The sequence below is a fragment of the Neptunitalea chrysea genome (assembly GCF_027924145.1).
Taxonomy (GTDB): Bacteria; Bacteroidota; Bacteroidia; order Flavobacteriales; family Flavobacteriaceae; genus Neptunitalea; species Neptunitalea chrysea.
The window spans coordinates 1-51952 of the sequence record NZ_BRVP01000021.1 but is presented as its reverse complement, the minus strand read 5'-3'; the positions used below and the strand labels follow the sequence as shown (position 1 = coordinate 51952).

Genomic DNA, 51952 nt, shown 5'->3' with positions numbered 1-51952 from the left:
GTTAACATACCTTTTTAGACCTTCTTTTTCTTAAACTTGGTACTAATTTATATCTTCTAAACTTCCAATGAGGCCCCATCCGTTAGCTTTTTCAATAACAAAAACTTGCAGAAGGTTATTTCCTTTTTGTAATGAAAGTAGTAAAGTATTACTTTTTTTATTTAAATGTCCCATATATTGTACTCCTTTAACTTTGAAACTGTTATCTCCTATAAAAAGTTTTTTCCCGTTTAAAACTACAATACATCGGTCGCTATAGTCAAACATAAATCGCACCTCTTTTTTGCTATTACTATGAATAGTTTTGGTTGCAATGGTAAATTCTTCCGTATTATATTCAAAATTTCTGTTGCTTGTTTTCTTAATATATTTTGATATCGGCAGTAATCCATTTGGCTCTGTAGGTGCTGTTATCGTTTTTATATTATTCGGCGTTTTTGATATATACTCAGAAAGTGAATCTATTGAGGTACTTTTAGAAAGTTCCCATTCTGTAATAAGAGGTAAAGTATACACTTCAGAGGGCTCCTTTATTGCCGATAAATCATGCTTTAGCGGTTCCACTTTAAAATTTGAAAACCATCCTGGCTTTAATGCCCATAATCCTATTTTTCCGGTTGTGTTATCTGTTTTTAAAACAGGAATTTCAAGAGTTACCTCATTGTTAATTAATACCAAAGCTTTTTTAGCGTTAAAAGCAATAGTAAGTGTATTCCACTGGTTTGGTATAAATGTATAGAATGATTGTAATTGTGGATACAACTGCCAATTACTTTCGTTATTAAAAATAGGAGTGTATTGAATAGCATCGGCTTGAGATGATTTATGTTTGCGCAAGTAAACTTCCTCACTGTTATCTCCAGAATCATGAAAAATTAGTCCGGCAAAAGATCTATTGGAGTCGCAAAATATATCTACTGAAATTTCCCCCTGTTCTAACATAAAATTATTTAAAAATAAGGATCCGTTAAGTTGTAATGCTTCACGATCTTTAAATTTTGCAAAGTTAGCTTCGGTACTTGTTTTCGTGTTCCATTTTTCTTTATTAAAAGAAATTGTTGTTGACTGCGCCAATAATTGAGTTACACTACATGTAAAACAATACAATACTATAAAGCGTATTTTCATATGATTTATTTTTGGTCAAATGTAAACGAAAGTGTATTTCTAAGACCTATCAAAAATCGTCGTATTCCTATCAGTTTGATTGTTGCGATCTATAAAGAGATGGAGAGATGCCTTCTAATCTTTTAAAAAATCGAGTTAAATTATTAGGGTCGCTAAAATTTAGATCAAAGGCTATTTCTGCAACTGTTTTGTCACTAAACAAAAGTCTTGTTTTTATTTCCTGTAGTTTTCGTTGATTTAGAAGTTCAAGAGCAGAACGCCCTGTAATTTCTTTTATCTTTTTTTGAAATGAAGCAGGAGACAACCCTAAGATGGAAGCATAATCACTTACGTTTTTAGGGGTGTTAATGTGCTTTTCAATGTTTTTTTTATACTCAATTAATATCTCGTTCTTTTTAAAGTTTTCTTTTACATGGTAAGTTGTTTTAAAAATGCGGTTGAGTTTTATTAAAATAAAAAAGAGGAGTGACCTTATGACCTCAGTACTATCTGGTTTCGGGTTTTGTATTTCTAATTCCATTTCGGTAAGACAAACTTCTAACAAATTATACTCTTTTTGAGATAAGTTGATTGTAGGAGGGAGCATTAAATTGTAAAAGTAGAAGAGTCTATAGACAAACATTTTATCTTCAAAAAATTGCTCTAAAAATGCACTCTTAAATAGTAAATGAAAACCCTTTGCTGTATTGTTTTCAATAGGACATTTTTTTATTTGATTAGGTGAAGCAAATAATACAGTTCCGTTTTTTATAGGCACCGTAAAACCATTGGTATGAAAATTGACATTACCATTTTTAAATATCATTATTTCAAAAAAGTCGATGGTGTGTATATTAGGTTCAAAATCAAGATGCGGATTATTCTCAAAACGATGTAAATCCATATCTAGTTTAAAACCATATTTAGTGTCATTAAATAAAAAATGTCTCATAACAATTTATAAGAAACCATTAAATAGGTTAGTTTAGCCTGTTTTTTAAATGTAATTAAAATTGTCTTTAAAATAAAATACATGTTTAGAATAATCATAGCCGTATTTTTAGGGTTGGTAACAATTAAAAGTACTGCCCAATTAAGTGCTCTAGAAGATCAGTTTGTTTTTGTAAAAGGGAGTAATGATACCATTCCGGTATTTGGTGCTGGTTTATTTGAAGATGAAGGAGATTCTATTCCAGAATATTTGGTGAATGAATTAAAAGATTTTTATATCAGTAAAACATGTGTAACTGTTGGTGATTATAAGATGTTTTGTTCTAAAACAGAAAAAAGTATGCCCGAGCCTCCCAAATGGGGTTGGACTGATGATACAAAGCCAATGGTTAATATCAACTATAAGGATGCCTTAGATTATTGTACTTGGTTAAGTGATAGTTTACAAATTAAAGTACGATTACCACACCAAGAGGAATGGGTTTATGCTGCAAATAATGGAGGTTTTGTAGATCCGATAAATTTTGATTCAATACCAAATAATATAAAGAAGTTAGCCGTTTTTAAGAATAGTAGTGCTACCAATATACAGCTTTGTGTTACTTGTAAAGAGCCTAATAAAATTGGTATTTATAATATGCTTGGCAATGTATGGGAATGGGCTGATGGTTGGTTTTATAATACCGATGCTGAAGAGCCTGAAATAAATGAAGAATTGCATATGGTTGTTGGCGGAAGTTACCTTTCTCCTAAAAGGGACATGTATTTAAATAAGGCATTAATGATACCAGAAAGCACTCGAAAAAAGGATATAGGTTTTAGAGTTGCGATTAGTTTGGAAGATTATTTAAAGGCTAAACTTATTGTAAAGCTGAATAATTATTTGAATGATTTAGCTATTGATAAAAATGAGATGCAATTTACTTATAAGGGAATTCTATGTAGCGATACGCTTGTTTCCTGGGATGCTTTTATAAAGCTTTCAGTAGATTATGAATTGCGTAAAATTGTTATTGATTACAAAACGCCTAACGAAGAATTTAAAACAGCTGAGGTTTTATATCCCGAAAATAAGGAGAAAGAAATAGCTAAGTTTCATACATACTTTTTAGTGATTTCTGATTATTTTTTGCCCAAAGAATAAATAACTTAAAAGGTAATTCTATGGTTACCCAATAAACTATTTAGAAAGTTTTATTTTTGCCTATCAAAATTAAAAATAGAGTATGGCTTTAAAAGCTCCTTCCGCTAAAAGAATTCCTGAAATTCTTGAAATGCATAATGATAAAAGAGTTGATGATTATTTCTGGATGCGACTTTCAGATGAACAAAAAGCAGCAGAAAATCTAGATGAGCAAACGAAAGATGTTGTAGATTATCTAAATGCAGAAAACGATTATACAGATACTGTAATGGCTCATACGAAAGGCTTTCAAAAAAGTCTTTTTGAGGAAATGAAGGGTAGAATTAAAGAGCAAGACGAATCTGTACCTTATAAGTATAATGGTTATTGGTACATTACCAAATATGAAGAAGGAAAAGATTATCCTATATACACTAGAAAGAAGGAAGCTCTAGATGCACCTGAAGAATTGTTGTTTGATTGTAATGAAATGGCTAAAGGCCATAGTTATTTTAAACTTTCTGGTATTAATATTAGTCCAGATAATAAGTATGTAGCATATGGAGTAGATACGGTTAGTAGAAGAATTTATACCATTCGTATTAAGAATCTAGAAACAGGTGAGATTTTACCTTATGAAATTGTAAATACAACGGGAGGAAGTACATGGGCTAATGACAATAAAACATTGTTTTTTACCCGTAAAGATGATCAAACATTACGTTCAGATCGTATTTATAAATACGTATTAGGAGGAGATCCAACCTTAGCAGATTTAATTTATAAAGAAGAAGACGAAACCTTCTATACGTTTGTTTATAAATCAAAGTCAAGAAAGTACATTATAATAGGGTCTGCTAGTACATTAACTTCTGAATATCGCTTTTTAAATGCAGATACTCCAGAAGCAGAATTTCAAATTTTTCAACCACGAATAAGAGGAATAGAGTACAGTATAGCGCACTTCGAAGATTCGTTTTATGTGATTACCAATGCCGATGATGCTAGTAATTTTAAATTAATGAAAACACATGAAACAGCAACAACTAAAGAAAATTGGAAGACGGTGTTACCGCATAGAACGGAAACCTTATTAGAAGATATAGATATTTTTAAAAACTTTTTGGTTGTAAGTGAGCGAACTAATGGTCTTAATATGATATGGATAAAACGTTGGGATGGCACTGAAGATTATTATTTGCCATTTGATAACGAAACATATACTGCTTATACAACAACCAATGTTGAGTTTGATACTGAGATACTTCGTTTTGCATATAACGCTTTAAGTACTCCTAGTTCTCTTATTGATTTTAATATGGTAAGCAAGGAGAAAACTGTATTAAAGGAACAAGAAGTTTTAGGGGGAAAGTTTGATAAAAATAATTATGCATCTGAACGTCTTTGGGCACCCGCAGCAGATGGAGCTGAGGTACCAATGTCTATAGTTTACAGAAAAGATACAGAGATTAATGAAAATACGCCCTTGCTTTTATATGGTTATGGCTCGTATGGATCAACTATAGACCCTTATTTCTCAACGGTACGACTAAGTTTATTAGATAGAGGTTTTGTATATGTAATTGCACATATTAGAGGAGGAGAGTATCTTGGAAGACAATGGTATGAAAATGGTAAATTGTTAAAAAAGAAAAATACATTTACCGATTTTATTGATTGTGCCAAACATTTGATAAAAGTTAATTATACATCGGCTAACCATTTATATGCTATGGGAGGTTCTGCCGGAGGTTTGCTTATGGGAGCGGTTATAAATATGGCTCCAGAATTGTTTAAAGGGGTAATTGCGGCAGTACCGTTTGTAGATGTTGTATCTACTATGTTAGATGAAACCATACCTTTAACAACAGGAGAATTTGATGAATGGGGGAATCCAAAAGAAGAAGAATATTATACATATATTAAGAGTTATTCACCGTATGATAATGTAGAAGCTCAATCCTATCCAAATATGTTGGTAACAACTGGTTATCACGATTCTCAGGTGCAATATTGGGAACCTGCTAAATGGGTCGCCAAATTGCGTGAGCTAAAACAAGATACGCATTTATTACTCTTAAGAACTAATATGAAAACGGGACATGGTGGGGCATCCGGACGATTTGAGTCGTTAAAGGAAGTAGCTGAGGAATATGCTTTTTTATTAGATTTAGAAGGTATAGAACAATAATTAAAAAAAATAAGTTACATTTGTATGGTTTTGTGGTTTTAAAAGTAATAGAATAAAGAACCATTACCCTAACAATAACAATATGGAACATAAGATAGATGCTTATAACAACGTATTAGAGCTTGTAGGCAATACCCCCCTGATTAAATTGAATAAAATCACTTCAAATGTTCAAGGTAATTTTTACGCTAAAGTAGAGGCGTTTAATCCGGGGCACTCTTCTAAAGACAGAATTGCACTTCATATTATTGAGGATGCTGAAAGAAAAGGTATTCTTAAGCCTGGAGACACAATTATTGAGACTACCTCTGGTAATACAGGGTTTAGTATTGCAATGGTGAGTATGATTAAAGGTTATGACTGTATTCTTGCAGTAAGCTCAAAATCATCTCCTGATAAAATTGATATGTTGAGGGCTATGGGAGCAAAGGTATATGTATGCCCTGCTAACGTAAGTGCCGATGATCCAAGATCATATTATGAAGTTGCAAAAAGACTACATGAAGAGGTAAAAGGATCAATATATATTAATCAATATTTTAACGATCTTAATTTAGAGGCTCATTACCGTAGTACTGGTCCTGAAATTTGGGAACAAACAAAAGGACAAATCACTCACTTAATAGCTTGTAGTGGTACGGGAGGTACAATTTCAGGTACAGCTAAGTATTTAAAAGAACAAAACCCAAATGTTAAAATTATAGGGGTTGATGCTTACGGATCAGTTCTTAAAAAATACCACGAAACAAGAGAGTTTGATTCTAACGAAATATATCCTTACCGAATAGAAGGATTAGGTAAAAACTTAATTCCTACAGCAACCGATTTTGATGTAATTGATCACTTTGTGAAAGTTACAGATGAAGAAAGTGCACATACTGCTAGAGAAATCTCTAAAACGGAAGGATTATTTGTTGGGTATACTTCAGGTGCAGCAATGCAAGCTATAAAACAACTTTCTGAAGAAGGAGAATTTGATGAAAATAGTATAGTTATTGCAATTTTCCCAGACCACGGGTCAAGATATATGAGTAAAGTATACAGTGATAAGTGGATGAGTGATCAAGGTTTCTTCGATAGTAAAAATGTTGAGGAAGAGCAAAAAATAGAATACATAAAATAAGTATTTTTTTAATGAAATATAGTAAAGAAAGCAGCCTTTTAAGGGTTGCTTTCTTACTTTGTTAAAATACTTTCAACTTATTGATAATTAATAAATTTAGGTAGAAGTACATGAGGAAAGTTGCTAAATATCTGTTTTTTCTGCAGTATATGGGAACTTGAGCCTTGTAAAATGCGAAATAAATTATTATGAATGCTAACTAAAAATAATTACTTTTGCCTGATTTCAAATACAATTGCTTCATAAAATGGTAAAAGATTTATTCGAGAGAATACAGCAGAACAAAGGGCCTCTAGGTAAGTGGGCAAAGCATGCCGAAGGATACTATGTATTTCCAAAATTGGAAGGTGAGCTTAGTCCAAGAATGAAATTTAGAGGAAAAGATATTTTAAACTGGAGTATTAATGATTACTTAGGTTTGGCTAACCATCCTGAAGTTAGAAAGGTAGATGCAGAGGTAGCTCAAGAGTATGGAGCAGCATATCCTATGGGAGCTAGAATGATGAGTGGCCATACAACAATTCATGAGCAATTACAGAATGAACTTGCTGAGTTTGTTAAAAAAGAAGCTGCTTATGTACTTAATTTTGGATATCAGGGTATGGTGTCTATTATTGATGCTTTGGTAACTAAAAATGATGTAATTGTTTATGATGTAGATGCACACGCTTGTATTATCGATGGCGTACGTTTACACCATGGTAAGCGTTTTACGTATCAGCATAACGATATTGAAAGTTTAGAGAAAAACTTACAACGTGCTACTAGAATAGCAGATGAAACTAACGGAGGTATTTTAGTAATTACTGAAGGAGTTTTTGGAATGCGTGGTCAGCAGGGTAAGTTAAAAGAAATTATAGCTTTAAAAGAAAAGTATAATTTTAGAGTTCTAGTAGATGATGCGCACGGATTTGGTACATTAGGTGCTACTGGTGCAGGAGCAGGTGAAGAGCAAGGTTGTCAGGACGGTATCGATGTATATTTTTCTACCTTCGCAAAGTCTATGGCAAGTATAGGTGCTTTTGTAGCTGCAGATCAAGATACTATTGATTATCTTAAGTATAATCTTCGTTCTCAGATGTTCGCTAAGTCATTACCAATGATTTATACTAAAGGTGCTTTAAAGCGCCTTAATATGCTTAAAACAATGCCAGAGCTTAAAGAAAGGCTTTGGGAAAATGTAAATGGCTTACAAAACGGTTTAAAAGAACGTGGATTTAATATTGGTGATACTAATACATGTGTTACACCAGTGTACCTTGAAGGAAGTATTCCTGAAGCAATGGCTATGGTAAACGATCTACGTGAGAATTATGGTGTATTTTTATCTATTGTGGTATACCCGGTAATTCCTAAGGGAATTATTTTATTACGTATGATACCAACATCATCTCATAATGCTAGTGATATAGAAGAAACCTTAACAGCTTTTGAAGCAATTAGAGAAAAGCTTGTTAATGGTACTTATAAGCGTATTTCTGCTGCTGTTAGTCAGGCAATGGAAGGGTAGTTTATTAAGTAATAAATTATAATAGAAAAGGCTTTATCAAATTGATAAAGCCTTTTCTATTATAAGAATATGTTAAATAGTTTATATTTTAAAGATAACACCAAACGATATAAGTCTTTCAAAAAATATAAAGTGTTGAGATGCTTTATCAGAAGGGTCATTGGTTGTTCTGATATTAGGCATATTAATATAACCTTGTTTTAAAGAGCCTTTTACAAAGAAGTGCTTAAAGAGGGTTAGGTTTAAACCTATATCAGCAGATAGACCGTATCCTGAAACATGAAAATCATCATGACGTTCTTTGCCTAGTAAAGTAGCATTTGTTTTAGGGAACAAAATACCAGCACCAACACCTTCCGTTAGATTTATTTGGAAAACATCTGTATTAATAGTAGATGAAATAAGGTGTGTTAAATCATCAAATCTTGAAAAGCCAAGGTGTATGTAGTTTAATCCGTCAGTATGTTCAAACATTAAGAAATCTTCAGTCATAAAAACATCCTCACTTGCATATACTCCGTTGTATTGAGAACCTGGTTCTGAATCGGGTAAATTAATACCACCACTAACGGTTGCTTTTTGATATTGTGTCATCACATATTTCATGTGATCTACCTTAAATGCAATGTTGTAGTGATCAGAAATAAAATAACCTAATTCAAAATTAGTTTGTGGAATAGTCATTCTTGAAGGATTTATGTAATCTATACTCCATCCTCTTGGTTTATCATGAGCACTGGCATCATATACCGTAAAATCGTAACCGTTTCCTGTAAAGTGTATATCAGAATCGGTATAATTGGCAGTATTACCACCAAAAAGAACAAAGAACTTGCCTTTATTATGACTGGTGTATTTTTCTACTGTTTCCTCTTCCTGAGCAAAACTTGTTAAAACTGCCATGCTAAGACAGCATATAGCTAAAAGCTTTTTTTGCATTATTGGGGGTATTAATCTAAATTGTTAATTGTTTGTCTGATAGCTGTTAAGTTTGTTAAAACTTTTTCTAAGTAATCTAGGTGTAACATATTTGCTCCGTCACTTTTAGCATTTGCTGGATCAAAATGTGTTTCCATAAATAAACCATCTACACCAGTTGCAATACCTGCACGTGCAATAGTTTCAATCATATCAGGACGTCCTCCTGTTACTCCGCTTGTTTGGTTTGGTTGTTGTAAGCTATGCGTTACATCTAAAACAGTAGGAGCAAATTGTTTCATGGTAGGTATACCTCTAAAATCTACAATCATGTCTTGGTAGCCAAACATAGTTCCTCTATCAGTAATCATTACCTGTTGGTTCTTACAATCTAACACTTTAGTAACTGCGTGTTTCATGCTTTCAGGACTCATAAATTGTCCTTTCTTTAAGTTTACTACCTTACCCGTATTTGCAGCGGCAACTACCAAATCGGTTTGACGTACCAAGAATGCAGGTATTTGTAACACATCTACATAAGCTGCAGCCATCTCAGCATCGCTAATCTCATGTATATCTGTAACGGTAGGAACATTAAAAGTTTCAGAAACTTTTTTAAGTATTTTTAAGGCCTTTTCATCGCCAATGCCTGTGAAGGAATCAATGCGGCTACGGTTGGCCTTTTTAAAACTGCCTTTAAAAATGTAAGGAATACTTAACTTGTCTGTAATAGCAATCACTTTTTCGGCTATACGTAAAGCCATGTCTTCTCCTTCAATGGCGCAGGGACCGGCTAAAAGAAAGAAGTTGTTGCTTTCCAGATTCTTAAGTTTTGGAATTGCATTTAAATCCATAAAAAAATATCTTCTTAAAAAGTGATGCAAAGATACAATATTTCTATCTGTATTACCGCGCGAATGCTGCTAATTAGAATATGAAATACCATTTGGAAAGATATGGTTTTGTAATTATTTAATTATTAATTGGTTAAGTTTTTTAATTAATTTCATAAATGGTTGGGATAATGCTTTATAAGTTAAAAAAATAAAACTAAATTTGCGCCCTTAAATACATTACTTAATGACACCCATTAAAAATATTGCCATTATTGCACACGTTGACCACGGTAAAACCACATTGGTTGACAAGATTTTGCATCACTGTGAATTGTTTAGAGACAATCAGGAAACAGGAGAACTGATTCTTGATAACAATGATCTTGAGAGAGAACGTGGAATTACCATTCTTTCTAAAAACGTATCGGTTAATTATAAGGGAACAAAAATTAATATTATCGATACTCCTGGCCACGCCGATTTTGGAGGTGAGGTAGAACGTGTATTAAACATGGCAGACGGTGTGTTGTTATTGGTTGATGCATTTGAAGGGCCAATGCCACAAACTCGTTTTGTGTTGCAGAAAGCTATTGAAATGAAGTTGAAGCCTTGTGTTGTTGTGAACAAGGTAGATAAAGAAAATTGTACTCCCGACGAAGTACATGAAGCGGTTTTTGATTTAATGTTTGAATTAGGAGCTGAAGAGTGGCAGTTAGACTTTCCAACCGTTTATGGTTCTGCTAAAAACAACTGGATGTCTGATGACTGGCAAAATGAAACAACTAACATTGAACCATTGTTAGATATGGTAGTAGAACATATTCCTTCTCCAAAAGTAGAGGAAGGTGCTACTCAGATGTTAATTACATCATTAGATTATTCTTCATTTACAGGTCGTATTGCTATTGGTAGATTGCAAAGAGGTACATTACAATCTGGAATGAACATCTCCTTAGTAAAGAGAGATGGGGCTATAGCAAAATCAAGAATTAAAGAATTACATGTATTTGATGGTTTAGGCCGTATGAAGGTAGATGAAATTCAGGCAGGGGATATTTGTGCTATTGCTGGTTTAGATGGTTTCGAAATTGGTGATACTATAGCTGATTTTGAAAACCCAGAAGCACTACCTACCATTGCTATTGATGAACCAACTATGAGTATGTTGTTTACAATTAATGACTCTCCTTTCTTTGGTAAAGATGGTAAGTTTGTTACGTCTCGTCACATTAAAGACAGATTGGCTAAGGAGTTAGAAAAGAACTTGGCATTACGTGTAATGGAAACAGATAGCGCAGATAAATTTATGGTATTTGGTAGAGGTGTATTACACTTATCGGTACTTATAGAAACTATGCGTAGAGAAGGGTACGAGCTTCAAATTGGGCAGCCTCAAGTAATTATTAAAGAGGTTGATGGTGTGAAGTGTGAACCTGTAGAGGAATTAACTATTGACTTACCTGAAAATGTTTCTGGTAAAGCAGTAGAAATGGTTACAACTCGTAAAGGTGAAATGCTTAGTATGGAGCCTAAAGGTGAGCGTATGATTGTGAGATTTAATATTCCTTCTCGTGGAATTATTGGATTGCGTAACCAATTGCTTACTGCTACGGCTGGTGAGGCTATTATGAATCACCGTTTCTTAGAGTATCAACCGTATAAAGGTGAAATTCCAGGGAGAAATAACGGTTCTTTAATTTCTATGGAAAAAGGAACTGCAATTCCTTATTCATTAGATAAATTACAAGATAGAGGTAAGTTCTTCATTCATCCTGGTGAAGATATCTACACAGGTCAGGTAATTGGAGAAAATTCTCGTAGTGATGATATGGTTGTGAATGTTACGAAAACGAAAAAACTTTCGAACGTACGTTCTGCTGGTGCTGATGATAAGGTAAAATTAGCTCCACCAATTAAATTCTCTTTAGAGGAAGCTTTAGAATATATTCAGAAAGATGAATATGTAGAGGTAACTCCTAAAACAATGCGTTTACGTAAAATCTATTTAGATGAAAACGAGCGTAAGCGTATGGAAAAACAATTAGGATAATAAATATTCCAACGTATATTTTAAAAGGGCTTGTATATAAATACAAGCCCTTTTTAGTTGTGTTAAAATATCGTATATCCTAAAATTAAAGATGTTGTTTTATAGTCTGCCGTCCAATTGATATAATTAGATAATAGGTTCCTTGTAGTGTTTTGTCTTAATTGAATACTTAGTTTATCATGTCTATAGCCTATACCTATGCCAAAATTCTGATTGGTTTTTAGTTCATTATAGGCAGTTCTAGTAGACATATAGAAGTCGTTTTTTAGCATAAAGTCAAAAGGGTAATAACAAGCATCAATAAAAATAGAGTTGTTGTCATTTATGAAGAAGTAATGACGTAGTCCTATTGGTACTTCTATAGATGCGTAATCTAACGAATAATTAATATCATAATAGGTCGTTGTTTTAGTAGTTTCCTCCTTATAGCCTTGATAAGAAGGTTCTAAAAAGATAGCCCATTTATTGTTATTGAAAGGAAGTATGAACTCTAATTCTATACCACCTCTTAGAGTAGCTTTAGTGTCGAATGAGGCACTGTAATATGAATAATCTTTAGTTGATAGGGATGGCCCTGCAAAATTAGCACCCAGTTTAATTCTTGTATTAATTTGCCATTTATTAGATGTCTTTGTTGTTTTATTTTTTACTTTATCATCTTTAGATAGTCCACAATTATTATAAGTAGTATATACTTTTATTAAATCAGATTTATGGTACGATATGGTTTTTATATAATCTTTAGTTAAGTCAGGACATTTGAGTGTATTTATAATTTGTTGTTTAAAATATTCATTTTTAGAAGCTTTTAAAGTGGTTGTCATAAAATTTTTGAATACCAAGGCTATAGGAGCTTCCGACGAGTTGCTAAATTTGTAAAAGTATCTTGTTTTATCTGCTTGTTTGAATACATATAGATTGACTTTACCAGATAATAATTCTTTTAAAAAAACAGTTTCAGATTTAAATTCCGGATTTCTTTGTTTACTATATGAGGCAATAATGTCACTGGAGTGGTCAATGTTAACGGTTGCTTTTATATATTTAAATGTGTTTGCATCATCTGCAAATTCTTGAATAGCTTGTAGGTCTCCAGTTAGAGTTTCGGAGTTTTCAGAAAGTTTATATTTAAAGGTAGTAGGATTAAAATTCCAGTCGTTATTCTTAATTAGGCAATTAACTTTTTCGCCATTTGTTTTAATAATATAACCGTTCTTAAATTTAGTTTGTGCATTTATGGGTTGTATATATATAATATACAGCACTGTAAGCAGTAATATATTTCTCATAGTTGTTTGTTTATTTATTGTATATAAAGATAAATAAATAGTATAGAAACTACAAGGTAATAGTAGGCGTATTTTTATACTGTTATCACAAAGGATTAAACGGCAAACATTTGTAAAGTATTACATAATTATTTCTAATACCTTGTAGGTAAGCTCAGGAGATTTAAGAATGCTAATGTATTATTTACATTTAGGGCATACACCCGATAAGGTAAAATTTACTTCCGCTACTTTGTACCCTTTAGGAAGATTAAAGGAGGGTTCTACATTTTCTAAGCATGTTACATCACCACATTTTACACAATTGAAGTGGGCGTGATTGTGATGATGTTTATTCTGGGTAGAGCAGTTATGACAGCTGGCATATTTTAAGACGCCATTTACATTCGTAAATTTATGAATAATGCCTTCTTTTTCAAGACGTTCTAAAACTCTGTATACAGTAACTCTATTGCACAAACCGTCAAGTTGTGTCTCTACCTCTGATGGAGATAAGGCAACTTCTGAGGTAGTAATTAACTGCTCAATTTCTTGTTTAGCTACGGTGTTTCGCATTTTTTTAACATTTTTTTATAAACGCAACTATGTTGCATTAATAGATAAGCTTTACATTTGCAACAGTGTTGCAGTAAATATACAACATTTTAATGTGTAATTTGTAAATACAATACCTATATGCAAAACAAGAAGCTTCCGGTAACTGTTTTAAGTGGATTTTTAGGAGCAGGAAAAACAACTTTATTAAATCATATACTTCATAATAAACAAGGACTTAAAGTAGCTGTTATTGTAAATGATATGAGCGAAGTTAATATAGATTCTCAGTTGGTTGAAAATGAACACACACTTTCCCGAACAGAGGAGAAACTTGTAGAAATGAGTAATGGTTGCATCTGTTGTACACTAAGAGAAGATTTAATGGTGGAGGTAGAAAAGCTGGCAAAGCAAGATCGTTTTGATTATTTGCTTATTGAAGGTACTGGTATTGCTGAACCTATACCGGTGGCACAAACGTTTACTTTTGAAAGTGAGGATGGAACTATAGATTTGAGTAAGTTTAGTTATATAGATACCATGGTTACTGTGGTAGATGCTTTTAATTTCTTAAAAGACTTTTCGAGTCCTGATTATTTAACAACTCGTGATTTAACAGATATACCAGGAGATGGCAGAACTATTGTGAATCTATTGACAGATCAGGTTGAGTTTGCGAATGTAATAATATTAAATAAGGTAGATTTAGTTTCTGAAGAGCAACTAAAAGAGTTGTATGCTATTATTCAAAAATTAAACCCGGAGGCTATCATTGTTCCTGCTACAAATGGAAATGTACCTGTTAATAGTATTGTAAATACGGGCTTGTTCGATTATGAAAAAGCAGAAAGGTCTGCCGGGTGGATTAAAGAATTGGAAGAGGAACATATCCCTGAAACCGAGGAATATGGTATCGGATCATTTGTTTTTCTCAGTAGGCGACCCTTTCACCCTGAACGTTTTATGGATTTTATAAACCAGGAATTTCCTAGAAATATCATCAGGAGCAAAGGGTTGTTTTGGTTAGCTTCAAGGCCTGATCAAGCATTGGTTTGGAGTTCGGCTGGTGGTTCGTGTAAGGCAGATAGTGCCGGAGTATGGTGGGCTTCTATGCCATTTAGCAGAAGGATTAATTATGCGCCTTTTTTAGAAAATAAGGAGTTTATAGAAAAAAATTGGGACCCTGTCTTTGGAGACCGAAAGATCGAATTGGTTTTTATTGGTCAGTACCTTAATAAAGAAAAGATCATGAAAAAGCTTAAAGAATGCTTGATAACCGACTTAGAGGTGAAAATGTTTGAGAACGGAGGTCTTTTTGAGAATGATCAATGGCCTATAGCAACATATAATTAATAGGAATTCAAAATATAGTTCCCCACCATAATATGATAGAAACACAGAATCTTACATATCAGTACAGTAAGAATGATGAGCTATTAACATTTCCTGATATTACCCTAAAACATAAGGATGGTTTATTGATTCTAGGTAAATCAGGAATCGGGAAAACAACCCTGCTACATTTATTTGCAGGGTTGCTTACTCCCACTTCAGGGTCTATAAAAATAGACGAAATACAAATAGAAACACTTTCTTCCACAAAATTAGATGCCTTTAGAGGGAGTGCTATTGGATTGGTTTTTCAGAAGAATAGAGCTTTGCGGTCATTAACGGTGGTTGAAAATTTACAGGCGCGTTTATTTTTTAATCGTAAACCTGAAGATATGAAGGTTATTAATGATGTTTTGCTACAATTAGATTTAGATAATTGTAAGCATAAAAAGGTAAATGAATTAAGCGTGGGGCAATCGCAACGCCTAGGTATTGCTATGGCTATTGTACATAAACCTAAACTTATTCTGGCAGATGAACCTACTTCGAGTTTGGATGATGAAAATTGTAATAGAGTTATGAAGTTGTTATTAGATCAAGCTGCTATTACGCATGCAAATCTTATTGTAATTACGCACGACCATAGAGTAATGCCTTTATTTTCAAATGTATTGAAGTTATGATGAATGTTTGGAAAATTAGTGTAAAGAACACTTTAAGTAAACCACTTGATGTGCTTTTAACAGTACTTTTTTTAGGAGTAAGTATTGCATTGTTACTTGGAGTGGAAGAATTAAATGAGTCTTTTAAAAATAAATTTAATAACAATTTGGGTGGTGTTGATTTAGTTATCGGTGCCAAGGGAAGTTCGTTACAATTAGTAATGGCTTCCCTTTTACATTTAGATAGCCCAACAGGAAATATACCTTATGAGGAAGCTTTAAAAATTAGCCGTAATAAATTAGTTAAAAAGGCTATTCCTATATCTTATGGGGATAATTATTTAGGGTACCGTATTGTTGGGACTACCAATGATTTTCCTGAAATATATAATGCTACCATTGCTGAGGGTAGAGCCCCTGAGAAAGCTTTTGAGGTAGCAATAGGCGCTGTTTTGGCAGAAAAGGAACACCTGCATATAGGGGATACTTTTAAAAGTACCCATGGGTTAGTTTCAGATGGGCATGTGCATAATAAAGTAATGACTATAGTAGGAATTTACACAAAGACTAATCAGGTGTTAGATAAGTTACTGGTTACTCCTTTAGAAAGTGTTTGGCGTATGCATGAACATCATGATGAAGAACATCATGATGATGATAAACCAAAAGAAGTAACAGCGTTACTGGTAAAATTTAGAACGCCTATAGGGTTGCTTACTTTTCCAAGAAAGATTAATGAGTCTACAAACATGCAGGCGGCTTTACCAAAGTACGAAATGGAGAAGCTATTTAACTTTATTGGTGTAGGTGTTACCACGGTTAATTGGATAGCCTATTTAATACTTGGTTTATCTTGTCTTGGATTGGGTATTAACTTTTTAAAATTAGTGAAAGAGCGTGCTTATGACTTGGCTTTGTTACGTACCTATGGTGCCCGTATTTCTGAACTTATTAGAATTATTTTATACGAAGGACTTATTATTACGGGCGTAGCTATTATTATTGGGCTACTACTATCTCAGCTAATTGTATACTGTATACCCCATGTTCTGAACATTGAGGTGTTTCAGGATCTTACGTTGTTTATTCCATATATAAGTTTTGTTAAAGTAATAGGATTATTATTGGGTATTCTTGTGGTAACGGTATTTATAGCCATTATACCTATAACCAAAATGAAAATATCAAAAGTGTTAAATGATGAAGTATAAAATTTTTATAATTTGCTTGCTTTTGTTTACTGTAACTAGGTTACAAGCCCAGAAAATGATTACTTGGGATGACTTAGCAGAAGTAACCTTTTCTCAAAAATATTTTGAAGAATATGGGGATTATTTTTTAACACCCAATTTTAAAGAATCTGTAAAACTACTTGAAGGGAAAAGAGTAAGCCTTACAGGCTATTTCTTGAATATTAGTCCAGAGGAAAGTATTTATATATTATCTAAAACTCCAATGTCGGCCTGTTTCTTTTGTGGTGTAGGAGGTCCTGAAACAGCTGTAGAATTACAGTTTTTGGCAAAACCTTTTTTTAAAACGGACGAAATAGTTACGGTAACTGGTGTTTTAAAGTTGAATGCAAATGATGTAGAGCATTTTAATTACATACTTACTTCTTGTGTGGCAAGATTTGCAATCAAAAAAACAAAATAATGAATAGACGAAATTTCTTTAGGAATGCAACGCTCTCTACTGCAGGAGCCATGTTGTTAAATCCCATAGAGACGCTGGGGTTCAATTTTGAGGATAGAAAGTTAAACAGTAAGGCTGCTAAAAACATTATTATGTTGGTGAGTGATGGTATGAGTACCGGAACGTTGAATATGGCTGATATGTACTTAAGTCGTAAAACCGGTATAGGAAGTAATTGGTTGCAACTGTATAGAGATAATAAGGTTAGTAGGGCATTAATGGATATGGCGTCTGCTAGTTCTATTGTAACAGATTCTGCGGCAGCGAGTTCATCATGGGGTGGAGGTGTACGTATTCCTAACGGATCTATTAATGTAAGTACCAATGGAGAAGAACACATGCCTTTGTGGCAAAAGTTTATGGCGGCAGGTAAAAAAGCAGGATGCGTTACTACAGTACCTATTACGCATGCTACTCCGGCCGGATTTTGTGTGAATCAAAAATCAAGAAATGATCAGGAGCGTATTGCAGAAAAGTATGTAGACTTAAAACTTGATGTGCTTTTAGGGGGTGGAAGTAAATATTTTGATGCGAATACCAGAAAGGATAAAAGAAATATGTTTGAGGTATATGAACAACAAGGTTATTATGTAGCTCAAAATAGAGAAAAACTGTTAGGGGCTCCTTCAGATAAGCGATTGTTAGGTGTATTTGCTGAAAATGGGCTTCCTTATGCTAAAGATAGATATAGTAGTAGCCAACTTACCAATAGTACGCCAAGTATTGCAGAAATGATAGCGGTAGCTATTACTAATTTAAAAGGTTCAGCAGAGGGATTTGTATTAATGGTGGAAGGAGGTAAAGTGGACTGGGCAGCTCATGCTAATGATATTACCGCTTTAATTTATGACCAAGTGGCATTTGATGAGGCTGTTAAAGAAGCTATTGATTTTGCAGAGGAAGATGGAGAAACCCTAGTAATTATTACAACCGATCATGGAAATGCAAATCCGGGAGTTATTTATGGAGCTAAGGCGAATGAACATTTTGACGGGATTCAAAAGTTTACGCAAACAAATGAATGGATATTAAATGGTGTGGATAAGAACACCACAATTAACCAGTTAAAAGAACGTATTCAGTATGCAAATGGGGTTGGTTTATCGGATGCTGATGTATCTCACTTATTAAGTTACTATAAGGAGGATATACCGCAGGAAAGCGGATTGTATAATCCTAAAAAATTACCATTTAGAGTATTAGCTGAAATACAAAAAGGGTATACTTCGGTAGGATGGATTAGTATGAATCATTCTGCAGATTATGTAGAATTAGCTATGTATGGTCCTGGTAGTGAGTTAGTGCCTCCTTTTGTTAAAAATACCGATTTACATTATTTAATGTTAACAGCAGCCGAAGTAGAAAATAAGTTTTAATAGATAGTGTTTTATGTAGCATTTTTAAATAAGTACGCCAAATTCGTTAAAAAAAAACGAAAATAAGTATTCTCTTAATTTTTTAATTAATTTGATTAAAGTTGGATGTAGTTTAAAGCTTAATTACGAACATATATTGTTTGTTTTTAAGCTTTTCTATTGGTTATCCCATTCATTTTTTGCAATTACATAGCAAAGGCATCTTTCATAATCTGGAAATTTTTTTAATCGTGGGTGATTAAAGGAACCATGTTTTTTCATGCCTATTTTTTTCATTACGTGTTCCGATTTATAATTTCTCTCAGTACATGTAGCAATTACGTTATCTAAATGTAGTGTGTTAAAAGCAAATTCAAGACATCTTTTAGCTCCCTCAGTAGCATAACCATTTCCCCATGCATTCTTTTTTAATCTCCAGCCAATATCTACATTAGGAGTAAAATTTGTTTCGTAGGTTTGATAAGCCAAACCTATAAAGCCAATAAACTCACCAGTATTTATAACTTCAACGGCAAAATAGTTATGGCCATATTGTTTATAATGATTTTGTAGTCTATCAATAAAATCAGCTGTTTCTTTTATTGTTAGTATATTAGGAAAATGTTTCATTACCTCTTTATCTGCATTTAGAGAAGCAAATTCATCTAAGTCGTCTTTTTCCCAGTTTCGAAAACCGAGTCGTTCAGAAGTGAAAAGGTATTTTGTTTTCAAGATAGATTCTTTTTTTGGTTAAATGTAAGATAGTAATTTCATGTTTCTAAGAAAAAATATCAAATAATAAAACAGTAAATTAGTGGCTATAAAGAATTCATTATTTTACAATAGATATTACACAAGTTATGAGAAAAATTATTTTGGCAATACTATGTGTCTTTACATTGGGTGTTGCTCATGCGCAAGAGAAAGAAATTTCAATTGAAGATGCCGTATTAGGGTATTATAAAGGATTGTATCCTGAGTATCTGTATGGTATCTCGTTTATATCAGATTCTGATAACTTCTTATACAATGATTATAAAAACGGAAAAATTGTAATTAAAAATCCGGCTAATGAAGTATTTCAAGAAATAGATTTTCAAACGTTAAAGGAGAAATTTCCTGAGGCAAGTCAATTTCCAAGTCTAGAAACTGCCATTGGCGATGAAATGGTTTTTAATACAGGTAATGGGGTCGCTTTTTATAATTATGTGAAGGGTGAAAATACAGGTAGTATTAATTTAAACGAGGATGCTGAAAATTTAGATTATAATAAGAAAATAAAGGCAGCAGCATATACTGTAAAAAATAATTTATTTGTTGCTACAACAGATAACTCAGAAATAGCAGTTACTCAAATTACTAATGAGAACATTGTTTCCGGACAATCGATACATCGTAATGAGTTTGGTATAAGTAAAGGAACCTTTTGGTCTCCCAAAGGGAATTATTTGGCGTTCTACCAGAAAGATGAAACGAATGTAACCAACTATCCTTTGGTTGATATTACAACACGTCCGGCTACATTAAAGAATATTAAGTACCCTATGGCTGGACAAGGAAGTGAAATAGCCAAAATAGGGATCTTTAATATGGATACACATAAAAAAGTATACCTGAATATAGACACATCTGATGAGCATTATTTAACAAATTTTTCCTGGAGTGATGATGAGCAATATGTTTTTGTTGCTGAACTAAATAGAGAGCAAAACCATATGTGGTTTAACAGATATGATGCTAAAACTGGAGAAAAAATTAATACGCTTTTTGAAGAAGAAAATGATGCGTACGTAGAGCCTTTATTCCCAGCTGTTAACCTTCCTAATAAGGGTACACTTTTGTATATGAGTCAACGTAACGGGTATATGAATATCTACGAGTATACCATGGAAGGAAAATTAGTGAAACAACTAACCGACTATAAATGGATAGTAAAAGATATTTTAGGGTTCGATGCTAAAGAGAAGTATCTGTACATTACTGGAACTGGAAGAGATCCGAGAGAAATGCATGCTTTTAAAGTGAGTCTTAAAAATGGAAAAACGACACAGTTAACTACTGTTGCTGCTAGTCATAATATACAGATTAGTGATGATAGGGCTTATATTTTAGATTTTTATAGCAGTTTAACTACTCCTAATAACTATCAGATAATAAACACTAATAAAGGAACTTCTAATGTAATTTTAGAATCTGAGAATCCTTTAAAGGATTATAAACTTGGAGTTACTGAAATGGTGAGCTTAAAGGCGGCTGATGGTACCACCAACTTGTACGGGCGTTTAATTAAGCCAGCTGATTTTGATCCGAATAAAAAATATCCGGTTTTAGTGTATGTATATGGTGGACCACATGCACAAATGGTAACCAATTCATGGTTAGCCGGAGCTTCTTTATGGATGACGGCCTTTGCATCAAAAGAAGATTATTTGGTATTTACCTTAGATAACCGTGGTTCTAGTAGTAGAGGATTTGAATTTGAAAGTGTAATACATAGAAATGTTGGAGACAACGAGATGGCAGATCAATTAGAAGGGGTTAAGTATTTAAAAAGTTTGCCATATGTAGATGCTAGTCGAATGGCAGTACATGGCTGGAGTTTTGGTGGATTCATGACGAGTTCTTTAATGTTACGTCATCCGGGAGTATTTACTACCGGAGTGGCTGGTGGTCCGGTAATAGATTGGGATATGTATGAGGTAATGTACGGAGAGCGCTATATGGATACTCCACAAGAGAATCCTGACGGGTATGATAAAACTAGTGTAGAAAACTACATCAAGAATTTAAAAGGAAAATTAATGCTTATTATTGGAAGTGTAGATCCGGTGGTAGTACCAGAGCATAGCATGACCTTATTGAAGGCTGCGGTAGATAATGGTGTTCAATTAGACTTTTTTACTTACCCAATGCATGAGCATAATGTAAGAGGAAAAGATAGAGTGCATTTAATGATTAAGGTGTTAGATTATATAGTAGAGCATAATAAGTAGAAAATAGCGTGCTCTATGAGCTTTAGAGCTTATCTCATAAAGAACTTCCAATAGGTAATATATCTGTTGGAAGCTTTTAAACGGATCATTCCTAAATGTTGGGGACTATGCAACTATTTTAGTTAATCTATACCAGAAGAACTCGGTGTTTTTGACTCCTCTAAACTGAGTTCTGAAGGCTTTAATTTTGGCATTGAATGATTCTGCTGAAGCATTTGTGTTTCTGTTTATAAAGTAATTCAAGATTGACCTATAGTTTAAACTCATACTATTGGCTACTGTTTGGAAGCTTTTAAACCCTGCTAATTCTACGTCTCTGTAGCAATGAGCTAATTTGGTGTAAGCTACTTTAATATCATACGGTTGATTAAATATATTTCTTAATCCATTAACCAGCTTATATGCCTTTTGTAGTTCAGGGTATAAATCAAAGAGTAGTGTAGCTCTGTTAGCTTGACTTGTTGTCCAGTCATTAGAAGCTTTATAGAGCAGATACCTACTTCTGGCTAATAGTTGCTTAGGAGTATCTCTATTAGCTAGTATTTTAGGAGTATATTCTCTTTGTTGTTCTTTACTTTGTTTAATTTGCTCATTTTCCTGATCCATAGCTTCCCAACGATATTTAATCCGTAAGTCCTTTAAAGCATCAATAGCTAGCTTTTGAACATGGAACCTATCGGTAACTTGTAAGGCTTTAGGAAAACAGGTTTTTACGATTTGCTTCATGGAATGAGCCATATCCAAAGTTATTTCCTGAACCTTATTCCGCATAGCGTCTGGAAGTTTGAGTAATCTGTTGATAATAGGTTCTGCCTTAGTGCCTTTAAAAATACCTACTAAAGCTCCTTTTTTACCTTTAGCCTTTTTATTGGTAATTATAGTATAGAGTTCTCCTTGAGAAAGAGAAGTCTCGTCTATGGATAAATGAGAACCTATATTTTCTGGATAGATGAGCCATTGCCGGGAATGAGACTTTTTCTCCCAATTAGTAAAACCACTTAAATGATGTTTATATTGATGTTGAAGTCGCTTTCCATTCACTCCATAAAATGAACCTATGGTATGGCAATCATTGGATTTAGTATCTACTAATTTCTTTTAAAAAAGCAGCAAACTCTTGTGTCATACGAGTTCCCTGAGCTACTAAATTCCAATCTCTTTGTATGATCTCTCCACTGGATTTGTCTGTCCATCTTCTACGTTTTACATGAAGATAAACACTGTTACCACGTAAAGGAAAATCTTGTATAATCACTTCCTTATGGAAGCCTTTAGATAGTAATGTGCTTGAACAAGACCTTGGCGGTGTATTACGCTCTTCAAAATATAAATGCAGTACCTCCAGCTTCTTTTCACTTTTTACTAAATCAAAATAATCAATCAAAAAAGAGGGTAAGACTAACTTTATAAAATCAAGGTAATTTTCCAAAATATAACTTTTCACAAAAATCGATAATTCTAATTTAATCCCCAACTTTTCTGCTTGACCCGTTTTTTTATAGCAGCTTTTTGATACTGTTTATAAAAATCTCGAGATGAGATACTATAAAAACAAAAAACCCCGTAAAGAAATCTCTACGGGGCTTTAGCTTAGTTTGTCGATTTATTTTGCGGAGAAAGAGGGATTCGAACCCCCGGAGGTGTGACCCTCAACGGTTTTCAAGACCGCCGCATTCGACCACTCTGCCATTTCTCCTTTGCGGTTGCAAATATAGAAAGATTTTTCAATAGTGAAACATTTTTTTTGAGAAAAAAATAAAATAAAAACTAACTACTTAATAAAGAGTTATTTTGGAATCAAAAAAAACGTTCGTACAATTTATTATTCTACTAATTCAACCAATTTCATGGTACCAAATGTTTTTAAATGGGTATGCCATGAAAAAGCGTTTTCTAATATATGCGGGGTTTGCCCGCCTTTTAAAGAGGCTTCTTTAAAATAGTCTAACAATTGCTTTTTGTAAAATGGGTGCACACAATTTTCTATAATTGCTTCCGCACGTTCTCGTGGTGCTAGTCCGCGTATATCGGCTAGTCCTTGTTCGGTTACTAATATGTCTACATCATGCTCTGTATGGTCGGTATGCGATACCATAGGAACAATATGTGATATGCTGTTATTTTTAGAAATAGATGGACAAACAAAAATGCTTAAATAAGCATTACGCGCAAAGTCTCCTGAGCCCCCTATACCATTCATCATTTTGGTACCTGCAATATGTGTAGAGTTTACGTTTCCATACATATCAAACTCAATAGCGGTATTAATGGCAATAACGCCCAGTCTTCTTATTACTTCTGCTGCATTGCTTATGTTTTGAGGGCGTAGTACTAATTTATCTTTATAAGCGTTAAAATGCTCTATTATTGTACGCAAACAACCTTCTGTTACCGTAATAGAAGAAGCAGAGGCAAAGGTGAGTTTACCAGCGTCGAATAACTCAAATGTACTATATTGTAAGACTTCTGAATACATGGTAAGGTTTTCAAAAGTACTTTTTGTAAAACCAGATAAAACCGCATTAGCAATTTTACCAATACCTGCTTGTAATGGTAGTAGGGAGTTTGTTAAGCGTCCTGCATCTACTTCTTTTTCTAAGAAATTTAGAATATGATTTGATATGGCAGCTGTTTTTTCATCGGGAGCTGCAATTACAGCAGGACAATCAGGAACATCTGTGTACACTACTGCCAGTACTTTATCAGGAGCTATTTTAATATACGGATCTCCTATTCGGTCATCTGATTTAGTAATGTTAATTACCGCTCTATGGGGTTGTTTTAATTGTAGTTTTACATCGTGTATACCTTCAAAATCTAATGGCATAGCGGTATTTACCTCAATAATTATTTTTGATGCATTCTGTGCAAAACTAGCAGAGTTGCCTACAGAGGTGGTTGGTACAATATACCCCTCTTCAGTAATACAAACAGCTTCTATGATAGCCACATCAATACGATATTCTGAGATGTTTTGTAGCATTTCGGCAGTATAGCTCAAATGTTGGTCTACATATAGAATCTCATGATTGTTTATGGCTGTTCTTAGCGTTGGATCTGCCTGAAAAGGCAAACGTTTGTGTAGTGCGCCATTTTGTGCTAAGTCGGCATCTGTGTTATATCCTAGAGAGGCACCACTAAGTACGGTTAATGAAAGTTTTTCTGTAAGCGCTCTTTTGGCTATTTCGGGTAATACACTTTTACTGTCTCCTGCCTTGATGAAGCCACTTACTCCTAAAACATCATCTTTGCTAATTAATTGTGCCGCTTCATAGGGCGTTTTTAGTAATTTTTTGTAATTACTAAATCGTATTCGTGAGTGATGCATTTTTACTTTGGTTTTGATATTTTATTGGTGTTAAAAATTATAAATTTTTAATTTTATATTATGATTACTACGGATATCATTATATTTATAACTAAATTATAAAATAAGCTATATTTTATTTTATTTAAAATAGACAATTAAATATCTGAAAAGGACATATTAAGATTCTCTAATGACAGAAGCGCTAAAAACCAAATATTATTTAACCGAAGTAGATAAACAGTCTGCTAGTGTTTATTGCTATCACGATTTAATGGGGGAAGTTTTTATTGAACCCCATGTGCATAAGAAAGGACAGTTTATTTATACAGAAGGGGGAGTGGTTTTTATTAAAACGGAAACCAAGACCCATTATTTGCCTGCACGACACTATATGTGGATACCTCCGGGAGTAGAACACAGTATTTACCCGAGCTCTCCTAAAGTAATTATGAGAAACTTATATTTTCCTATAAAGTCTTTAGATAATTCATATTTCTATAAGGAGGGTATTTACCCAGTGAACAATCTTTTATTTGAGCTTTTATTGTACACTAAAAACTGGAAAGGAGATATACTTAGCAAAAATAAAAGTAGGTTTACCATAGTTATGGCCTTTAAAGTATTGATAGAGCAGTCGGCCACACAAACATTACTTTTGAATTTACCGCAAGCAACAGACGATAGACTCAAAAAGATTATAAAATATATTTCTACAAATGTGCAGCATGAGCATAGTTTAACGCTATTGGCTACACGGTATGGTGTTTCAGAAAAAACGTTGTACAGGTTGTTTAAAAAGGATGTAGGAATGCCTTTTATTAGGTATTTTGCCTTATTGCGTATTTTTAAATCGTTAGAGTATTTAGTAGATAACGATTATACCATTGCAGAGATAGCCAATAAAGTGGGGTATAGTAGTGTGCCTACATTTAGTACTACTTTTTGTAAAATAATAGGTAAAAGACCCTCTGAATACAGGAAAGCTAATGAAATTTATTAGGGAATGGTTATGTATTTGGAAATGGGTAGTTTTGTAGCATAAATAAAAACCAAACTAGTTATGGGTATAATTAAGCATTTGCAATGGAGGTATGCTACTCAAAAATTTGACACTTCAAAGAAAATAGGGGAAGATAAAATGGCTGTTATTAAAGAGGCTTTTAATTTAACAGCTACTTCTTATGGTTTACAACCGGTAACTTTATTGGTGATAAGAGATGAGCAGGTTAAGAAAGAGCTACAGGTACATGCGTATAATCAAAGTCAGGTAGGGGAGTGTTCAGACCTATTGGTGTTTTGTGTTCCGTCGGGGTATAATGAGCAGTTTATACATGATTATTTTAAACTGGTTGCAGATATAAGAAATATTCCAGGTAAGGAGTTAGATTCTTATAAACGATTTTTAGTAAAGGTTTTTGGAGAGATGTCTACTGATGAAGTATTGTTATGGGCAGTGAAGCAAGCCTATTTGGTAATGGGGAATGTATTAACGGTATGCGCCATAGAAGGTATAGATGCGTGCCCAATGGAAGGGTTTAAACCTGATGCTTTTGATGAAGCTTTACAACTTGCAGATAAAAATTTAAAGTCTGTTTTAATTATGCCGATTGGCTATAGAGCAGAAGACGATACATATGCTGCTATGAAGAAAGTACGTAAGCATATTAACGATAGTGTTATAGATATTTAAATTGTATATACCTATTAAAAAGGCTCCGAGAAGGAGCCTTTTTAGTTTAATATTGTACGTATTCTACAATATCTAATCCGTAACCAGATATACCAACACGTCTTGTGGGTTTAGGACTAGAATTAGAGATTAATCGAATTTTAGAAATATCCAGATCATGTAATATTTGTGCTCCAATACCATAATCTTTATTGTCCATCATTATTTTAGGAGCTTTAATTTCTCCTTGTTTCTGAAGTGCTTTTAGCTCAGATAACCTACTAAGCATATTTACACTCTGATTGTTTTGATTAATAAAGATGATAGCTCCTTTACCTTCTGTATTAATAAGGTTAAACATATTGTCTAACTTTTTATCGTCATCACTGGTAAGGGTACCTAATAAATCGTTGTTAACTAAGGTAGAGTTTATGCGAGCTAATACTTCATCTCCTTTCTTCCAGCTACCTTTAGTAAGTGCTATGTGTACTTGTTTATTAGTGGTTTGTTCGTAAGCTCTTAATCGGAATTCACCAAAATGTGTTTTAATAGTAAAATCCTCTCTCTTTTCAATTAAACTATCGTGTTGCATTCTGTAGGCAACTAAATCTTCTATAGAAATAAGTTTAATGTCAAATTTTTGAGCTACCTCTGCTAAATGAGGTAAACGTGCCATGGTGCCATCTTCGTTCATTATTTCGCAGATAACCCCAGCAGGTTTAAATCCGGCTAAACGCGCTAAATCAATAGCAGCTTCTGTATGCCCGGTTCTTCTTAATACACCTCCGTCTTTTGCAATTAACGGGAATATATGTCCTGGTCTTGCTAGCTCGTATGGTTTAATATCAGGATTCACAAGTGCCTTTACTGTTGCGGCTCTGTCTCCGGCAGATATACCTGTAGTAACTCCATGCCCTCTTAAATCTACAGAAACAGTAAACGCAGTTTCCATATGGTCTGTATTATTAACTACCATAGAGTGTAAGCCCAGTTCTTTACACCTAGTCTCGGTAAGTGGAGCGCAAATCAATCCACGTCCGTGAGTAGCCATAAAGTTTATCATTTCAGGAGTAATAGTTTCAGCGGCAGCTAAAAAATCTCCTTCATTTTCACGATTTTCATCGTCAACAACAATCACCATTTTTCCATTTCTAATATCAGCAATAGCTTCTTCAATGGTATTGAGTTGAATTTCTTTTTCCAAAGTGTTCATAATACAAAGGTATTATAATGAATTTAAAGCTTTAAAAATTTTAGAGAAAAAGGAACCTATAGGTGCAAAATACTTATACAATTCTGCAATAGGTCGGTCTTTAGAAGCTCTGTCTGTTAAATAAATTCCGAATGGTAGCATAATAAAAGTAGGTAGCCATGATGCCATGGTAGGACTTACCGATCCGTCTTCTGAAAAGTTATCTAAGAACATCCCTAAAAAGTGATATGCTAGAAATATCGTCATAGAGATAATGATGGGGAGCCCTAATCCTCCTTTTTTAATAATAGCCCCTAGTGGAGCACCAATAAAAAAGAGTACTAAACAAGCTACAGATAAAGAGAATTTATTGTTTAATGTAATAATATGTTTATTCAAAAATTTCTTTCTAAAAGCAAAATCTTTCTTTTTATTTCTTAGGGTATTGGCTTTGTTAGATACACCGTTTAAGGCAATATCTAGCACTTGTTTTTTCTTTTTTGCAGAAACCAAAGAAACCAAATCAACATTTAATAGGGTGTCCTTTGTTTCTACTTTTAAAGAGTCAGGATTATTAGCTACATTACTTTTGTTAATTTCTATAAACCCAGATCGTCTATATACATTTTCGCCAAACTGGTTCATGTTGTTTAAATACCCCTTTTTTATAGAATCTACAGCTGTATTAAGTTCATTAACGTTCATCATTTTAAAGGTATTCTCCACCTTAATTTTAGATAAATCCTCATGTTTAAAACTAGAAACGTCTACATTAATAATATACTTTTCAAATTTAGCTTTAGCATGCGGGTAATGATCTCGTTTTCTGGGATCTTTTGATATAACATCTTCGTAATAATACCCGTCTTTTAAAATTAATTGCAGAATATTAGAGGTTTCGCTACTTAACAGCTCACCTTCTTTAGCCTTAATTACTGTATGGTTTTTTTTGTCTTTAGAATTTTTGTGAATAACAACATTTTTTAAAAAACGATCATTCTCACCATACTTTTCGTCTACTTTTAAATTAAGTGATTCAAGATTGTTAAAAGCACCTGCGGTAATAGCTAAGGCAGGTTTAGCCTTTTTAATGTTATTACGTAAATTGTAATTAGTTAATTCTGCTGCCGGAATTAGATTATTATTTACAAAAAAAGTACCAATACTTAAAAATATCATGAAGACGATTAGCGGCCGCATAGCTCTAATAAGAGAGAACCCTGTAGATTTCATAGCGGCAAACTCATAATTCTCTGCAAGAGAACCAAAAGTTAATAAAGAAGCTAATAATACCGTTAGCGGCAATACTAATGGGGTAAGCCCGGGAATGTTATATAAAATAAACTTAGCAATAATACCAATATCTAAACCTTTACCCGCTAACTCATCTATAAATACCCATATAAACTGAAAAATAAATATTATAGTTAATATAATATAGGCACTTAAAAAGTTAATCAAGAAGTTTTTTAAAATATAACGATCTAATATCTTCATTGTGGTTAACCCCTCAAGGGATTTTTAGAAATGTAATTATTCACTAATGTAATACCCTAACTTTTTATATTTCTCTCTATTAAATACAAAAGTATTTTTTGGTAATGGTTGGTCTGTTTTCATACTATTTACAGTAATAATAGTAGAGGTGCTATTTTTACCATTTTCAACCACATTGTAAATATGTTTTGTTTGTGTGTCAATACCTAATAAAATGTTTGAAACTTCTGCTTTAGAAGAGATAGGAGTTAATTCAATAATTTGAATATCTCTACCTTTAATTTTTTTAGTTTCTTTCCACTTATAGGTATATCCATCTTTATAGAAGGTAAGCATTTTAGAAGGGGTAATAGTGCTTGCATCGTCTGCTCCTTTGTTTTCAATGGTAACCTCTTCGTTGTCTGGTACAATAGTGTATATTTTATGACCATCAAACATTTTAAATACACCAATATAATTAAGTGCATATTTGTCACCTTCAATAGTTACATTGCCTTTAGTTTCTTGGTTAACACCTGCGTCTTTGTTAACAAGCTCAAACTTAAAGTCGATATATAAGTTTTTGTAGCTCCCTACTTTGTTGTATACTTCATCTAAAAGCGATTTAGCCTTAGCTGAATTCTGTGCAGCTACGGAGTTAATTCCTATCCATAAAATCAATGCTGTTAAAGCAAACTTCTTCATATTTTTATTTTTAACTATTTTTTTCATTATCTAATAACTCTTGTAGAGCAACCAAATCAGTTACCAATACTTGTCTTGCTTTACTACCTTCAAACGGCCCTACAATACCAGCGGCTTCCAACTGGTCTATCAGTCTTCCGGCGCGGTTATATCCTAATTTTAGTTTTCTTTGCAATAATGATGCCGAACCTTGTTGTGCGGTTACAATTACCTCTGCAGCATCTTTAAACAATTTATCACGGTCAGATATATTAATATCTAAAGCAGAACCTTCACCTTCTTCGCCAACATATTCAGGAAGTAAATGTGCATCTGGGTAGGCTTTTTGAGACCCAATAAATTCTGCAATCTTATCTACCTCAGGAGTATCTACAAAAGCACATTGTATACGAGTAAGCATATTCCCTTGGGTGTATAACATATCTCCTTTACCAATTAATTGGTCTGCACCCGGACTATCTAAAATGGTTCTAGAGTCAATTTTAGACGTCACTCTAAATGCCACTCTGGCAGGGAAGTTAGCTTTAATAATACCGGTAATAACATTAACCGAAGGTCTTTGTGTAGCAATGATTAAGTGAATACCAATAGCCCTGGCTAACTGAGCCAAACGCGCAATAGGTGTTTCTACTTCTTTACCGGCAGTCATAATTAAGTCGGCAAATTCATCTACAACTAATACTATATATGGTAAAAACTTATGCCCATCGTTAGGGTTAAGTTTACGTTGTTTAAATTTCTGATTATACTCTTTAATGTTTCTAACCATTGCGTTTTTAAGTAATTCGTAACGGTTATCCATTTCAATACATAAAGAGTTTAATGTATTAATTACTTTGGTGTTGTCTGTAATAATAGCCTCTTCAGAATCTGGTAGTTTAGCCAAATAATGACGCTCTATTTTATTATAAATAGTAAGCTCTACTTTTTTAGGATCTACCAAAACAAACTTTACTTCAGCCGGATGCTTTTTGTAAAGTAAGGATGTTAGGATGGCATTTAACCCTACCGATTTACCTTGTCCGGTAGCACCCGCCATTAATAAGTGAGGCATTTTGGCTAAGTCTACCACAAAGGTTTCGTTGCTAATGTTTTTTCCAAAAGCGATAGGAAGTTCCATTTCAGCTTTTTGGAAACGTTGCGCAGCAATAACAGATCGCATAGAAACAATAGAAGGTTTCTTGTTAGGTACTTCAATACCAATAGTTCCTTTACCAGGTATTGGAGCAATAATTCTAATCCCTAAGGCAGCTAACGAAAGTGCGATATCGTCTTCAAGATTTTTAATCTTAGAGATTCTAATACCCGCCTCTGGTACAATTTCGTAAAGTGTTACCGTAGGGCCAATAGTTGCCTTAATTTGGGCTATTTCAATTTTATAGTTTTTAAGGGTATTTACAATGGTATTTTTGTTTTCCTCTAATTCTTCTTGATTAATGGTAATACCACTTCCTTTTCCGTGTTCAGCCAATAAGTCTAACACCGGGAATCGGTAATTGCTTAATTCAAGGGTAGGATCAAATTCACCAAAATCCTTAACTAATTTATTAGATAGATTGTCGGTAACTTCTTTTTCTTCTTCTACTTTCTTTACTTCAAAATTTAACGCTTCATCATCATCTTTATCGGTAGTGTCTTCTTGTTCTTGTGTAGAAACCTCAAGTTGAGTAGAAGTATCAGTCGTAAGTTCTGTTTGCGAAGAAGGTACTCCTTCTGTTTTTTCTTCAAACGAATTTTCTATGGCAATATCATCATCCTTGTTTAATCTTGAAAAGTTAGAAATAGTAGGCTGTAGATTTTCTACGGATATTTCAAAAGATGATTTTGTTGTAGATGTACCTTTACTAGTATATGGTGCGTCTTCTATTTTATCATCTATGACTGAGTTTTTAGTAGCGCTATTAGTTTCAGCTTCCGATGTTACAATATGGTCTGTATCTTCTTCAATATGGGCATGTTTTTTAAATGCTTCTTTTTTCTTAGTATAAAAGGATACGAAATGCTCTGGAGTTAACTTAAGTTTGAAAACAAGGTAAAAAATAAGTCCTAGAAGTAATAATAGAATAACCCCTATTTTACCAATATATACTTGTAAGAAATCATTCATTTCATAACCTATTCTACCACCAAGCAAAGGTGCTTTTGAGGCAAAAAACCCGAAAAGAATAGCTAACCAACTAGCCGATAAAACACCCCAAAACCATTTATTTACAAGCGCTTTTTTATTACTACTAAAAAATAGTGCTAAACCAGTAACAAATATTAAGTAGCTGAAGATAAAAGCTGCTATACCAAAACCATTGTACACAAAGAAATGACTTACTGCGGCTCCAAACTTACGTAGTAAGTTTTGTGCTTCAACATTTCTGTTTGTAAATTCAAAAATTTCGCTCTGATCTTGTTTCCAGGTAAAGAAAAATGATATAAAAGAAATAAGTAACGCAATACTAAATAGCATTAACATAGCGCCAAAAATAATTTTATAGGGGCGACTAACCGTTAATTTCGGAATTGTGAATTTAGATTTATTAGCTGTCTTTTTACTCTTTTCTTTAGCCATGGGCAATTATAGATTAGCGAACAAAAATACAATAAACAAATATTTCTTTACGATAAAAATTTAGGTATATAAATAATGCAGGCAATAATTATTGCTGCAATGGCTGTTAGTAAAACAGCCCCTGCAGCAATATCTTTTATGATTCCAATTTTTTTATGATGTTCTGGGTGCACAAAGTCAGCTATTTTTTCTACAGCTGTATTTATAGCTTCCATAGACAAAACAAGTGTGATGGTAAGAATTTGTACAATCCATTCTGTTCCGGAAATATTAAAATAGAAACCGGCAATTGTAATGAATATAGTTGCTGCCATGTGCACAAAAACATTAGGTTCTGAGCCCATGAGAAAGAATATACCTTTAAAAGCATACCCAAAGCTTTTAATTCTACCTTTAAAAAAATTGATCATTAATTTAATTTTCTTTTCTCACTTCATCTCTCTTAATATAGAGATATGTACAAAGAAGCTTATTTAAGTGCTGCGATAGCAGTATCGTAATTTGGTTCTTCAACCGTTTCGGTAACCTGTTCTGTGTATACTACGGTACCAGTTTCATCAACTACCACTACCGAACGAGATAGTAATCCATCTAAAGGACCATCTGTAAAATCTACTCCGTAGTCAGCAAATCCTCCTTTAAAATCAGATAAGCTTATCACATCTTCTAATCCTTCTGCACCGCAAAATCTTGCAAATGCAAATGGTAAATCTTTAGATATACAAAGTACTTTAGTGTTGTCGAGTTTAGAAGCTTCCTCGTTAAATTTTCTAACAGAAGCAGCACATACACCTGTATCTACGCTTGGAAATATGTTAAGTACAACTTTGCTTCCTGCAAAATCTTCTAGCGTTTTAGTGCTTAGGTTTGTAGCGGTTAAAGAAAAAGCAGGAGCTTTTGATCCTATTTCTGGTAAAGATCCGGCAATATGTACATCTGAACCTTTAAATTTTACTGTAGCCATAATTTTTTGGTTTTGTTAATTAAAGCAATAATTATTTTAAAAAAATGAAGATAAAAAAAAGTCCTCTATTAATAGAGGACTTTCTATACTTTTTCAGTTTCTACAACTTATTTATCTATAGCGCCAAGAACACGTTTCATAAAGGTGTTTAATGCCTCTTTTTTATCCATGCCATTTTCTTTTATCATTTTGTCTACTTCAATGGCACCATACATATTAGATATCAATTCTCCGATAACATCTAATTCTTCATCCTTTAATGAAGGAACTTCAGTTAATGCTTCTAATGTTTCAATGGTTTCAAGAATAAAATCCTGATCATTGTCTTCAATAAACTGAGTAAGGTGTTTAATTACCGGTAACTTCATCTACAAGCTCTTTTAAATTTTCAAACTTATTTGTTTGTACCTGTTTTACAAAGGCACCTGCTTTAAAAGTAGCAAATGTTGGTAAGTTGTCTACCGTTGCTAATTTTCTAGATTCAGGAAACTTTTCTGCGTCTGCCATAATAAATACAGCATCTTCATGTTCTACTGAAAGTTTTTTGAATTTAGGTTTCATGATACGGCAATTACCGCACCAGGTAGCAGAATACTGGACAATTACAGTGTCATTGTTCTCAACAATCTCTGCTAAATTGTCTTGCTCTAATTCTTTTACCATAATATAATAATGTTTTATTAGTTAGCGCTTAAATAGCTAGCTACACCTTTTCTGTCAGCTTTCATAGCTTCTTTTCCTTCTTCCCAGTTAGCAGGACAAACCTCGCCGTGTGTTTGAACGTGTGCATACGCATCAATCATTCTTAAAAATTCGCTAACGTTTCTTCCTAGTGGCATGTGGTTAATTCCTTCATGGAAAACAGTACCTTCTTCGTCAATTAGGTAAGTAGCTCTATAAGTAACATTGTCTCCTTCTACAATGTATGTATTAGTTTCTTCATTAAAAGTTTCTTTCTGAATATCAAGAATACCTAAAATATTTGCTAGGTTTCTGTTGCTATCAGCAAGAATAGGGTAGGTAACGCCTTCAATTCCACCGTTATCTTTTTCAGTGTTTAACCATGCAAAGTGAACTTCAGGAGTATCACAAGAAGCACCAATTACCAATGTATTTCTTTTCTCAAATTCACCTAAAGCAGCCTGAAAAGCGTGTAACTCTGTAGGACAAACAAAAGTAAAGTCTTTTGGATACCAGAATAATAATATTTTTTTATTATTCTTTTTAGCCTCTTCTAAAACATTAAGTTTAAAAGTGTCTCCCATATCATTCATGGCGTCTACTGATAAATTTGGGAATTTTTTACCTACTAGTGTCATATTTTTAAGTTTAAATTTTTACAAGACAAAAATAGGTAAAGAATATGGTATGAATATAGATTTTAATTACTATTTCTTATTCGTTGATAGGGTTAGGTAATGGTAAAAAAAAACCACATCAAAATTTAAGGATGTGGTAATTTTTTATATTTAAAATTCAAAACTTGGTAAAATACTACGGATTTACTTGTCTTTTAGCATTCTTATTTTAATTGACAATGCTGCAAATAGCAAGGTCATAAACGGACTTATAATATTAAAAAAGGTATAGGGTATATAACTTGTTAATCCGGCTTCACCTAATAATACTTTAGACTGGTAAGCCCCACAGGTATTCCAAGGAACAAGTGCAGAGGTTACGGTACCTGAATCTTCTAAGGTTCTACTTAAGTTTTCAGGAGCTAAGCCTTTATCCTTATAGGCTTGCGCAAACATTTTACCAGGTACTACAATGGCTAAGTATTGGTCAGACGCAGTTACGTTTAATGCTAAACAACTGGCAACAGTACTTGCAAATAACCCAAATACCGTATTGAATAACTTTAATAAAGATGCTGTTATTTTAGACAAAGCACCAATGGCTTCCATTACCCCACCAAAAGACATAGCACAAAGAATAAGCCATATGGTATTTAGCATTCCAGCCATTCCACCGGAAGAAAAAAGATCGTTTAAACTTTCGTCTGTTGTTGGAATTGCAACATCAGTTGTAATGGCATTCATTACACCTTTATAATATTGAGAAAAAGTTCCTAGTCCTTCAAGATCATTTCCTGCTGCATGTATTACTATTTCAGGTTGGAATATAAGGGCGAAAAGACCTCCAAGTAGCGTTCCTATTAATAAGGCAATTAATGGTTGTGTCTTTTTTATAATCATTAAAATAACAAGCACCGGAACTAAAAATAACCAAGGTGTGATATAAAATGATTTAGAGATAGAATTTTTTATAAGATGAATATCTGGTGCGCCCGAGGTGTCTAAATTTAAGCCTATTATAGTAAATATAATAAGGGTTAACACAATACTGGGTACAGTGGTTATAAGCATGTATCTTATATGTGTAAATAAGTCGGTTCCGGCCATTGCTGGCGCTAGGTTGGTGGTGTCACTAAGAGGCGATATTTTATCTCCAAAATAGGCACCTGATATTACCGCTCCTGCAGTCATGCCAATAGGTATCCCTAAGGCATTGCCAATACCAATAAGTGCTATCCCTACAGTAGCAGAGGTAGTCCAACTACTTCCCGTAGCGATTGATATAATTGAACAAATAATAACAGAGGCAGGTAAGAATATTTTAGGGTTTAAGATATCTAGACCATAATAAATCATTGAAGGTATAATGCCACTAATTAACCAAGTACCTGATAATGCTCCAACAAAAAGTAAGATTAAAATAGCTCCTCCGGTTGATTTAAAGTTATGGGCAATTTCTTCTAGCATCACCTCGTACTTTATTTTATGGATAAAACCAATGATAGCAGCAACCGCAGCCCCCATTAAAAGAACAAATTGATTAGACCCGCCAAGTGCATTGTCTCCGTAAACACCAAGTACATTATAAGCAAGCATTCCTACCAAAACAATAATGGGAATTAAAGCGGCAAATAAACTTAGTTTTTTGTTGGTAATAATTTCTTCGTTATTAGGATTTTGAGGTTTGATTTCTTGGCTTTCCATGTTAAGAATTAGTTAATAAAATACGATGTGTAATGTTACAATAAAGTTCTTAATTATACAAAAGGTTCGTTTGTCGATAAAAGACAACTGTTGTCGAAATATACTTACAACATTTGTTAATGGGAGAATCTTGTAAGTACATTTGCACCGTTTATTGCTAATGTGTAACAAGTTATGAAATTTAAATTTGTATTTCCCCTATTAATTACGTTGTTGTTTATGAGTGTTGGATTTGCTCAGGTAGGTATAGGAACAACAGATCCTGATGCATCATCTGCATTGGATATTACGAGTACAACATCTGGATTATTAATCCCAAGGATGACGAATAATGAGAAATTAAATATTTCTTCTCCTGCAACGGGGTTACTGGTATATGATACAGATAATAGTTGTTTAAGTCAGAATGTAGGCACAGCTAGTAGTCCTGATTGGGTTTGTTTAACTCAAGCGGCAACTCGTTTTTTCTATTTACCAAGTATGAACATCGATGTGTCTTCTACAGGAACTGGTAGAACGGTAGATTTATATAACGAATATAAATCTCAGTTTTCTTCACCTTTAGTGTCTAGTTCAGGGGCAAGTGGTAGTATTCCTTATTTTGGAGCTACAGAATTAGAATACTATGTAACAGCATATGATACTTCTGTTTTGGAAAACCTTTCTATTGATGCTAATGGTGTAATGACGTATGATGTTATTGATAGTGCCTCTGAGTGTTCTTTTATTAATGTTGTATTGGTTATTAAATAATTGAGAGCTTAAATCAATGTTGATTATGAAAAAGATTCTAAGCTTTTTGTTTATTTTATTTGCCGTTTTTGTGGCACGTGCACAATGTACCGATTGTAGTGGTGCAGATATTGTTTTAACTTCAGCAAATAATGCGGGTAATTATACTTTTTTACCAAATAAAACATATTGTATAAACGGAACCGTTACTTTTAATTACACTGTAACATTTGGTGATAATGTTACCATTTGTATACCTTCTGGTTCGGTTTTAGCCTGTGGTAATGGATGGGCTTCTACAGGTAATCTAACGTCTAACTTGGTTACGTTTAATATTTCAGGAAAGCTTTATACACCTAATACTATACCTTTTACTACTGCTATCAATATTTATAATGGAGGAGTATTAACAGGTCAAAATGGTTCGCAATGGCAAGGTTTAGATTTAAATGGTGATAGTTTAGAGTTAAGTATATCCAGTGGCGGTAGTATGGCATATACATATTTTAATTTAGACGATATAGATACAGCTGTTATTGTGAATGAAGGCAGCATTACCTTGAATTATAATGATTTATCGGTTGGAGGTTGTTTGTTGAATTTAACGAATTCTGGAATAATGAATATTGGAGGTAACTTTAATATTGGTACGAATAATGGCTCTAATATTATTAATAATTCAGGAAAAATAAATATTACCGGAGAAATGAATAGTCAGTCAACCAAGTTAGAGTTATATAACTATGGAGATGGTGAATGCGTGATGGTGGGAAATATGAAATATGGTAGTAACGGGCCTAATAAGTTTGAAAATTATGGTGTTTTTAGTTGTAACGGATTGTATTCCACTGACCCAACACTACATATGAAGAATGAAGGTGAAATGAGTACTCACGCCAACTATGATGATACTGTAGGTAGTTTTTTCTCTAATTGTGGCACCCTCCATATGAGTCAAAACTGGGCTAACCTGCAAGGTACTATAATCAATACAGGTGATATGACAGTTGTACAAAGTTCTGTAGCTTTTGCATCTACTGGAAGCATTGAAAATTATAGCACAATGTCTTTACAAGGAATTACCATGGGCGGTGGCGGTGTTTTTTACAACGAAGGTTATGTTGAGTTTACTAGCAGCTCGGTATATGATGTTAAATTTTATGGACCCGGCTCTGCAAACCAACCAGCACATTCTACATCCAGTAATTATGGTCAGTTTGTACTACATGGCACATCTAATGGAGGAGCAATTTTAAAGGGCAATTTGAATTTTTTAAATAATAATGGTGCCTCAACACAAAGTGGTTGTTTTGGTTCTATTAGTGACATGGATAGCACAGTAACGTTTGGCACTTGTGCTAGTTGTACTGTTGTAACCGATTATGACCAATGTGCAAACGCAGATGGTACTTGGCCAGAAACAGGGTTAGATTGCTTACCTTTGAATAGACATATACGATCTTTTTTTACAGGGTCTTAGAGATTCTTAAAAAATACTAAGTAGTATTTACCCTTACTTACACTGTGTAAATACTACTTTATTTGTTTTGTGTTGTTACTTTATCGAGTATTATAGGCGATTAGTCGGTATAGGCTGTTTCTTATGAGTAAATTTTATAGTTTCGGCGATTCTAAAAATTTACAACTTATGAAACCCCAATTATCATTAAGAGTAGTATTTACTGTTTTTTCCTTTTTTATAATTTCAACCTATACATTCGGTCAAGTAGGAATTGGAACCACCAATCCTGATACTTCTGCGGCTTTAGACATTACAAGTATTGATTCAGGACTTCTAGTCCCAAGAATGACGAATAATGAGAAATTAAATATTTCTTCTCCTGCAACGGGGTTACTGGTATATGATACAGATAATAGTTGTTTAAGTCAGAATGTAGGCACAGCTAGTAGTCCTGATTGGGTTTGTTTAACTCAAGCGGCAACTCGTTTTTTCTATTTACCAAGTATGAACATCGATGTGTCTTCTACAGGAACTGGTAGAACGGTAGATTTATATAACGAATATAAATCTCAGTTTTCTTCACCTTTAGTGTCTAGTTCAGGGGCAAGCGGTAGTATTCCTTATTTTGGAGCTACAGAATTAGAATACTATGTAACAGCATATGATACTTCTGTTTTGGAAAACCTTTCTATTGATGCTAATGGTGTAATGACCTATGATGTTATTGATAGTGCTTCAGAGTGTTCTTTTATTAATGTGGTTTTAGTAATTAAGTAGTCGCCCAATCTTTTTTTTATGAAAAATATTTTACCCATTATATTTATTCTATTAACGGTTAGTATAAGTCGTGCTCAATGTGATTGTGGTACAGGTGTTGTATCATTAAATGCTTCTGATAGTGCTTCTTCATATACTTTTCTTGCTAATACGACCTATTGTATTACTGGTAATTTTACTATTCAATGGACGGGTAGTACCTTTCAAGATAATGTAACTTTATGTTTGGCAAATGGCGCTACTTTTAAAACAAGTCAAATTATTAATACGAGTGCCAATGCTCATGTAACTATTAAAGTAGGACAGAATGCTACTTTAATAGTGCCCACTATCGTACCGGCTAGTTTTGATGTAACTATTGAAAATGGAGGTACCATGCAACCACTTTACAGCGGTTTAACTATTAACGGAACTGATTTTGCATTAACTGTTGAAAATGGAGGAACATTTGATCACAATGGAGTTACAATCAATTCTACGGGAAGTATAGATATTTTAAATAGTGGCACCATAGATGCAAACAATATTTACTTGCCAAATTATAATAGTTTATCCATAGTGAATAATGGGAACATTAATTTGAGTAATGTTACTTTAAACGGATCGGGTACTATAGATATCACAAATAATGGTAGCTTTACTACAGGTAATTTTACTGTAAAAAACGCATCTACGTTTAATTTTATAAATACAAGTGTCATTAATACTTCTTTGTTCACATTAAAAACAGGTGTTACTACTTTTAATATGACAAATAATACAGACTCGAAATGGCTTTTAAGTTCTCATATACATTTAGATTCTGCTAGTAGTACCTTTTTAAATAATGGCGAAATTGCCATATCCGGTGAGATTCAATTAGACAATGGAGCTACTTTGAATATGACAAATTCTGGTGAAGTAACCACTACAGGTAATTTTAACTGGGGAGAGAGTGGATTGAGTAACTATTTGTATAATATGGGAGTTATTGATGTTGGAGGTCAAATGAGTAGTGAAGATTGCTTGTTGGAGTTTATCAATTATTCTGGAGCAACATTAACCATGAATAATCACTTGACATATGGTACAAATGGCCCCAATAAATTTGAAAACTATGGAACTTTTCATGCCGATGGATTATACTCTAACGACCCTACATTACATATGAAAAATGAAGGGGATATGACGTTAGAATCTAATTACAGCGATACTTCTGAAAGTATTTTTTCAAATTGTGGGACATTGAATATGGAAAATTGGTTTGATCTTAACGGTAAAATTATTAATACAGGTACCTACAACGTACCAAATGGTAGTATAGGTTTTTCATTAACAACTTCTTCCATAGAAAATTACAGTGAAATGCTTATTAGTAATATTGTTATGGGATCTAATGGGATTTTTTACAATGAAGGAGAGGTAACCTTTAGTAATGCCCCAAATACTTCTATTCGATTTAGTGGTCCTGAATCAACATATCAGCCAGCACATTCTACTTCAACAGCGTATGGCCGTTTTATGTGGCCGGGAAGTCAAAGTAACCAAAGTGGTTTTGCGGTGGGCAATTTAAATTTTGTAACAACGACTCCGGCAACAGTTGATGATACTTCTTATCCAGGAATGTTTGGTCAATGGACGAGTGTTACCTTTGGATCTGATGTTGTTTTTGGAAGTTGCCCTAGCTGTGTGGTGGTAACCGATTATGATCAATGTGCAAATGCCGATGGTACATGGCCAGAAACTATAATTAACTGTATTCCAGTGAATAGGCATATACGATCTTTTTTAAAGGGATCATGAGAATTATGAATTTCATAAGTTTTTAGACTTTTTTTTATAAGAAAATCATTTTTTAATTATTAATATTATCTCTTTATCGATTAATATAAGTTCTTAGTCGTATAAATGATATTTTTCATTTTATTTTTTTTACTTTATAAAAAAAGTATAAAAAATGAGACCCTATTCACAACATAAAAATGTCTTTGCATTTTTATTATTATTGTTTTTTTCGTCCTACATTTTTGCACAGGTAGGCATCGGAACTACAGATCCTAATGGGTCTTCAGCATTGGAAATTTATAATGAAAATGCAGGATTACTCATACCAAGAGTAACTTTAACTTCTGCTACAGATGTGACTACCATTCCATCACCAGCAGATTATTTAATGGTTTTTAATACAGCTACTACGGCAACTATTACTCCGGGGTTGGTGTATTGGAAAGACGGTTCGTGGCTTAGAGTATTAAATACAAGTGATTCGTCATCTTCAGGTAGTGGTTGGGCATTAACAGGTAATAGTATTTCAGGTACTGAATTTTTAGGAACTACCAATTATACCCAACTAAATTTTAAAGCAAACAGTGTTACCATGGCTCAGTTTCATCCTAATGGGAGTGTAGCTTTAGGAAGAAGTGCAGTTATTAGTAGTAGCTATCATTCGTTTGCTATAGGTGAACAAGCAGATGCAAGTGGTGAACAAAATGCCTATGCTTTTGGGACTACAGCAAAAGCTTCGGGATCAAAATCTATGGCATTAGGTACGTCAGCTATAGCTTCAAATACAGAGTCTTATGCTTTTGGTAGCAGTTCAACAGCCTCTGGGTATAGATCGGTAGTAGCTGGAGTATCAAGTACAGCATCTAATAATAATGCTGTAGCAATAGGTAATCAGAATGTTGTTTCTGGTTTAAATTCTATGGCGTTAGGATATGATTCTCAAGTTACTGGTGATAATGCAGTTGCCTTAGGTTATCAGGCTGTTGCAAACAATCCTAATACCATTATTTTGGGGAATACTTCTTCTAATGCTTGGTATCGTACTAAGGTGGGTATTGGTACTACTAATCCTTCTGCAAGTTTAGACTTAGAAGGTACATTACAGTATGTAGATGGTAATGAGTCTGATGGATATGTTTTGGTTTCCGACGCTAATGGTAATGCTAGTTGGTCTGATGTAAATGACTTGGAAATTAGCTCTGCTGTATTTGGAGAAATCTACAGTAGTTCTGCATCAGCACAAAATTTTAGCTGGAGTGGTAGTGCACAGACACTAACGTTTGGTTCCGATAATTATGAGAATAGTGTGAGTGCTTCAACAAGTACTTTAACTACTAGTGTTACAGGTTTGTATAGGGTAACTTTTACCATTTCGATTGAAAAAGGTACCGGTAATAGTATTGATTTAAAAATGTATTTAGCAACCAATGGTAATGCATCCAATATTGTACCAGCTTCGTCAGCGTATGTTTCTTTAGATAGTAATAGTGATATTGTAACTATTACAATTAACAAATTTGTGCAGTTAAATTCAAGCGATAGTATCGCTGTTTTTTGGGAAAAAGTAGGAGGGAACTCAAGTAATTTTAGTTTGCTACCGGAAGGTTCTTCCTTTAATATAGAATTGTTAAATTATAATTTCTAATCAAAAAATTATCTGCTTATTCGAGAATACGACTACTTTATATATTATTATTAAAAAAAAGCATCATATATTTTATTTGATGCTTTTTTTATAAAAAAACTCCGAACAACTGTCCGGAGTTTTATTAAAACTAACTAACTAAAAAATATAATTAAAGTATAAGATTTAATCCTAAACTTAAAGTACATTCAAACTATAATGGAATATTTCCATGTTTACGAGAAGGGGCTACAACTTCTTTGTTTTCTAGCATGCTAAATACTTTCATTAGCTTTCTTCTGGTATCGTGCGGTAAAATTACTTCGTCTATAAATCCTCTTTGAGCAGCCTTATATGGGTTCGCAAATGTCTCTGCATATTCCGCTTCTTTTTCTGCAAGTTTTAACTCGGGATTGTCTGCGGCTTTAATCTCTTTTCTAAATATAATTTCACTGGCGCCTTTAGCTCCCATAACGGCAATTTCTGCAGTAGGCCATGCAAAGTTAAAGTCGGCTCCAATATGTTTAGAATTCATTACATCGTACGCACCACCATAAGCTTTTCGGGTAATAACAGTAACTCTTGGTACGGTAGCTTCACTTAAAGCATATAATAATTTTGCTCCGTGTACAATAATTCCATTCCATTCCTGATCCGTTCCCGGCAAAAAACCTGGTACATCCACTAATACTAATAGCGGAATATTAAAGGCATCGCAAAAACGAGTAAATCTTGCAGCTTTAATAGAGCTGTTAACATCTAACACTCCTGCTAAAAACATTGGTTGATTAGCAATTATACCAATACTTCGTCCCCCAATTCTTGCAAAACCTACAATAATGTTTTCTGCAAATTCTTTATGAATTTCATAAAAGGAATTTTCATCAATAATACCTTTTATAACCTGATGCATATCGTACGGTTTATTGGCATTATCTGGCACTATAGAATCTAAGATTTCTCTTTTTTCATCTCCTGGGGTATACGGTAATTTTTGTGTTTTTTCTTTAGAATTTTGTGGAAGGTAACTCAATAATTTTTTTACATCTTCAAGACACTCAACATCATTATTAGAAATAACGTGAGCTACTCCAGATTTTGTAGCATGTGTACTTGCACCTCCTAATTCTTCTGCTGTTACGGTTTCGTTGGTAACCGTTTTTACAACATTGGGTCCGGTAACAAACATATAACTGGTATCTTCAACCATTAATGTAAAGTCGGTCATAGAAGGAGAGTATACAGCCCCCCCAGCACAAGGCCCCATAATGGCAGATATTTGTGGAATTACTCCTGATGCTTGCACATTTCTGTAGAAAATATCTGCATATCCGCCTAAAGAGCGCACACCTTCTTGAATTCTTGCACCACCTGAATCATTTAAACCAATTACCGGTACACCTACCTTAACAGCCAAATCCATTACTTTACAAATTTTTTCTGCCTGTGTTTCAGATAATGCACCCCCAAAAACGGTAAAGTCTTGTGCAAACACATATACTAATCTGCCGTTTACCGTACCATATCCGGTAACAACACCGTCACCGTAATAGGTTTCCTTCTCCATATTAAAATCGGTAGTACGGTGAGTTACTAAAATCCCTATTTCCTCAAAAGAACCTCCATCTAAAAAATAATAGACACGTTCTCTTGCTGTTAATTTTCTTTTTTCGTGCTGTTTGTTAATGCGTACTTCCCCACCGCCTAAGTGTGCTTCGGCTAGTTTTTCGTTCAGTACTTGTATTTTATTTTTCATGATGATTGTCTTAATTAGGTAAGCGTAATAATTGTTTGTCTTTCAAATATTGCTTGAGAGCAATGAGTGCTGCAATTTTTGCTTCTTTTTCACTTTGTTCTTCCAAGATAGCTGGTTGATAGTGCTTTTTAACAAAGTGTGTATCAAAATTTCCCGACGTGAACGCTTCATGTTCGCATACAAATTTCCCGAAAGGAAGGGTAGTTTCAACACCTACTACTTCATAATCTTCAATAGCTTTTATCATAAGCTCAATAGCTTCTTCACGATTCTTACCATAGGTAATTAGTTTGGCTAACATGGGATCGTAATAAATCGGAATGTCCATGCCTTCCTCAAAACCATTATCTACACGTATACCTTCACCTGAAGGCAGTTTATACGTAATTAATTTACCAACACTAGGTAAAAAATCATTTAAGGAATCTTCGGCATACACACGTAATTCTAATGCATGCCCTTTTATAGATAAATCTTCTTGAGCAAAAGGTAATGTTTCACCTCTTGCTACTTTTATCTGTAGTTCTACTAAATCTAAGCCTGTTATAATTTCAGATACCGGATGCTCTACTTGCAATCGGGTATTCATTTCAAGGAAATAGAAATTAAGATTTTCATCTAGTAGAAATTCTATTGTACCAGCTCCAATAAAATCACAAGATTTTGCAACTTTTACAGCAGCCTCTCCCATTTGAGCTCTTAACTCTGGAGTTAGCACAGCAGAAGGCGCTTCTTCAACTACTTTTTGATGACGTCTTTGAACACTGCATTCTCTTTCAAATAAATGTACAGTGTTACCATGAGTATCGGCTATAATTTGAATTTCAATATGACGAGGAGAAGTAACGTATTTTTCTATAAAAACAGAACCATCACCAAATGAGGATATAGCTTCACTTACTGCTCTGTTCATTTGAGATTCAAAATCTTCTACGCTATTAACCACTCTCATACCTTTACCACCGCCGCCGGCAGAGGCTTTAATAAGAATAGGAAACCCTATTTCTTCTGCCACTTTTTTTGCTTTGTCAACATCGGTAATAGCTTTATCTATGCCGGGTACCATTGGAATATTATAGGCTTTCACAGTATCCTTGGCAGCTAATTTGCTACCCATTACTTCTATAGAGTGTGCTTTTGGCCCTATGAAGGTTAAACCACTGTCTTCAACTTTTTGAGAAAATGAGGCGTTTTCACTTAAAAAACCATATCCCGGATGTATCGCATCTACATATAATGATTTGGCTACCTCTATAATTTTATCCGCCAACAAATAACTTTGGTTTGAGGGAGCCGGCCCAATGCATACTGCTTCATCTGCAAAACGAACATGAGGTGCATTTCTGTCTGCTTCAGAGAATACAGCCACGGTTTTAATCCCCATTTTTTTGGCTGTTTTCATTACTCTAAGAGCAATTTCTCCACGGTTTGCTACTAATATTTTTTTCATAGGTTATTCAAATTCTATTAATAGAGTGTCTTTAACAACAGCTTGTCCTTTGGTAACAACAATAGATTTTATGATACCTTCTTTTGGCGAAGCAATAACATTTTCCATTTTCATAGCTTCAAGAACAAGAAGCGGATCATCTTCTTTTACCGCTTGACCTATGGTAACGTTAATGTCTAAAATTAAACCGGGCATCGGAGCCTTAATATCATGCACGTGTTTTATGCCGCCTAAAGAGAATCCCATTTCTGAAATTAGTTGGTCTAATTCATCTGAAATGGTTACTTCATATGCATTATTATTCACTCTAACGTTGTAGGATTTCGACAAAAAATCGGATCCAATAATCTCGGGGTGGTAAGATTTGCTGCTTATTAATAAATGAAACGAAGATGGAGTGGTAGAAATTACGTCTAAGGAGTCTAGTTCCTCTTGTGTAATTTCAAAATTCATCGTTCCATTTACTTTGGTTTTATAAGTGAAACTCATATCTCTATATATTTGTTTCGTGTAAAGATACGTAATAGAGAATGTAAGTAACGTTTTATCAATGTATTTCTTGCTAAAAAAATATAGCTATTTTCTTATTAATGATTTTAAGGAAGAAGCGGGTTTAAATTTTAAACGAGCTAAAATTTTTAAAAATGCCTGTGCTGTTAGCATAGCATCGCCGGCTGCGGTATGTCGGTCTTTTATAGGTATGTTAAGTTCTTTACATACATCATCTAAAGAATATCCTCTGTCATTTTGAAGTAATCTATTAATAGCTTTTGTTTTTTTAAATAAGTGACCTGTGTCTAATGTTTGGTTTAGTAGGTAGGGGAGTCCGTTTCTCTCCAAGGCACGATTAATCATGGTAACATCAAAATAAGTATGGTGCGCTACAATAACACTATCCTTTAAATACGCTAGAAATTCTCTTAAGGCTTTTGTTTCTGAAACTTTTTCAAATTGTGTGTTTTTCATAATACCATGAATTTCTACGGAATCTGGGTTAAAAGCGGTCTGGTCAATATAAAGTTCAAATGAAGAGCCTACATCAATTAAATTACCTCTTAATTTTACAGCACCAATACATAGCATTCTGTCATGGGTGTAATTAAATCCGGTTGTTTCAGTATCTAGTACAACAAAGGTGACATCCTTTAATGGGATGTTTAAATTTTCTTTATCAAAATAACTTTTATACGAATTCCAAAATGTAGGATATTCTATTTTAGTCTTTTTAAACCACTTTCGCATTATAAAAATTGTGCAACTTTAAATCTTAATTTAATAAGCTCTTGTAATTCACTAATTGTTTTAAAACACCTTTTTAGTTTTAAACGCTCTTCTTTGGTGAGTTCTTTAAGTATGATGTACCTACCATTGCTATGCTGCATAAGCCCGTGTTTTGTTCTAAATTTTATTAATGCCTTAACCGCGTAAGAACACGATGTATAAAACTCTTTATTAGATGGTTCTAGCTCGGCTAGTTTTTCATAGCGCTCAGCAGTATTGTTTACAGATTTTATTTTGTGAGATAAGATTAAAATTCGGGCGGCATCTATCATTGGCATTAGTGCACGTGCTTTAATATCAAACATATCTTTATGTTCCCCATCTTGTTCTACCAAAAATTGTCTAAAAAATCCGAGAGGTGACGGATTTTGCAATGCACTTCTACCCATTAAAGTAAAGAATAACGGATTATACTTCGTAGCGGAAAAGATACTTTCAGAAAGCTCTCTTACTAATTCTTTACTACCATATGTTCTATTAAAATCAAAAAATATGGAGCTAAACAATATATCTTCATTATCTACATGGTGTATCCAATGACTAAACTGAGATTTCCATTCTGAAAGGCTTTGACACCATTTAGGATTTCTTGCCATCATATCGGCGGGGCAAAATTCGTATCCAACTTTATTTAAAAGGATGTTTACTTTGGTAGCTAAAATGATAAAGTACTTTTTAACGTCATCATATTTATCATTGGGTACATCTTCAAACACTAAGGCATTGTCTTGGTCTGTTACCAATAGTTGCTCTTTTCTACCATGGCTACCCAAGCTAAGCCAAGAGAATTGTACTGGGGGTTTTTCAGGCATACGATCTAAAGCTATTTCTATAACTCGTATAGTTATTGCTTCATTTAACTCGTGAATAATTTGAGTTATAATGGTTACTGGTATATTTTGGAATATATAGCCTTTTAATAAATGGGTTATTTGCTGGCGTATTTTTCTAAGTTCTTTAGAGCTTCGGCTACGTTTAATAGCTTTCATTAATCCAGAAGCACTGTTTCCTTGTGAAATAACCACATCATGCTCTGTTAATATTCCAATAGCTTTTGTTTGGTCAGTACCATCTTCAGTAATCACTAAATGCCCAGTTTTATTCTTTACCATGGCTAATTGAGCTTCAGTAATGGTAAGATTCTTTTTAAAAGTTTCAACTGGGAACGACATAATTTCTCTAACCGGTACCCTGTTGTTAAACACACCAGTAACAATTTTGTGTCTAAAATCTTTATCTGTAATAATTCCTATCGGAAGTTTGTGTTCATCTATTACTATTAAACTACCAACTCTGTTTTCAGACATCCGGGTAGCTGCTTTAATAACCAGATCGTCCTTATCAATGCAAAAAGGATTTCCTGTATACTTTATTATTTGTAGCTCCTGTAAATCTTTTTCACCAACACTTATAGCATCATTGTCATGGTATAAATCATTGGTGTATTTATTAGTGAAAGGTGTTTTAGTTTTAGAAGTAAAACTCTCTATTAAAAAGAGGCCTACGTGTTGTTCTTTTTCAAGAATAGGTTTAAATACATCAATAGCAATACCATAAACTAACGCTTCTTCTTCGGCTATAGCAGTCATCATATAGCTGTCATTTGTTATTAAAGGGCGTAAACCAAATACGTCTCCCTCATCACATATATCTATAATTTCCGCGTCAGGTAGTTCATTTTTCTTCAAAACAACCCCACCTTCTTTTACAATATAGAAATATCCATGTTTATTATCGTCATTTTTAAAAAGCACTTTTCCCTTTTCTAAATAGGCAATAGTAACATTTTCAGCAATCGTAATCAGATCTTCTTTTTTAATAATATCAAAAGGAGGATATTTTTTAAGGAAATCATAAACCCTATCAGCTATTGTATTCTTCATTATAACGTGTATTGTACTCTAAAGGAATAAATCATCAGGGGAATTTCTTTTAGAAGATGAGTGTGGTTTAGAGTTTATTCTACCTATTAAAGATAAGTAAATTTTGAGAGTTATATTGAAGAGATGGTATTTATTATATGCTCATAATAGGCTAAAGTATGCGGAACATATAATTTTAATGCCTCTTGATTGGTAAGTTGCTGTTGGAAATTGGTGATGGAAATTAGCTTAAGTTCATCAACTTCCTCAATCTGTCTTTGTAGTTTTTCTATTGGGATTGTAAGCGCACAAATAAATAAGTGATTAAATTCGGCATCAATAAAGTCAGAACTATGTTCAACTCTTTGTTGTGAAACGCCAATGTTTCTAAGGGAGGAAGGCTCTATAGATAATCCTATTTCCTCTTCAACCTCTCGTACGGCTGCTTCTAATATAGTTTCGCCTGCGCTTATATGTCCTGCAACAGAGGTGTCCCATAACCCAGGAAACGCTTCTTTAGTAATAGCCCTTTTTTGTAAGAGAAGTTCTTTGGCAATAGTGTAAAACCAAATATGTACTGTACCATGTATATAGCCATACCGATGCGCAAGTTTTTTAGAACATGTTTGTCCTGTTTTTAAACCTTGCGCATCGAGTATGTCTACAAATTCTTCCATATTATATATAAGGACTAATCGAAGTAACTAAAAGTTTCACCTTCTTTAATGGTTAGTAGTGTTTCGTAGATTAAACGAATCACATTTTCCATATCTTCTTTTTGTATCATTTCTACCGTTGTATGCATATAACGTAATGGTAAAGATATAAGCGCAGACGCAACACCACCATTGCTATAAGCAAAAGCATCGGTATCGGTACCTGTATATCTAGAAGAAGCTAAACGTTGAAACGGTATTTCTTTAGCTTCGGCAGTTTCAATGATACGCTCTCTTAGTTTATTTTGTACAGCAGGCGCATAGGAAATAACCGGACCTTTACCTATTTCGGTATGACCTTCTTTTTTTTGATTAATCATGGGAGTTGTAGTGTCATGACACACATCTGTTACAATGGCAACATTTGGTTTAATGGTTTGAGTAATCATCTCGGCACCTCTTAAACCAATTTCTTCCTGTACCGAGTTAGTAATGTACAGCCCAAACGGAAGTTCTTTTTTATTTTCATGTAAAAGTCTGGCAACTTCGGCAATCATAAAACCACCGGCACGGTTGTCTATAGCTCTACAAACAAATTTATTCTCATTAAGAACTTGGAAAGTATCTGGATAGGTAATTACGCAACCTACATGAACCCCCATCTCTTCAACTTCTTCTTTATTTTTAGCACCTATATCTACAAAAATATTTTCTAAAGTAGGTGCTTGTTCTTTACCTTGTTTACGTGTATGAATAGCAGGCCATCCAAAAACACCTTTTACAATACCTTTTTTAGTATGGATATCTACCCATTTAGAAGGCGCAATTTGATGGTCGCTACCACCATTTCTAATAACATATATTAAACCATTATCTGTAATGTAATTTACATACCATGATATTTCGTCAGAATGTCCTTCGATAACTACTTTAAAAGGAGCATCTGGGTTTATAACTCCAACTGCGGAGCCATAGGTATCGGTGATAAATGTATCTACATATGGTTTTAAATATTCCATCCATAGTTTTTGACCTTCCCATTCATATCCTGTAGGCGCAGCATTATTAAGATAGCGCTCTAAAAAATCAATCGATTTTTTTGTTAGGATGCTTTTTTTTGTCATCTAAACTGTTTTAAATTAGTAATTATTTCTAAATAGAATTTACACCTATAAAATATAGAGTAAATGTAAACGAAGATACTGAATGTTTTTTTACTTTCGGTATTGTTTTTGAAGCAATCAAAATACGAGAAGATAAAATTTATGAGAACACTCCTTATATATATAGGTATAGTTTTAGGTATTTCTTTTGGTCATGCACAAGTAGAGGATGGGGGAGAAGAATATATAGATAGTTTAGATGAAGATTTAGGAGTATATATAGAATTAGATGAAGTAGTATTGTTCGAAAAGCTAAAATTTACATCACACAAGAAGAAAGTAGACTATTATATATTAAGAAGAAAAGTGCATAAAGTGTATCCGTATGCAAAGTTGGCGGCCGAACGTTTAACCAATATGAATAATATTCTTGATACACTAGACTCAAATAGATTGAGGAAAAGGTATATTAAAAGGATGCAGGAGTATATAGAAAATGAGTTTACTGAAGAATTAAAGAAAATGACAAGAACAGAAGGGGAAATATTAATTAAGTTAATTCATAGGCAAACCGGAGAAACAGCATATTCTCTAATAAAGGAATATAGAAGCGGGTGGAAAGCTTTTTGGTATAATACTACAGCTAGTATGTTTAAACTAACCTTAAAAGAAGAGTATAATCCAAGAAAAGTAAAACAAGACTACCTTATAGAAGATATTCTGCAACGGGCTTTTGCTGTTGGAACGCTCGAAAAACAGAAAGATGTCCTTGGTTTAGACTTTGATAAACTATCTAAAAAGTGGAAAAACTAACTTTTTCTTGCCTAACTCATTCGAATGTATTAACTTTAGTCTTCTATCCTTTTTTGTAAAACACTAGTTAGAAGCTTGTTGTAGGGAAGTTGAAAATTGTCTCTAATAAAGTTTGTTTTTTGAGAGAA

General features: G+C 33.6%; 46 protein-coding genes and 1 tRNA gene. 19 read left to right on the top strand and 28 right to left on the bottom strand.

Annotated features, from left to right (window positions below; translation table 11 throughout):
- Positions 1–42 precede the first annotated feature (42 nt).
- Both NBRC110019_RS13805 and NBRC110019_RS13800 read right to left on the bottom strand, forming a co-directional pair.
- The gene (locus tag NBRC110019_RS13805; RefSeq protein ID WP_281755795.1) at positions 43–1128 is read right to left on the bottom strand and encodes a DUF1080 domain-containing protein; all 1086 of its coding nucleotides are present in this window, start codon (positions 1126–1128) and stop codon (positions 43–45) included.
- Between the two features lie 70 nt (positions 1129–1198).
- On the bottom strand, positions 1199–2059 hold the full coding sequence (locus tag NBRC110019_RS13800) for an AraC family transcriptional regulator (protein ID WP_281755793.1): 861 nt from the start codon (positions 2057–2059) through the stop codon (positions 1199–1201).
- Positions 2060–2140: 81 nt separating this feature from the next.
- Here NBRC110019_RS13800 and NBRC110019_RS13795 point away from each other — a divergent pair, with 81 nt between their 5' ends.
- The 4 genes from NBRC110019_RS13795 to capB all read left to right on the top strand — a co-directional run bounded on the left by NBRC110019_RS13795 (position 2141) and on the right by capB (position 8005).
- On the top strand, positions 2141–3202 hold the full coding sequence (locus NBRC110019_RS13795; protein ID WP_281755791.1) for a formylglycine-generating enzyme family protein: 1062 nt from the start codon (positions 2141–2143) through the stop codon (positions 3200–3202).
- Positions 3203–3284: 82 nt separating this feature from the next.
- Positions 3285–5372 (top strand): S9 family peptidase, encoded by a 2088-nt coding sequence (locus tag NBRC110019_RS13790; RefSeq protein ID WP_281755789.1) that lies wholly within the window; start codon positions 3285–3287, stop codon positions 5370–5372.
- An 82-nt stretch (positions 5373–5454) separates the two neighbouring features.
- A complete protein-coding gene (gene capA / locus NBRC110019_RS13785; protein WP_281755787.1) occupies positions 5455–6495 on the top strand; it encodes a cysteate synthase in 1041 nt (346 codons plus the stop codon).
- A gap of 247 nt (positions 6496–6742) precedes the next feature.
- Positions 6743–8005, top strand: coding sequence for a cysteate-C-fatty acyltransferase (gene capB / locus NBRC110019_RS13780; protein ID WP_281755785.1), 1263 nt, complete (start codon positions 6743–6745; stop codon positions 8003–8005).
- Positions 8006–8086: 81 nt separating this feature from the next.
- Here the strand turns inward: capB and NBRC110019_RS13775 are convergent, their stop codons facing one another.
- The gene (locus tag NBRC110019_RS13775; RefSeq protein ID WP_281755784.1) at positions 8087–8908 is read right to left on the bottom strand and encodes a hypothetical protein; all 822 of its coding nucleotides are present in this window, start codon (positions 8906–8908) and stop codon (positions 8087–8089) included.
- 47 nt (positions 8909–8955) lie between these two features.
- Positions 8956–9777 carry a 3-deoxy-8-phosphooctulonate synthase gene (gene kdsA, locus NBRC110019_RS13770; protein WP_281755782.1) on the bottom strand — a complete coding sequence of 274 codons (822 nt, stop codon included), beginning with the start codon at positions 9775–9777 and terminating at the stop codon, positions 8956–8958.
- Between the two features lie 226 nt (positions 9778–10003).
- Between kdsA and typA the strand changes: the two genes are divergently transcribed.
- Positions 10004–11809 carry a translational GTPase TypA gene (gene typA / locus NBRC110019_RS13765; RefSeq protein ID WP_281755781.1) on the top strand — a complete coding sequence of 602 codons (1806 nt, stop codon included), beginning with the start codon at positions 10004–10006 and terminating at the stop codon, positions 11807–11809.
- 62 nt (positions 11810–11871) lie between these two features.
- Here the strand turns inward: typA and NBRC110019_RS13760 are convergent, their stop codons facing one another.
- Together NBRC110019_RS13760 and NBRC110019_RS13755 are read right to left on the bottom strand one after the other, a co-directional pair.
- A complete protein-coding gene (locus NBRC110019_RS13760) occupies positions 11872–13098 on the bottom strand; it encodes a tRNA modification GTPase (protein WP_281755778.1) in 1227 nt (408 codons plus the stop codon).
- Positions 13099–13278: 180 nt separating this feature from the next.
- Complete coding sequence (locus NBRC110019_RS13755; protein WP_281755777.1) at positions 13279–13653, bottom strand: Fur family transcriptional regulator; 375 nt, start codon at positions 13651–13653, stop codon at positions 13279–13281.
- Positions 13654–13773: 120 nt separating this feature from the next.
- Here NBRC110019_RS13755 and NBRC110019_RS13750 point away from each other — a divergent pair, with 120 nt between their 5' ends.
- The 5 genes from NBRC110019_RS13750 to NBRC110019_RS13730 are packed head-to-tail and all read left to right on the top strand — an operon-like array spanning position 13774 to position 18694.
- Positions 13774–14985 (top strand): GTP-binding protein, encoded by a 1212-nt coding sequence (locus NBRC110019_RS13750; protein WP_281755775.1) that lies wholly within the window; start codon positions 13774–13776, stop codon positions 14983–14985.
- A 32-nt stretch (positions 14986–15017) separates the two neighbouring features.
- The gene (locus NBRC110019_RS13745; RefSeq protein ID WP_281755772.1) at positions 15018–15647 is read left to right on the top strand and encodes an ABC transporter ATP-binding protein; all 630 of its coding nucleotides are present in this window, start codon (positions 15018–15020) and stop codon (positions 15645–15647) included.
- Positions 15644–16837 carry an ABC transporter permease gene (locus tag NBRC110019_RS13740; RefSeq protein WP_281755771.1) on the top strand — a complete coding sequence of 398 codons (1194 nt, stop codon included), beginning with the start codon at positions 15644–15646 and terminating at the stop codon, positions 16835–16837. The genes NBRC110019_RS13745 and NBRC110019_RS13740 overlap by 4 nt, the downstream gene beginning before the upstream one ends.
- Entirely contained in the window at positions 16824–17279 is a 456-nt protein-coding gene (locus NBRC110019_RS13735) for a hypothetical protein (protein ID WP_281755769.1), read from the top strand. Before NBRC110019_RS13740 ends, NBRC110019_RS13735 begins: the two co-directional genes overlap by 14 nt.
- A complete protein-coding gene (locus tag NBRC110019_RS13730) occupies positions 17279–18694 on the top strand; it encodes an alkaline phosphatase (protein ID WP_281755767.1) in 1416 nt (471 codons plus the stop codon). The genes NBRC110019_RS13735 and NBRC110019_RS13730 overlap by 1 nt, the downstream gene beginning before the upstream one ends.
- A 156-nt stretch (positions 18695–18850) precedes the next feature.
- Here NBRC110019_RS13730 and NBRC110019_RS13725 read toward each other — a convergent pair whose 3' ends face one another.
- The gene (locus NBRC110019_RS13725; RefSeq protein ID WP_281755766.1) at positions 18851–19405 is read right to left on the bottom strand and encodes a GNAT family N-acetyltransferase; all 555 of its coding nucleotides are present in this window, start codon (positions 19403–19405) and stop codon (positions 18851–18853) included.
- 128 nt (positions 19406–19533) lie between these two features.
- On the opposite strand from NBRC110019_RS13725, the gene NBRC110019_RS13720 reads away from it, so the two are divergent.
- Positions 19534–21666, top strand: coding sequence for a S9 family peptidase (locus NBRC110019_RS13720; RefSeq protein ID WP_281755765.1), 2133 nt, complete (start codon positions 19534–19536; stop codon positions 21664–21666).
- Positions 21667–21771: 105 nt separating this feature from the next.
- Here NBRC110019_RS13720 and NBRC110019_RS13715 read toward each other — a convergent pair whose 3' ends face one another.
- The 4 genes from NBRC110019_RS13715 to scpC all read right to left on the bottom strand — a co-directional run bounded on the left by NBRC110019_RS13715 (position 21772) and on the right by scpC (position 24994).
- Positions 21772–22707, bottom strand: a complete 936-nt coding sequence (locus tag NBRC110019_RS13715; RefSeq protein ID WP_281755764.1) for an ISAon1 family transposase — start codon at positions 22705–22707, stop codon at positions 21772–21774.
- Positions 22708–22744: 37 nt separating this feature from the next.
- The gene (locus tag NBRC110019_RS13710) at positions 22745–23095 is read right to left on the bottom strand and encodes an ISAon1 family transposase N-terminal region protein (RefSeq protein WP_281755762.1); all 351 of its coding nucleotides are present in this window, start codon (positions 23093–23095) and stop codon (positions 22745–22747) included.
- Positions 23096–23277: 182 nt separating this feature from the next.
- Positions 23278–23362: transfer RNA gene (locus NBRC110019_RS13705), tRNA-Ser, on the bottom strand.
- A gap of 126 nt (positions 23363–23488) precedes the next feature.
- A complete protein-coding gene (gene scpC / locus NBRC110019_RS13700) occupies positions 23489–24994 on the bottom strand; it encodes a succinyl-CoA:acetate CoA-transferase ScpC (RefSeq protein ID WP_281755761.1) in 1506 nt (501 codons plus the stop codon).
- A gap of 172 nt (positions 24995–25166) precedes the next feature.
- Between scpC and NBRC110019_RS13695 the strand changes: the two genes are divergently transcribed.
- Together NBRC110019_RS13695 and NBRC110019_RS13690 are read left to right on the top strand one after the other, a co-directional pair.
- Positions 25167–25976, top strand: a complete 810-nt coding sequence (locus NBRC110019_RS13695) for an AraC family transcriptional regulator (RefSeq protein WP_281755760.1) — start codon at positions 25167–25169, stop codon at positions 25974–25976.
- A gap of 60 nt (positions 25977–26036) precedes the next feature.
- The gene (locus tag NBRC110019_RS13690) at positions 26037–26666 is read left to right on the top strand and encodes a nitroreductase family protein (RefSeq protein ID WP_281755759.1); all 630 of its coding nucleotides are present in this window, start codon (positions 26037–26039) and stop codon (positions 26664–26666) included.
- A gap of 46 nt (positions 26667–26712) precedes the next feature.
- Here NBRC110019_RS13690 and ribB read toward each other — a convergent pair whose 3' ends face one another.
- From ribB to nhaC, 10 genes are all read right to left on the bottom strand, one after another.
- Positions 26713–27858 (bottom strand): 3,4-dihydroxy-2-butanone-4-phosphate synthase, encoded by a 1146-nt coding sequence (ribB, locus tag NBRC110019_RS13685; RefSeq protein ID WP_281755757.1) that lies wholly within the window; start codon positions 27856–27858, stop codon positions 26713–26715.
- A 12-nt stretch (positions 27859–27870) separates the two neighbouring features.
- Complete coding sequence (locus NBRC110019_RS13680) at positions 27871–29334, bottom strand: LptF/LptG family permease (protein WP_281755755.1); 1464 nt, start codon at positions 29332–29334, stop codon at positions 27871–27873.
- 36 nt (positions 29335–29370) lie between these two features.
- Entirely contained in the window at positions 29371–30018 is a 648-nt protein-coding gene (gene lolA1, locus NBRC110019_RS13675) for an outer membrane lipoprotein periplasmic chaperone LolA1 (protein ID WP_281755752.1), read from the bottom strand.
- Between the two features lie 10 nt (positions 30019–30028).
- Positions 30029–32578, bottom strand: coding sequence for an FtsK/SpoIIIE family DNA translocase (locus NBRC110019_RS13670; protein ID WP_281755750.1), 2550 nt, complete (start codon positions 32576–32578; stop codon positions 30029–30031).
- 47 nt (positions 32579–32625) lie between these two features.
- The gene (locus tag NBRC110019_RS13665; protein ID WP_281755748.1) at positions 32626–32988 is read right to left on the bottom strand and encodes a diacylglycerol kinase family protein; all 363 of its coding nucleotides are present in this window, start codon (positions 32986–32988) and stop codon (positions 32626–32628) included.
- A gap of 59 nt (positions 32989–33047) precedes the next feature.
- On the bottom strand, positions 33048–33542 hold the full coding sequence (tpx, locus tag NBRC110019_RS13660) for a thiol peroxidase (RefSeq protein ID WP_281755746.1): 495 nt from the start codon (positions 33540–33542) through the stop codon (positions 33048–33050).
- 107 nt (positions 33543–33649) lie between these two features.
- The gene (locus NBRC110019_RS13655; protein WP_281755744.1) at positions 33650–33910 is read right to left on the bottom strand and encodes a DUF6952 family protein; all 261 of its coding nucleotides are present in this window, start codon (positions 33908–33910) and stop codon (positions 33650–33652) included.
- On the bottom strand, positions 33891–34205 hold the full coding sequence (locus NBRC110019_RS13650) for a thioredoxin family protein (RefSeq protein WP_281755742.1): 315 nt from the start codon (positions 34203–34205) through the stop codon (positions 33891–33893). The genes NBRC110019_RS13655 and NBRC110019_RS13650 overlap by 20 nt, the downstream gene beginning before the upstream one ends.
- A gap of 17 nt (positions 34206–34222) precedes the next feature.
- Positions 34223–34861 carry a peroxiredoxin gene (locus NBRC110019_RS13645; RefSeq protein ID WP_281755741.1) on the bottom strand — a complete coding sequence of 213 codons (639 nt, stop codon included), beginning with the start codon at positions 34859–34861 and terminating at the stop codon, positions 34223–34225.
- A gap of 183 nt (positions 34862–35044) precedes the next feature.
- Complete coding sequence (gene nhaC / locus NBRC110019_RS13640) at positions 35045–36544, bottom strand: Na+/H+ antiporter NhaC (RefSeq protein WP_281755740.1); 1500 nt, start codon at positions 36542–36544, stop codon at positions 35045–35047.
- Between the two features lie 174 nt (positions 36545–36718).
- Between nhaC and NBRC110019_RS13635 the strand changes: the two genes are divergently transcribed.
- From NBRC110019_RS13635 to NBRC110019_RS13615, 5 genes are all read left to right on the top strand, one after another.
- Positions 36719–37297 carry a phage tail-like protein gene (locus tag NBRC110019_RS13635; RefSeq protein WP_281755739.1) on the top strand — a complete coding sequence of 193 codons (579 nt, stop codon included), beginning with the start codon at positions 36719–36721 and terminating at the stop codon, positions 37295–37297.
- 25 nt (positions 37298–37322) lie between these two features.
- Entirely contained in the window at positions 37323–38756 is a 1434-nt protein-coding gene (locus NBRC110019_RS13630) for a hypothetical protein (protein WP_281755738.1), read from the top strand.
- A gap of 168 nt (positions 38757–38924) precedes the next feature.
- On the top strand, positions 38925–39515 hold the full coding sequence (locus NBRC110019_RS13625) for a phage tail-like protein (RefSeq protein WP_281755737.1): 591 nt from the start codon (positions 38925–38927) through the stop codon (positions 39513–39515).
- Positions 39516–39533: 18 nt separating this feature from the next.
- Positions 39534–41297, top strand: a complete 1764-nt coding sequence (locus NBRC110019_RS13620; RefSeq protein WP_281755736.1) for a hypothetical protein — start codon at positions 39534–39536, stop codon at positions 41295–41297.
- Positions 41298–41451: 154 nt separating this feature from the next.
- Positions 41452–42924, top strand: coding sequence for a phage tail-like protein (locus NBRC110019_RS13615; RefSeq protein WP_281755735.1), 1473 nt, complete (start codon positions 41452–41454; stop codon positions 42922–42924).
- Positions 42925–43117: 193 nt separating this feature from the next.
- Here NBRC110019_RS13615 and NBRC110019_RS13610 read toward each other — a convergent pair whose 3' ends face one another.
- From NBRC110019_RS13610 to NBRC110019_RS13580, 7 genes are all read right to left on the bottom strand, one after another.
- Positions 43118–44659, bottom strand: coding sequence for an acyl-CoA carboxylase subunit beta (locus NBRC110019_RS13610; RefSeq protein ID WP_281755734.1), 1542 nt, complete (start codon positions 44657–44659; stop codon positions 43118–43120).
- A gap of 10 nt (positions 44660–44669) precedes the next feature.
- Positions 44670–46109, bottom strand: a complete 1440-nt coding sequence (accC, locus tag NBRC110019_RS13605; protein WP_281755733.1) for an acetyl-CoA carboxylase biotin carboxylase subunit — start codon at positions 46107–46109, stop codon at positions 44670–44672.
- A gap of 3 nt (positions 46110–46112) precedes the next feature.
- Positions 46113–46598, bottom strand: a complete 486-nt coding sequence (locus tag NBRC110019_RS13600; RefSeq protein ID WP_281755732.1) for an acyl-CoA carboxylase biotin carboxyl carrier protein subunit — start codon at positions 46596–46598, stop codon at positions 46113–46115.
- An 87-nt stretch (positions 46599–46685) separates the two neighbouring features.
- Positions 46686–47351 (bottom strand): 3'-5' exonuclease, encoded by a 666-nt coding sequence (locus tag NBRC110019_RS13595; RefSeq protein ID WP_281755731.1) that lies wholly within the window; start codon positions 47349–47351, stop codon positions 46686–46688.
- Positions 47351–49273, bottom strand: a complete 1923-nt coding sequence (locus NBRC110019_RS13590) for a DUF294 nucleotidyltransferase-like domain-containing protein (protein ID WP_281755730.1) — start codon at positions 49271–49273, stop codon at positions 47351–47353. Before NBRC110019_RS13590 ends, NBRC110019_RS13595 begins: the two co-directional genes overlap by 1 nt.
- 110 nt (positions 49274–49383) lie before the next feature.
- On the bottom strand, positions 49384–49929 hold the full coding sequence (locus NBRC110019_RS13585) for an NUDIX hydrolase (RefSeq protein WP_281755729.1): 546 nt from the start codon (positions 49927–49929) through the stop codon (positions 49384–49386).
- Positions 49930–49943: 14 nt separating this feature from the next.
- Positions 49944–51032: a M42 family metallopeptidase gene (locus tag NBRC110019_RS13580; RefSeq protein ID WP_281755727.1), complete on the bottom strand. Its 1089-nt coding sequence runs from the start codon at positions 51030–51032 to the stop codon at positions 49944–49946.
- A gap of 141 nt (positions 51033–51173) precedes the next feature.
- Between NBRC110019_RS13580 and NBRC110019_RS13575 the strand changes: the two genes are divergently transcribed.
- A complete protein-coding gene (locus tag NBRC110019_RS13575; protein WP_281755726.1) occupies positions 51174–51824 on the top strand; it encodes a DUF4294 domain-containing protein in 651 nt (216 codons plus the stop codon).
- The last annotated feature ends 128 nt before the right edge of the window (positions 51825–51952 follow it).

Excerpts from the sequence above, each read along its gene's own strand:
- kdsA (WP_281755782.1), bottom strand. The coding sequence starts at position 9,777 with ATGGATTTAAATGCAATTCCAAAACTTAAGAATCTGGAAAGCAACAAC.
- capA (WP_281755787.1), top strand. The coding sequence starts at position 5,455 with ATGGAACATAAGATAGATGCTTATAACAACGTATTAGAGCTTGTAGGC.
- NBRC110019_RS13630 (WP_281755738.1), top strand. The coding sequence starts at position 37,323 with ATGAAAAAGATTCTAAGCTTTTTGTTTATTTTATTTGCCGTTTTTGTG.
- NBRC110019_RS13805 (WP_281755795.1), bottom strand. The coding sequence starts at position 1,128 with ATGAAAATACGCTTTATAGTATTGTATTGTTTTACATGTAGTGTAACT.
- NBRC110019_RS13775 (WP_281755784.1), bottom strand. The coding sequence starts at position 8,908 with ATGGCAGTTTTAACAAGTTTTGCTCAGGAAGAGGAAACAGTAGAAAAA.
- NBRC110019_RS13730 (WP_281755767.1), top strand. The coding sequence starts at position 17,279 with ATGAATAGACGAAATTTCTTTAGGAATGCAACGCTCTCTACTGCAGGA.
- NBRC110019_RS13800 (WP_281755793.1), bottom strand. The coding sequence starts at position 2,059 with ATGAGACATTTTTTATTTAATGACACTAAATATGGTTTTAAACTAGAT.
- NBRC110019_RS13755 (WP_281755777.1), bottom strand. The coding sequence starts at position 13,653 with ATGCGAAACACCGTAGCTAAACAAGAAATTGAGCAGTTAATTACTACC.
- NBRC110019_RS13650 (WP_281755742.1), bottom strand. The coding sequence starts at position 34,205 with ATGGTAAAAGAATTAGAGCAAGACAATTTAGCAGAGATTGTTGAGAAC.
- tpx (WP_281755746.1), bottom strand. The coding sequence starts at position 33,542 with ATGGCTACAGTAAAATTTAAAGGTTCAGATGTACATATTGCCGGATCT.
- NBRC110019_RS13600 (WP_281755732.1), bottom strand. The coding sequence starts at position 46,598 with ATGAGTTTCACTTATAAAACCAAAGTAAATGGAACGATGAATTTTGAA.
- NBRC110019_RS13615 (WP_281755735.1), top strand. The coding sequence starts at position 41,452 with ATGAGACCCTATTCACAACATAAAAATGTCTTTGCATTTTTATTATTA.
- NBRC110019_RS13790 (WP_281755789.1), top strand. The coding sequence starts at position 3,285 with ATGGCTTTAAAAGCTCCTTCCGCTAAAAGAATTCCTGAAATTCTTGAA.
- NBRC110019_RS13655 (WP_281755744.1), bottom strand. The coding sequence starts at position 33,910 with ATGAAGTTACCGGTAATTAAACACCTTACTCAGTTTATTGAAGACAAT.
- NBRC110019_RS13720 (WP_281755765.1), top strand. The coding sequence starts at position 19,534 with ATGAGAAAAATTATTTTGGCAATACTATGTGTCTTTACATTGGGTGTT.
- NBRC110019_RS13760 (WP_281755778.1), bottom strand. The coding sequence starts at position 13,098 with ATGAGAAATATATTACTGCTTACAGTGCTGTATATTATATATATACAA.
- NBRC110019_RS13635 (WP_281755739.1), top strand. The coding sequence starts at position 36,719 with ATGAAATTTAAATTTGTATTTCCCCTATTAATTACGTTGTTGTTTATG.
- NBRC110019_RS13575 (WP_281755726.1), top strand. The coding sequence starts at position 51,174 with ATGAGAACACTCCTTATATATATAGGTATAGTTTTAGGTATTTCTTTT.
- NBRC110019_RS13590 (WP_281755730.1), bottom strand. The coding sequence starts at position 49,273 with ATGAAGAATACAATAGCTGATAGGGTTTATGATTTCCTTAAAAAATAT.
- NBRC110019_RS13680 (WP_281755755.1), bottom strand. The coding sequence starts at position 29,334 with ATGAAGATATTAGATCGTTATATTTTAAAAAACTTCTTGATTAACTTT.
- NBRC110019_RS13580 (WP_281755727.1), bottom strand. The coding sequence starts at position 51,032 with ATGACAAAAAAAAGCATCCTAACAAAAAAATCGATTGATTTTTTAGAG.
- NBRC110019_RS13625 (WP_281755737.1), top strand. The coding sequence starts at position 38,925 with ATGAAACCCCAATTATCATTAAGAGTAGTATTTACTGTTTTTTCCTTT.
- NBRC110019_RS13735 (WP_281755769.1), top strand. The coding sequence starts at position 16,824 with ATGATGAAGTATAAAATTTTTATAATTTGCTTGCTTTTGTTTACTGTA.
- NBRC110019_RS13745 (WP_281755772.1), top strand. The coding sequence starts at position 15,018 with ATGATAGAAACACAGAATCTTACATATCAGTACAGTAAGAATGATGAG.
- typA (WP_281755781.1), top strand. The coding sequence starts at position 10,004 with ATGACACCCATTAAAAATATTGCCATTATTGCACACGTTGACCACGGT.
- NBRC110019_RS13690 (WP_281755759.1), top strand. The coding sequence starts at position 26,037 with ATGGGTATAATTAAGCATTTGCAATGGAGGTATGCTACTCAAAAATTT.
- NBRC110019_RS13750 (WP_281755775.1), top strand. The coding sequence starts at position 13,774 with ATGCAAAACAAGAAGCTTCCGGTAACTGTTTTAAGTGGATTTTTAGGA.
- NBRC110019_RS13610 (WP_281755734.1), bottom strand. The coding sequence starts at position 44,659 with ATGAAAAATAAAATACAAGTACTGAACGAAAAACTAGCCGAAGCACAC.
- NBRC110019_RS13595 (WP_281755731.1), bottom strand. The coding sequence starts at position 47,351 with ATGCGAAAGTGGTTTAAAAAGACTAAAATAGAATATCCTACATTTTGG.
- scpC (WP_281755761.1), bottom strand. The coding sequence starts at position 24,994 with ATGCATCACTCACGAATACGATTTAGTAATTACAAAAAATTACTAAAA.
- NBRC110019_RS13795 (WP_281755791.1), top strand. The coding sequence starts at position 2,141 with ATGTTTAGAATAATCATAGCCGTATTTTTAGGGTTGGTAACAATTAAA.
- NBRC110019_RS13695 (WP_281755760.1), top strand. The coding sequence starts at position 25,167 with ATGACAGAAGCGCTAAAAACCAAATATTATTTAACCGAAGTAGATAAA.
- NBRC110019_RS13665 (WP_281755748.1), bottom strand. The coding sequence starts at position 32,988 with ATGATCAATTTTTTTAAAGGTAGAATTAAAAGCTTTGGGTATGCTTTT.
- NBRC110019_RS13620 (WP_281755736.1), top strand. The coding sequence starts at position 39,534 with ATGAAAAATATTTTACCCATTATATTTATTCTATTAACGGTTAGTATA.
- lolA1 (WP_281755752.1), bottom strand. The coding sequence starts at position 30,018 with ATGAAGAAGTTTGCTTTAACAGCATTGATTTTATGGATAGGAATTAAC.
- nhaC (WP_281755740.1), bottom strand. The coding sequence starts at position 36,544 with ATGGAAAGCCAAGAAATCAAACCTCAAAATCCTAATAACGAAGAAATT.
- ribB (WP_281755757.1), bottom strand. The coding sequence starts at position 27,858 with ATGAACACTTTGGAAAAAGAAATTCAACTCAATACCATTGAAGAAGCT.
- NBRC110019_RS13645 (WP_281755741.1), bottom strand. The coding sequence starts at position 34,861 with ATGACACTAGTAGGTAAAAAATTCCCAAATTTATCAGTAGACGCCATG.
- NBRC110019_RS13585 (WP_281755729.1), bottom strand. The coding sequence starts at position 49,929 with ATGGAAGAATTTGTAGACATACTCGATGCGCAAGGTTTAAAAACAGGA.
- NBRC110019_RS13670 (WP_281755750.1), bottom strand. The coding sequence starts at position 32,578 with ATGGCTAAAGAAAAGAGTAAAAAGACAGCTAATAAATCTAAATTCACA.
- capB (WP_281755785.1), top strand. The coding sequence starts at position 6,743 with ATGGTAAAAGATTTATTCGAGAGAATACAGCAGAACAAAGGGCCTCTA.
- NBRC110019_RS13740 (WP_281755771.1), top strand. The coding sequence starts at position 15,644 with ATGATGAATGTTTGGAAAATTAGTGTAAAGAACACTTTAAGTAAACCA.
- accC (WP_281755733.1), bottom strand. The coding sequence starts at position 46,109 with ATGAAAAAAATATTAGTAGCAAACCGTGGAGAAATTGCTCTTAGAGTA.